General features: G+C 44.3%; 53 protein-coding genes (2 of these 53 running past the window's edge). 31 read left to right on the plus strand and 22 right to left on the minus strand.

From position 1 onward, the window contains the following. Window positions 1-603, plus strand: the 3' portion of a protein-coding gene (locus tag BCV39_RS17850; RefSeq protein ID WP_048660913.1) for a LysR family transcriptional regulator. 300 nt of this gene lie to the left of the window's left edge; only the last 603 of its 903 coding nucleotides appear in the window; its start codon lies beyond the left edge, outside the window; it ends in the stop codon at window positions 601-603. Here BCV39_RS17850 and BCV39_RS17855 read toward each other — a convergent pair. Beyond that, window positions 600-1,478 (minus strand): DMT family transporter, encoded by an 879-nt coding sequence (locus tag BCV39_RS17855; RefSeq protein ID WP_102432580.1) that lies wholly within the window; start codon window positions 1,476-1,478, stop codon window positions 600-602. The two genes, BCV39_RS17850 and BCV39_RS17855, sit on opposite strands and share 4 nt — an antisense overlap. Window positions 1,479-1,708: 230 nt before the next feature. On the opposite strand from BCV39_RS17855, the gene BCV39_RS17860 reads away from it, so the two are divergent. Next, a complete protein-coding gene (locus BCV39_RS17860) occupies window positions 1,709-2,098 on the plus strand; it encodes a VOC family protein (RefSeq protein WP_048660915.1) in 390 nt (129 codons plus the stop codon). Window positions 2,099-2,149: 51 nt separating this feature from the next. Next, window positions 2,150-2,674 carry a hypothetical protein gene (locus tag BCV39_RS17865; RefSeq protein ID WP_102432578.1) on the plus strand — a complete coding sequence of 175 codons (525 nt, stop codon included), beginning with the start codon at window positions 2,150-2,152 and terminating at the stop codon, window positions 2,672-2,674. Window positions 2,675-2,750: 76 nt separating this feature from the next. Here the strand turns inward: BCV39_RS17865 and BCV39_RS17870 are convergent, their stop codons facing one another. Then, window positions 2,751-3,665: a DMT family transporter gene (locus BCV39_RS17870; protein ID WP_102432579.1), complete on the minus strand. Its 915-nt coding sequence runs from the start codon at window positions 3,663-3,665 to the stop codon at window positions 2,751-2,753. 783 nt (window positions 3,666-4,448) lie between these two features. Here BCV39_RS17870 and BCV39_RS17875 point away from each other — a divergent pair. From BCV39_RS17875 to BCV39_RS17910, 8 genes are all read left to right on the plus strand, one after another. Beyond that, window positions 4,449-5,576: a hypothetical protein gene (locus tag BCV39_RS17875; protein ID WP_102431558.1), complete on the plus strand. Its 1,128-nt coding sequence runs from the start codon at window positions 4,449-4,451 to the stop codon at window positions 5,574-5,576. A 63-nt stretch (window positions 5,577-5,639) separates the two neighbouring features. Further along, window positions 5,640-9,332, plus strand: a complete 3,693-nt coding sequence (locus BCV39_RS17880) for an RHS repeat protein (protein ID WP_102431530.1) — start codon at window positions 5,640-5,642, stop codon at window positions 9,330-9,332. Further along, window positions 9,322-10,452 carry an RHS repeat-associated core domain-containing protein gene (locus BCV39_RS17885; RefSeq protein WP_102431531.1) on the plus strand — a complete coding sequence of 377 codons (1,131 nt, stop codon included), beginning with the start codon at window positions 9,322-9,324 and terminating at the stop codon, window positions 10,450-10,452. The genes BCV39_RS17880 and BCV39_RS17885 overlap by 11 nt, the downstream gene beginning before the upstream one ends. A gap of 277 nt (window positions 10,453-10,729) precedes the next feature. Beyond that, window positions 10,730-12,169, plus strand: a complete 1,440-nt coding sequence (locus BCV39_RS17890; RefSeq protein ID WP_102431532.1) for a 6-phospho-beta-glucosidase — start codon at window positions 10,730-10,732, stop codon at window positions 12,167-12,169. 92 nt (window positions 12,170-12,261) lie between these two features. Further along, on the plus strand, window positions 12,262-13,260 hold the full coding sequence (locus BCV39_RS17895; RefSeq protein ID WP_102431533.1) for a LacI family DNA-binding transcriptional regulator: 999 nt from the start codon (window positions 12,262-12,264) through the stop codon (window positions 13,258-13,260). A 202-nt stretch (window positions 13,261-13,462) separates the two neighbouring features. Further along, window positions 13,463-14,023, plus strand: coding sequence for a sugar O-acetyltransferase (locus BCV39_RS17900; protein ID WP_102431534.1), 561 nt, complete (start codon window positions 13,463-13,465; stop codon window positions 14,021-14,023). A gap of 214 nt (window positions 14,024-14,237) precedes the next feature. Then, entirely contained in the window at window positions 14,238-15,386 is a 1,149-nt protein-coding gene (locus tag BCV39_RS17905; RefSeq protein WP_102431535.1) for an S-(hydroxymethyl)glutathione dehydrogenase/class III alcohol dehydrogenase, read from the plus strand. Window positions 15,387-15,552: 166 nt separating this feature from the next. Beyond that, window positions 15,553-16,833 (plus strand): dicarboxylate/amino acid:cation symporter, encoded by a 1,281-nt coding sequence (locus tag BCV39_RS17910; RefSeq protein WP_102431536.1) that lies wholly within the window; start codon window positions 15,553-15,555, stop codon window positions 16,831-16,833. Between the two features lie 118 nt (window positions 16,834-16,951). Here the strand turns inward: BCV39_RS17910 and BCV39_RS17915 are convergent, their stop codons facing one another. Beyond that, window positions 16,952-17,518, minus strand: a complete 567-nt coding sequence (locus BCV39_RS17915) for a dihydrofolate reductase family protein (protein WP_102431537.1) — start codon at window positions 17,516-17,518, stop codon at window positions 16,952-16,954. A 61-nt stretch (window positions 17,519-17,579) separates the two neighbouring features. Here BCV39_RS17915 and BCV39_RS17920 point away from each other — a divergent pair, with 61 nt between their 5' ends. Together BCV39_RS17920 and BCV39_RS17925 are read left to right on the plus strand one after the other, a co-directional pair. Further along, window positions 17,580-18,149, plus strand: coding sequence for a TetR/AcrR family transcriptional regulator (locus BCV39_RS17920; protein ID WP_102431538.1), 570 nt, complete (start codon window positions 17,580-17,582; stop codon window positions 18,147-18,149). 205 nt (window positions 18,150-18,354) lie between these two features. Next, window positions 18,355-19,887: a phospholipase D family protein gene (locus BCV39_RS17925; protein WP_102431539.1), complete on the plus strand. Its 1,533-nt coding sequence runs from the start codon at window positions 18,355-18,357 to the stop codon at window positions 19,885-19,887. A gap of 88 nt (window positions 19,888-19,975) precedes the next feature. On the opposite strand, the gene nfsA is transcribed toward BCV39_RS17925, so the two are convergent. Continuing rightward, on the minus strand, window positions 19,976-20,698 hold the full coding sequence (gene nfsA, locus BCV39_RS17930; protein ID WP_102431540.1) for an oxygen-insensitive NADPH nitroreductase: 723 nt from the start codon (window positions 20,696-20,698) through the stop codon (window positions 19,976-19,978). A 279-nt stretch (window positions 20,699-20,977) separates the two neighbouring features. Here nfsA and BCV39_RS17935 point away from each other — a divergent pair, with 279 nt between their 5' ends. The 4 genes from BCV39_RS17935 (at window position 20,978) to BCV39_RS17950 (ending at window position 25,117) form a co-directional block, all read left to right on the plus strand. Further along, the gene (locus tag BCV39_RS17935) at window positions 20,978-22,222 is read left to right on the plus strand and encodes an NADH:flavin oxidoreductase/NADH oxidase family protein (protein ID WP_102431541.1); all 1,245 of its coding nucleotides are present in this window, start codon (window positions 20,978-20,980) and stop codon (window positions 22,220-22,222) included. 153 nt (window positions 22,223-22,375) lie between these two features. Then, on the plus strand, window positions 22,376-23,359 hold the full coding sequence (locus tag BCV39_RS17940; RefSeq protein ID WP_102431559.1) for an HAD family hydrolase: 984 nt from the start codon (window positions 22,376-22,378) through the stop codon (window positions 23,357-23,359). A 160-nt stretch (window positions 23,360-23,519) separates the two neighbouring features. Continuing rightward, window positions 23,520-24,215 carry an aspartate/glutamate racemase family protein gene (locus BCV39_RS17945; RefSeq protein ID WP_102431542.1) on the plus strand — a complete coding sequence of 232 codons (696 nt, stop codon included), beginning with the start codon at window positions 23,520-23,522 and terminating at the stop codon, window positions 24,213-24,215. 665 nt (window positions 24,216-24,880) lie between these two features. Continuing rightward, on the plus strand, window positions 24,881-25,117 hold the full coding sequence (locus BCV39_RS17950; protein ID WP_012600119.1) for a YdcH family protein: 237 nt from the start codon (window positions 24,881-24,883) through the stop codon (window positions 25,115-25,117). Between the two features lie 215 nt (window positions 25,118-25,332). Here the strand turns inward: BCV39_RS17950 and glpD are convergent, their stop codons facing one another. The 5 genes from glpD to BCV39_RS17975 all read right to left on the minus strand — a co-directional run bounded on the left by glpD (window position 25,333) and on the right by BCV39_RS17975 (window position 31,527). Continuing rightward, entirely contained in the window at window positions 25,333-26,892 is a 1,560-nt protein-coding gene (glpD, locus tag BCV39_RS17955; RefSeq protein ID WP_102431543.1) for a glycerol-3-phosphate dehydrogenase, read from the minus strand. Between the two features lie 271 nt (window positions 26,893-27,163). Then, window positions 27,164-27,949 carry a DeoR/GlpR family transcriptional regulator gene (locus BCV39_RS17960; protein ID WP_102431544.1) on the minus strand — a complete coding sequence of 262 codons (786 nt, stop codon included), beginning with the start codon at window positions 27,947-27,949 and terminating at the stop codon, window positions 27,164-27,166. Between the two features lie 260 nt (window positions 27,950-28,209). Continuing rightward, a complete protein-coding gene (gene glpK, locus BCV39_RS17965) occupies window positions 28,210-29,730 on the minus strand; it encodes a glycerol kinase GlpK (RefSeq protein WP_102431545.1) in 1,521 nt (506 codons plus the stop codon). Window positions 29,731-29,789: 59 nt separating this feature from the next. Then, complete coding sequence (locus BCV39_RS17970) at window positions 29,790-30,644, minus strand: MIP/aquaporin family protein (RefSeq protein ID WP_102431546.1); 855 nt, start codon at window positions 30,642-30,644, stop codon at window positions 29,790-29,792. A gap of 451 nt (window positions 30,645-31,095) precedes the next feature. Further along, window positions 31,096-31,527, minus strand: coding sequence for a PACE efflux transporter (locus BCV39_RS17975; RefSeq protein ID WP_102431547.1), 432 nt, complete (start codon window positions 31,525-31,527; stop codon window positions 31,096-31,098). Between the two features lie 128 nt (window positions 31,528-31,655). Between BCV39_RS17975 and BCV39_RS17980 the strand changes: the two genes are divergently transcribed. After that, entirely contained in the window at window positions 31,656-32,543 is an 888-nt protein-coding gene (locus tag BCV39_RS17980) for a LysR family transcriptional regulator (protein WP_102431548.1), read from the plus strand. Window positions 32,544-32,635: 92 nt separating this feature from the next. Here the strand turns inward: BCV39_RS17980 and arsB are convergent, their stop codons facing one another. Beyond that, window positions 32,636-33,691, minus strand: coding sequence for an ACR3 family arsenite efflux transporter (gene arsB, locus BCV39_RS17985; protein WP_102431549.1), 1,056 nt, complete (start codon window positions 33,689-33,691; stop codon window positions 32,636-32,638). 102 nt (window positions 33,692-33,793) lie between these two features. Continuing rightward, window positions 33,794-34,135 carry a winged helix-turn-helix domain-containing protein gene (locus tag BCV39_RS17990; RefSeq protein WP_102431550.1) on the minus strand — a complete coding sequence of 114 codons (342 nt, stop codon included), beginning with the start codon at window positions 34,133-34,135 and terminating at the stop codon, window positions 33,794-33,796. Window positions 34,136-34,454: 319 nt separating this feature from the next. On the opposite strand from BCV39_RS17990, the gene BCV39_RS17995 reads away from it, so the two are divergent. The 3 genes from BCV39_RS17995 (at window position 34,455) to BCV39_RS18005 (ending at window position 37,322) form a co-directional block, all read left to right on the plus strand. Then, window positions 34,455-35,252, plus strand: coding sequence for a Cof-type HAD-IIB family hydrolase (locus BCV39_RS17995; RefSeq protein ID WP_102431551.1), 798 nt, complete (start codon window positions 34,455-34,457; stop codon window positions 35,250-35,252). A gap of 179 nt (window positions 35,253-35,431) precedes the next feature. After that, window positions 35,432-36,079: a DsbA family oxidoreductase gene (locus BCV39_RS18000; RefSeq protein ID WP_102431552.1), complete on the plus strand. Its 648-nt coding sequence runs from the start codon at window positions 35,432-35,434 to the stop codon at window positions 36,077-36,079. Between the two features lie 34 nt (window positions 36,080-36,113). Further along, window positions 36,114-37,322 (plus strand): crosslink repair DNA glycosylase YcaQ family protein, encoded by a 1,209-nt coding sequence (locus BCV39_RS18005; protein WP_102431553.1) that lies wholly within the window; start codon window positions 36,114-36,116, stop codon window positions 37,320-37,322. A gap of 65 nt (window positions 37,323-37,387) precedes the next feature. Here BCV39_RS18005 and BCV39_RS18010 read toward each other — a convergent pair whose 3' ends face one another. After that, window positions 37,388-38,326 (minus strand): LysR substrate-binding domain-containing protein, encoded by a 939-nt coding sequence (locus tag BCV39_RS18010; protein WP_099167042.1) that lies wholly within the window; start codon window positions 38,324-38,326, stop codon window positions 37,388-37,390. Window positions 38,327-38,432: 106 nt separating this feature from the next. On the opposite strand from BCV39_RS18010, the gene BCV39_RS18015 reads away from it, so the two are divergent. Beyond that, a complete protein-coding gene (locus tag BCV39_RS18015) occupies window positions 38,433-38,735 on the plus strand; it encodes an antibiotic biosynthesis monooxygenase (RefSeq protein ID WP_102382778.1) in 303 nt (100 codons plus the stop codon). Between the two features lie 3 nt (window positions 38,736-38,738). Then, window positions 38,739-39,713 (plus strand): Gfo/Idh/MocA family oxidoreductase, encoded by a 975-nt coding sequence (locus BCV39_RS18020; protein WP_102431554.1) that lies wholly within the window; start codon window positions 38,739-38,741, stop codon window positions 39,711-39,713. A 112-nt stretch (window positions 39,714-39,825) separates the two neighbouring features. On the opposite strand, the gene BCV39_RS18025 is transcribed toward BCV39_RS18020, so the two are convergent. The 7 genes from BCV39_RS18025 to BCV39_RS18055 all read right to left on the minus strand — a co-directional run bounded on the left by BCV39_RS18025 (window position 39,826) and on the right by BCV39_RS18055 (window position 46,363). Beyond that, window positions 39,826-40,464: a 2-dehydro-3-deoxy-6-phosphogalactonate aldolase gene (locus tag BCV39_RS18025; protein ID WP_102431555.1), complete on the minus strand. Its 639-nt coding sequence runs from the start codon at window positions 40,462-40,464 to the stop codon at window positions 39,826-39,828. Further along, window positions 40,454-41,362, minus strand: coding sequence for a 2-dehydro-3-deoxygalactonokinase (locus BCV39_RS18030; RefSeq protein ID WP_102431556.1), 909 nt, complete (start codon window positions 41,360-41,362; stop codon window positions 40,454-40,456). The genes BCV39_RS18025 and BCV39_RS18030 overlap by 11 nt, the downstream gene beginning before the upstream one ends. A 114-nt stretch (window positions 41,363-41,476) precedes the next feature. Further along, window positions 41,477-42,622 carry a mandelate racemase/muconate lactonizing enzyme family protein gene (locus tag BCV39_RS18035; protein WP_057623539.1) on the minus strand — a complete coding sequence of 382 codons (1,146 nt, stop codon included), beginning with the start codon at window positions 42,620-42,622 and terminating at the stop codon, window positions 41,477-41,479. Between the two features lie 14 nt (window positions 42,623-42,636). Continuing rightward, window positions 42,637-43,905, minus strand: coding sequence for a TRAP transporter large permease (locus BCV39_RS18040; protein WP_102431557.1), 1,269 nt, complete (start codon window positions 43,903-43,905; stop codon window positions 42,637-42,639). A 9-nt stretch (window positions 43,906-43,914) separates the two neighbouring features. Continuing rightward, window positions 43,915-44,388 carry a TRAP transporter small permease gene (locus BCV39_RS18045; protein ID WP_057623543.1) on the minus strand — a complete coding sequence of 158 codons (474 nt, stop codon included), beginning with the start codon at window positions 44,386-44,388 and terminating at the stop codon, window positions 43,915-43,917. Window positions 44,389-44,523: 135 nt separating this feature from the next. Beyond that, on the minus strand, window positions 44,524-45,579 hold the full coding sequence (locus tag BCV39_RS18050) for a TRAP transporter substrate-binding protein (protein WP_057623545.1): 1,056 nt from the start codon (window positions 45,577-45,579) through the stop codon (window positions 44,524-44,526). Window positions 45,580-45,637: 58 nt separating this feature from the next. Beyond that, window positions 45,638-46,363, minus strand: a complete 726-nt coding sequence (locus BCV39_RS18055) for an IclR family transcriptional regulator (protein WP_057623547.1) — start codon at window positions 46,361-46,363, stop codon at window positions 45,638-45,640. Between the two features lie 223 nt (window positions 46,364-46,586). Between BCV39_RS18055 and BCV39_RS18060 the strand changes: the two genes are divergently transcribed. Continuing rightward, a complete protein-coding gene (locus BCV39_RS18060; RefSeq protein WP_102431784.1) occupies window positions 46,587-46,925 on the plus strand; it encodes a Fis family transcriptional regulator in 339 nt (112 codons plus the stop codon). Between the two features lie 76 nt (window positions 46,926-47,001). Here the strand turns inward: BCV39_RS18060 and BCV39_RS18065 are convergent, their stop codons facing one another. After that, window positions 47,002-47,901, minus strand: coding sequence for a GyrI-like domain-containing protein (locus tag BCV39_RS18065; protein WP_102431785.1), 900 nt, complete (start codon window positions 47,899-47,901; stop codon window positions 47,002-47,004). Window positions 47,902-48,356: 455 nt separating this feature from the next. On the opposite strand from BCV39_RS18065, the gene BCV39_RS18070 reads away from it, so the two are divergent. Further along, window positions 48,357-50,588, plus strand: coding sequence for a hypothetical protein (locus BCV39_RS18070; protein ID WP_102431786.1), 2,232 nt, complete (start codon window positions 48,357-48,359; stop codon window positions 50,586-50,588). A gap of 43 nt (window positions 50,589-50,631) precedes the next feature. Here the strand turns inward: BCV39_RS18070 and BCV39_RS18075 are convergent, their stop codons facing one another. Together BCV39_RS18075 and BCV39_RS18080 are read right to left on the minus strand one after the other, a co-directional pair. Then, window positions 50,632-51,093, minus strand: a complete 462-nt coding sequence (locus BCV39_RS18075) for a hypothetical protein (RefSeq protein WP_102431787.1) — start codon at window positions 51,091-51,093, stop codon at window positions 50,632-50,634. Between the two features lie 179 nt (window positions 51,094-51,272). Further along, window positions 51,273-52,031: a DeoR/GlpR family DNA-binding transcription regulator gene (locus tag BCV39_RS18080; RefSeq protein ID WP_102431788.1), complete on the minus strand. Its 759-nt coding sequence runs from the start codon at window positions 52,029-52,031 to the stop codon at window positions 51,273-51,275. Window positions 52,032-52,311: 280 nt separating this feature from the next. On the opposite strand from BCV39_RS18080, the gene ltnD reads away from it, so the two are divergent. The 6 genes from ltnD to BCV39_RS18110 all read left to right on the plus strand — a co-directional run. Continuing rightward, window positions 52,312-53,226, plus strand: a complete 915-nt coding sequence (gene ltnD / locus BCV39_RS18085) for an L-threonate dehydrogenase (protein ID WP_102431789.1) — start codon at window positions 52,312-52,314, stop codon at window positions 53,224-53,226. A gap of 2 nt (window positions 53,227-53,228) precedes the next feature. After that, window positions 53,229-54,485, plus strand: coding sequence for a 3-oxo-tetronate kinase (gene otnK / locus BCV39_RS18090; RefSeq protein ID WP_102431790.1), 1,257 nt, complete (start codon window positions 53,229-53,231; stop codon window positions 54,483-54,485). A gap of 11 nt (window positions 54,486-54,496) precedes the next feature. Then, window positions 54,497-55,144, plus strand: a complete 648-nt coding sequence (locus BCV39_RS18095) for an aldolase (RefSeq protein WP_181359905.1) — start codon at window positions 54,497-54,499, stop codon at window positions 55,142-55,144. After that, window positions 55,144-55,920: a 2-oxo-tetronate isomerase gene (otnI, locus tag BCV39_RS18100; RefSeq protein WP_102431791.1), complete on the plus strand. Its 777-nt coding sequence runs from the start codon at window positions 55,144-55,146 to the stop codon at window positions 55,918-55,920. Before BCV39_RS18095 ends, otnI begins: the two co-directional genes overlap by 1 nt. Before the next feature lie 159 nt (window positions 55,921-56,079). Then, entirely contained in the window at window positions 56,080-57,534 is a 1,455-nt protein-coding gene (locus tag BCV39_RS18105) for an SLC13 family permease (RefSeq protein ID WP_102431792.1), read from the plus strand. Window positions 57,535-57,647: 113 nt separating this feature from the next. Next, a protein-coding gene (locus BCV39_RS18110; protein WP_102431793.1) for a glycerate kinase crosses the window boundary here: on the plus strand, window positions 57,648-57,671 show its beginning. It continues 1,146 nt past the right edge of the window; the window shows 24 of its 1,170 coding nt (coding positions 1-24); its start codon is at window positions 57,648-57,650; its stop codon lies off the right edge, out of view.

A 57,671-nucleotide genomic window follows, 5' to 3' on the forward strand; every position in this document is an offset into this window, starting at 1 on the left:
CTTCTAGTGAATGAGATCGGTTTAACCAAGCTTCAGCCCCTTGTCGAGCAAGATGAAACGCTGGGAAATATCTCAATCGAATTCAATATGGTGCCAAGCAATGAGGAAGATCTTCTGCAGAGTTTGAGCATGCAACAAGCCGACTTGGCGATCGATATTCACTACCCACAAGTGAATGGTTATATGAACCAGCAAGTGATCGAAGATGAGCTCGTATTGATCGCCAAGAAAGGGCACCCAAGGATTGATGGTTCGGTAACGGAAGAGCAGTACTATCATGAGAAACACATCACCTTCAGAATGCGTCGCTCTCGCCTCTATACCGCAGATTACTTTACAAAAAGCCCGATACAGCAACGAAAAGTCAGTTCCGAATGTGATTCATTGATGACGATGTGTGTGTTGGTCTCTGGTTCAGACTGTGTTGGTAGCACGTCTCGTGATTTTGCTAATCAGTTTGCGGAGCGATTCCAACTGCAAGTGCTCGACCAGCCTTTCGAGGTCTTGCCCATGAAGCAGTATATGATTTGGCATAAGAGAACCGATTTGAATCCTGCTCATCAGTGGTTGAGAAACAGGATTCAACAATACATGGCCGACTAACGAGCCGCTCTTGCTGCTCGTTTCTGTTTGGCGCCCTCTATCATCTTAGACGGCGTCATTCCGGTTACTAACATAGTACCAGTGATAACAAGAATTGAACCAACCACTGTGTTGATACCAATCGCTTCATCTAAGAAAAGGTTGCCCCATAAGATGCCAAAAACAGGAATCAAGAAGGTGACAGATAGAGCCGAAGGCGCACCAAGTTCATTGATGAGGTTGAAATAAAGTAGGTACGCTAACCCGGTACATACTGCACCCAATAAGATGACCGACATGGTAATGGTGAGATTGGGTGCTTCTCTCATCGGAATGAAGAACACAAATGGTAATACGATTAATACAGCCGCCCACATGCTGCCATGAGCATTATTGAATGCCTCAACTTTAGGTGCTTGTTTGGTATAGTTTGACGCTATTCCGTAACTAAAGGCCGCCATCACCGCAGCAAAAATAGGAAGTATAGCTTCTTGGCCAATATTCATCGCATCCCAGCCGACTAACACGCCAACTCCTGTTACTCCAATCCCAAGCCCTAGTAGAACTCTCGCCTCGAGTGTTGTTTTTGTCCATATCGCACCAATGATTGCCGCCCATATTGGCGCGGTTGAGTTCAAGATAGCAAGTGTCGAGGCGTTCAGTGTCTGTGCGGCATAAGCGAAAAACAAAAAAGGAAGCGCTGTATTGAACAAGCCAAGAATGAAAAAGTGCTTCGCATGGGCATTAAAAGAAAGCTTCCTTTTCAGGTAAAAAGAAACCAAGAGTAGAGTGACGGCAGCGCACAGCACTCGAGCTTCAATCAACACCGCTGGGCCCAATGGATTCGCGGCAATTCTCATGAAAAGGAACGAGCCTCCCCATATTGCAGCTAGCATGATCAGTTTTAAAAAGCTCACAGTGTAAATCTCGGATTGTGTAAAAACCCGACTATGGATCAAAGCTATGTATTACACAAACTTAGATGTTAATACTGTGCAGCTAATTGTTGTTATTTTGATAATTCAGCCGATCCTTAAATAGGAACATCTTTGATGAATTCTGTTCTGTTTATCCTTCCTTATTTGGCGAGTAATCTAGTGTCATACGTAAACATTAAGTGATAAAAATGAAGATCGAACATATCGCGATTTGGACCAAACAACTCGAAGTGTTGAAACGATTTTATGAAGACTATTTCGGCGCAACATCAAACTCAAAATATCACAACCCAACCAAAGGTTTCTCTTCATACTTCCTGTCTTTCGAAACTGGAAGTCGTTTAGAGATCATGGAAATGGATTCTGTGCCTGAATCGAAAGATGACATTTATGACCAGTTCACAGGCTTCATTCATATGGCGATTTCATTAGGCTCGGAACAAGCGGTTGATGAACTGACTCAGCGTTTGGTTGAAAACGGTTATGAGCGCTTAGACGGCCCAAGAAGAACAGGTGATGGCTATTATGAGAGTTGTGTGCTCGATCCTGATGGTAATCGCTTAGAACTTACCGTTTAATATAGAGACTTAATTGGGTTACTTATCTATTAACGGAACTGAGGTATTACAATGATGAAGCGTACTGTGACTTTCCTTTTTAGTCTTGGGCTTATGGGATGTACTACCTCAGAACCGGTCTATGAGCCAGAGACTGACTTTCAGCCTGAACCATTACAGCCAATAGGCTATCTCGGCTTTAAAGCTCACCAAGAGTGGGCCATTAAGTTCAATGACTGCACCGTTTATGATTTAACCGGCGCGCAGCCTTACCAATGGTTTGATCGCACTTCAGCCTCTATCAGTTGTTATACGTTTAAGCCAACCGATGCTATCGAGCCTCTGCTGGTTTACTCTAATGCTGATTTCAACAGCAAGAAACTCACTCCAATTGACCGTTTTCAAGAGTTGCAGGTATCAGAATCAGGTTGGGGCAGCTTTCCTATTGTCTATGAGACAAGCGGCACTAATTGGCTGAAAGTCAAAGAGGGTTGGATTCACCTCACTTTAGCTGATCAAACGCTTGTACAGTTCTATCCTGGCACTCAAGACCAATCTGGAAAATCTCAACATGACCAATATTTTGAGCAGCATTGATTTGAGATAAAAGAGAAGCCCCAATTTAATACAATAGGGGCTTGATGGTATGGTTGTAGCAGTGATTAGCTTCGAGTTATTTGCTCTTTTTAGCCTTGATTACAAAAGGCATGATGGCACTCAATACGATAACAGCTGCGCCAACTAAGGCGACAGAGTTCGGCAGTTCAGCAAACAACAAGTAACCAAGAATCATTGAGTAGATCATTTGTGAGTACTCAACATTTGAAACCACGTTCGCTTCTCCCCATTTGTAGGCCGTCACACCAAACCATTGACCAATAGACGAGATCACACCAACCAATATCAACAGCAGGAATTCAGAACCTGTTGGCCATTTCCACTCAATAATTGCCGGAACTAGAGCGACTGCGCCAACGAATATCGCTTGATAAGCCAACACCACGACCTTGGATTCTATATTAGCCATTCTTCTCACACAGATAACCGCTATCGCCGCACCTAACGCAGCAACCAACCCCGTCCCGATATAGAACAAAGACTCACTTTCTAACGTCGGTTGCACGACCAACATCACCCCAGTAAACCCTACCAATATGGTTGCCATTCGTGCCCAGCCTACGTTTTCTTGCAGGAACAGGCGGGAAATGACTGCCACAAACAACACCTTCATAAACCCTAACGCGGTCGCGTCGGCAAAGGGAATGTTACTCACGGTTAAGAAGCTAAAGTAGAGGGCGATGAACGCCCCGGTGACGCGCCACACATGCATCGACACCATCTTAGGATTGAGCATCGCATCCATGTTACTGACCATAGAAGGCATTAACAGAGTCACAAAAACAAGCTGACGAAACAGTAGAATTTGGAAGATGTCGATGGTTTGGCTTAACTCTCGCACGATCACACCCACTAAAATAAACAGCGCGTTCGAGATAAGCGCGAGTGCAATTCCTTTGGCTGGGTCGGATAGCGAATTAAAAAATGACAGCAGTGGTTGAGGCACTGCAAAGGAACGATTTATAGACATGACATACCTCGATGTAAATTGAGTATGAAGTCTAAAGCCTACACTGGTAGACGGGTCAAACAAGCTTTTCAAAATATTGAGAGGAATCATTAATAGAACTCATTAACTTGTCATTATTTATATTAATAGAAATCAGATGAAAACATAAAAATCTCGGTTAATAAATGAACATGTTCGTAATTCCACGGCAACTTTCATATTTTGACGTAATTAACGAGCTGGGTAAATTCTGAGGGAATAAGCTGAATCATGAATATTACCACTTTATTGATAAGGGTAATTGTCTCGAATAGTTCTTGTTAATATAAAAACAATGTAAAATCAGTGATAGTATTGACAGTAAGGTAGTGTAACGATGCGAGTCACGACAAATAAATATGCTATTTTTACAAAAAAATAATTAAATTTATATTATTAGCGTGGTTGATAAATGAATAATCTTGATTTGATGTTGCATTTGTCAATTTAAGTGTTTGTTTATGTTTGGTATTGTTGTTCATTTTTTTCTGTTATGTGGTAGGTGTCATGAATGCTGGCTGATTTTACATTGATTAAGTTATTAATTAAGTTTGTGTTGGCTGTTTAATAATTAAATAGCGTGTAAGCAATAGTTATCAGAATGGATAATGCCACTTGTAATAGTTGATAATATAAATTCAAAAATAAGGTGAAGACCTTAGGATGAGTTTAATTATCAAAAAATCGTCATATACAGTGATAACGTTGTCTGTTCTTTAATTTTCTTAATAAATAATATGTAAGGTCAACACTATGAAGTTGTCGATAAATAAGTCATTGTTAATAGCAATGTCAGCGTGTGTTTTTTCTAATGTAAGTGTTGCTGCAATTAATGGCGACTATCATGTGGTAGATGATGACCTAACGGCTGATCATAACGAAAGCAACGGTGTGCCGATGCCTTTTTATGCTAACGGGAGAATGCAGTCCAAACTCAGTGTTTCTGTTTCTTTTGCGGATAGCTACGGCAGACCAGTGACCGTATCTAAGAGTGACTTAGAGGGAGCGATATCTTTTTACCTAAAGAATAGTGGGCAGGAGTTAGGTAAAGATAAAGACTGCAGTTACGGAAGCGGTTGTTGGGGATACACGTTGAATCCAAATGACTACTCTCACCAAATGGGCAGCAGTTACGGTTACTCGAAAACCCTTCCTACGTCTCGTGTTTCAGCAAGTGATACTAAATTAACCGCTTGGGTGTATAGCAACGAAGTCGCTCAATATCGTGAAGTGTGTATGAAGGTTAAGTTCGATGCCGGAAGCCAGTATGACAACAATTACTACGATAGCTGTGCCTTCCCGAATGAAAGCAGTGCGTTCTACCAAAGCGTGCAGCCTAAGTCTTACAGCGCTGCTGATTTTTCTGAGCTTGGAGAAGGTGAGTTGGTGTGGGAAGAAGCCAACGCCGACGGGTTCTATTTTGATAAAGCAGAGATGCGTAACTTTTATGTGACGCCGAAAGATACGTCCGTTCAACTGGTTCAGGTTGCTATGGATAACTTTGACGAGTCGGATAGCGATAAAGTGTTCCTAAACGATGAATGGTTGGGCTGCTACTCAGATTGCCCAGACGATAATCGCTCTGTGAAAGGCTATATATTTGTTCCAGGTTCAGAGCGCAATGTCTCTGACGAGTATGTTTGGAATAGTGCTGCTGGTGAAGGCCGAACTGCTGTGTGGCGTGTTAACCAACAGCTAAGATCAGTGACTCTTAGCAAGCTGTTATATTCGAACAACGGAACGTCAAACAACGATTCGCAAAAAGAGTACCGATTTACTGTATTCGACCAATACGGTAACAAGGGACCATTGAAGCTTATTTATCCTCAAAGTGAATTTACTGGTGGTGGTCAGAAGTGGGATTACACCCGTTGGACCCTAGTTAGCCAATAACACTCGAACAAAACAGAGTTAGCTCAAGCATTTGAGCTAACTCATCCACTTTAGGGGAAATTTATGTCTAATTGGACTTCAAATGCTTTTAACTTTGATAGTTTTTGTTCGGGCGGTGTAGACCAAAGGACCAGAAGCTACTCATACCAAATCTTACTTGGCTCTCTTATTGGTAACTGGCTCAAGGGACCAAACCTCGATATCTCCATTCAATTCTCACCATACTCAGCAGATAACCTTGGTTTTGGTAAAGGCTGGAAGTTAAATCTTCCGAGATACGATATTGAAAATAAACAACTCTATCTAGCCAACGGGCAATCTTATCGCGCTGAATTAAATGCCAATCTAGAAATGAGTATTCGTTACAAAAAGTTGCTCGATTTTTCGGTATCGTCTAGCGCGAATGGTTACGAAATTACTTATAAAAATGGCCGTACTGATATTTTAGATAAAGATGGTGACATCATTAAGGTACTCCAAAGCAATGGGCATGCCCTCTATTTCTCTTGGCTCAATGTTGGCGGCAAGAAACGCTTGGACAAAATTTGGGACGATAGAACAAACAAGCAAACAGCGCTGCTGTGGATTGAATATGTGAGCACAGGTCGCGTCAATATTTTTACCAATCTTGGCAGTACCCACGAGGCCTTTTTTGGTCTTACGCTAAATAACAGTAAGCTGGTTAAGTGTGACTTACCTGAGCGCGCTGGTAGCTATAGCTTTGGTTATCTAAACATTGGTACATACACGCTAATTGAGAAAGTGGTTCATCCTTGTGGTTTAACGGAAAGTCTGCGATACAAAGCTAATGGCATTCGAATTAATTCGATGACCTATTTGCCTGCGGTGACTTCTCATGATGTACTGACTCTCAACTCTCCTGTCATCACGACGACCTATGACAGTATTGGTACCGATAGTCGTAATTTTATGGGGTACGGATCGCCCGGTGGAGAATTGAGCGAAGGGCTTGATAATTTGCTGGAGCGCGGCAGAGAGTACAGCTATCGCGTACAAAAAATTGAAAATGGCTCTATTGTCACGGCTCAAACCTACAATCAATTCCACTTGCTTGTTGAAGAAGCTCGACACGTCGATGGCAACCTGGTTCATTTGAAAAGGTTGGATTACCCCGCCCTTGATAATCAAGAGTTCTCCGCTCAACCCGCTCAGTACTCATTGATCAGTAAAGAGGAGCAGGTTTGGCTTTCTGGAGCGGATAGCCAAGCTCAAAATAGATTCTGGGACTATGACGAATACGGCAACATGCTCAGGTTTGTCGACGAGAATAGTATTACAGAACACTATGAATACTACGCTAAAAATGGAGAAGCGGGCTGTCCTGCATCACCAACGGGCATGGTTAATTTCGTTAAATCCCGCACGTTAGACAATGGCTCTGAACAAAGAGTGATTGCTTACCAGTATGCTTCTCTAGAGGGGTTAAATGGTCAGCGAGACGTAGTGCTGAGCCTAGAAGAAGATACACAACGTTACCAAACTCATTACGCTTATCAAACTGATACTAGTGATACCTATTCATTTAGCCGACTGGCTTCGGTACAAAATGACATTCTTCACCCTAACGGTGTCTATTCTGCTACTTCACGTTATCAGTATGCATTGGATAATGATGTTCTTGAGGAACACGAAGAACTGACTTGTCATGATAATACGAAAACCAATCTTGTTGTTGGTCACTACCTTGATATTGGTGAGTTAGCACGACATGTTGACTCTGACGGTGTCAGCTGTTCATTTGCTTATGACACGCTTCGAAGAACCACCGAAGAGCGAATTGAAGGAAGTGCTTCCCGTTCGTACCAATACATTGTTGATACTGGCTTGAGCCGACAAACTCTGCTGTTAACTGACTGCAAAGGTAACTTGTGTGAGCAGAGCTGGGATGGTCAAGGGCGAGAATTAGAAGCCAAGGTTGGAAGTTCAGTCGTATGGACCAAAATGTACGATGCGTTTGGCAGGCTGCAAAGCAAGAGTACCTATGATGTGCTGCCCGATCGAAACTCCAGATCAGCGCCTGTAGTGTTAACTGAGAGCTATGAATACGATGATTGGGGGCAGGTTAAATCGACACTGCTTGCGAACGGAAAACGTCGCGTTGAATTTAACAACCTTGCATCGCGTAAGAAAACTCAGGGTATTGAAGGCTTAACCATGACGGTGAGCTCTCTAAACACTTGGGGCCTTGAAGATAAAAAAGAGCAAGGGATCCATAGCTGGAATTATGAGTATGACTCGTGGGGAAGGCTGATCAAAGAAACCAACCCGCTTGCTCAATCTAAGCACTACCATTACGACCGTTTTGATCGCGTGATTCGCATGACTCAAGCGAACGGTGTCGATCACGACATCAACTATGCTGAGCATACCGATCAGTCACAGGTTGTAGACCTGAAGATTGGTGGGACAACGGTGGGACAACGTGACATTGATGGCTTAGGGCGTCAGCGATCACTACGACGCGGTGCGAGTACTCAAGCGGCGCTGAGTTGGTCCTACTCAGACAGCAGTAATATTCCTGAAACTGAAACTAGCTTGTCAGCGCCAGTGCGTAAGTTTACTCGCGATAGTCAATTGGGTGTATTGAGTGCCAAGTCGTCTGATGGGCAGGTTGCTAACTATAGTCATGACCCAATATCCGGCTTGCAAACCGGGAGTCAAGATAGTGAAGGCAATCAAAGTACCATCACCTATTCGTCGAAGGGGTTGCCTGAAGTTGAGGTAAATGATGGACAGATTCGTTACTACAGCTATTCGGATGGCGGGATTATCGCTGCCGTTGATAGCGACACGGATACTCGACAGTATGGTTATGATGAACTAGGACGCTTGGTGAAGCTGAGCTCAAACTCGACAACGGTTTATTACGAGTATGACGAGTTTGATCGTGTGATTGTCGAAACCTTGGTGTCTGGTAATCAAACTCAAATCACCGAGCTTGATTGGGATGAGTACAGCCGTGAAGTGAATCGTGCTGTTGCCTTGAACAACCATTATATCTTTGAGCAATCACAAGAATATAACGCGCTAGGTATGCTCGAATCTCGTACCAAAGAGTGTGCGACATTAGGCAACCTGACAGAAAGCTATACCTATGACGAGCTTGCTCAGCTTACTAAGGTCGAATTCTTTGGGGCTGGACCTTTGAGTGATTGGGGACAGCCAATGACTTCAATTGAATGGAGCTATGACGAGCTGGGTAACATGTTGACTCAGCGTACATTGACGGCTGAATCTGAAAATTTCGCTCGTTATTTTTACGAGTCGGATGACCCTAGTCGGTTGACCAGTATTACTCACTCTCATCCAAAACTTGATAGCCAAATATCAATCGAGTACGACTTGAATGGCAACATGACTCAAGATGCGGACGGTCGAGTGCTTGAGTATGACAACTTTGACCGCCTGCAGCGTGTGTTTGCCGACAATACCGAATGGTTATACCACTATGACAGCAACGACCGACTCTCGGCTCAGCAGTCTTCTTCGGAATCTCGTCACTTTAGTTATCTGTGGGGTGATCTCTCAGCAATAGAAGAAAATGGCAAACTGACTCAGTATGTCTATCACGAAGGGGTCCCAATATGGTCAGAGTCAGGTTCGGATACAAACCTGTTAGCGACCGATCAAAATGGATCTGTCGTTGCCTCTAATACTTCAGGAAAAACGGGCTCAACGTACCGTTACTCTCCATATGGACAACGTGAGCAAGCGGGGAATGCAAATGAAGAATAAAGACTCGGTATTTATTACCCCACTTAATCGCCGTCAGTTTCTGATTAAAATTGGTCAAACAGCGGCAGTGGCTGGTGGCATATCCTTGCTACCGACTTCAGTTCGTTTGGCGATGGCGCAGTCGATGACAATCTCTCATTCAGACATTGGCTTCAATGGTGAGTGGCTAGACCCCGTGTTGCAAGGTTATCACTTAGGACAAGGCTATCGTGTTTACCAACCTAAGCTGATGCGTTTCAATGCCCCCGACAGTTTGGCGCCTTTTAATGAGGGTGTTCATAATGCTTATGTGTATTGTCACAATGATCCTATTAATTTCACTGACCCAAGTGGGCACCTGAACATCAGCAAGATTTTGTTTGGTGCTTTTGGTGTACTTGCTGGGATAGTTGGTATTGCATTGGCGGCACCTACTGGTGGATCAAGCTTGATGTTGGCGGCTGGTATCATCGGTGGTATTGCTGGGATGACCAGTGGCGCATTGCAAATCGCATCTGGCGTTATCGATGATGGGGACATTTCCCGTAAACTCGATATAGCGACGATTCCGTTCGATATTATTGGTGTGGTGAGTGGCGGATATTCGGCCTATAAGTCGGTTCAGAATCTGCGTTGGGTAAGAGCTGGTGGTGCTTTGGAAGATGTGACACAGCCAGGCCTTGGCTCTCGCTTAATGAATAAAATCAGGCCTTCGAGTGAGTACAATGTGGCATGGGCGAGTAAAACGAACCCGGCCATGCGCATAGGAAGCTCTGAGGGACGGGTGATAGCGACCAGAATGACTCAGGGCGGCAAGACGATGACGTACACGCCACCTCCGATTCATGGTGGTTACACAAAGATCCTCCTTGGGCAAGTCAAGGTTGGTGCACGTGGCTATACCATCTATCAAGGTATAATGACGGCGCGCTCGATTGGCAGTTTGGGCTGGTCTACGGTCAAAACGATACCTGGGCGCTTGGATCAGGAAAAGTCATCAGCGGATAATATGGTAACTGAAGGCAGAAGTGCTAATCCTGCTGCTAAGAAGACCCAAATGTACGCACTCGAAGAGACCAGACAGCGCATAAAATATGGTAATGAAGTACAGCAAATGATCCGTCAATTGCCATTGTCTTAGCCAGCTCTACTTTTTCTTGAACAATGTAAAGCCAGCCCAACCTTAGTTGAGCTGGTTTTTTTGTATTTAGTATTGGCGTTTTTGAACGTTAGCTGTAAATCATGAGCACTTCCCTTAGATTCACTTTGTGATCAAAAAAAGATCAAAAACAGTTGTTGAAACCGGTTTCAATGTGTATCTTTATTGCATCTTGAAATCGGTTTCAGAGTTGCAGCTTTTAAGTTTGTTACCTTAAACCTATCTATTTTCTAGCGAATAACTTGTAGCGAGTGATGGTATGAACAACGAATTTCCAAACGATTTTTTATGGGGTGGCGCGGTTGCGGCGCATCAGCTAGAAGGCGGCTGGGATGCGAATGGTAAAGGTGTGAGTGTGGTCGATGTGTTAACGGCAGGTGCTCATGGAGTACAACGTCGAATCACCGATGGTGTAATCGATGGTGAAAACTACCCAAACCAAGTGGCGGTTGATTTCTACCATCGCTACAAAGAAGACATTAAGTTATTTGCTGAGATGGGCTTTAAGTGTTTCCGTACTAGTATCGCGTGGACGCGTATTTTCCCGAATGGTGATGAAGCCGAGCCATGTGAAGCGGGCTTAAAATTTTATGATGCCCTGTTTGATGAGCTCCTGAAATACGATATTCAGCCAGTAGTTACGCTGAGCCACTTTGAAATGCCTTACCATCTAGCGAAAGAATACGGTGGCTGGATGAATCGTAAAGTGATCGATTTCTTCGTTAAGTACTCAACCACGGTGATGGAGCGTTACCAGCACAAAGTGAAATACTGGATGACGTTTAACGAGATCAACAACCAAATGAATACCTCGGCAGATATCTTCGGTTGGTTGTGCTCTGGCGTGAAGTTCCCACAGTGCGAAAAACCGCAAGAAGCGATGTACCAAGCGGTTCACCACCAGTTTGTTGCAAGCGCATTGGTAGTTAAGAAAGGTCATGAGATCAACCCAGATCTTCAGATCGGTGCAATGTGTGCGATGGTGCCTTTCTACCCTCGTTCTTCAAAGCCAGAAGACATCATGGTGGCGCAGCAAGCGATGCGTGATCGTTACTTCTTCTCTGATGTCATGGTTCGTGGTCACTACCCAAGTTACGCCAAGCGTGATTGGGCTATTAAAGGCTTCAATATTGAAATGCAGCCAGAAGATGAGCAGATCCTAAAAGAAGGTAAGGCCGATTACTTAGGCTTTAGCTACTACATGTCGAATACATTGGATTCGTCTTCTCACCAATCGACAGAAGAAGCGATGGACGGCGGTCATGAAAACTCGGTCGATAACCCGTTTATCAAGTCGAGCGATTGGGGCTGGCCAATTGATCCAACAGGTTTGCGTTTCTGTTTAGCGTCTCTGTATGAACGTTATGAAGTGCCATTGTTTATCGTTGAGAACGGTTTTGGCGCTGTTGATACCATTGAAGAAGATAGCAGCATTAATGACGATTACCGCATAGCTTACCTTGGCGACCACATCAAAGAGATGAAAAAAGCCGTTGTGATTGATGGTGTTGATTTGATGGGTTATACCCCTTGGGGCTGTATCGATTTAGTGTCGTTCACCACGGGCGAGATGAAAAAACGCTACGGATTCATTTACGTAGATAAGCACAACGATCAATCTGGCTCACTAGAACGCAAACGCAAGAAGTCGTTCGAGTGGTATAAAGGCGTGATTGCATCTAACGGTGCCACTATTTAGAATGCCTGCAATTGAGCGGCAGCGTGCGTTGTCGTTTCACGGATACAATTAGCTGGCTTAGGTCGGCTAATTTTTTATAGAAGGGTAAGTGAATGGTCACAATGCTTGATGTCGCGAACCGCGCTGGCGTATCTAAATCGACGGTTTCTCGTGTCTTAAACGGCAAGAATATCGTGCGCGCGGATGTGGTGAAAAAGGTATTTGATGCGATTCAAGAAACGGGCTATCGACCAAACTTGTTAGCTCAGCAATTGGCGACCAAGAAGACCAACTTCATCGGCTTTGTTATCACCAATGAGTTGTTCAACGGCCCTTACTTTTCTTCCTTGATATACCACGCGGCTTCATACAGTGAAAAGTCGAATCACCAATTGGTGATCACCGATGGTAAACACAGTGCTGAAGATGAGCGAAAAGCGATCAACTTCCTACTCGATATGAAATGCGCGGGCATCATCATCTATCCGCAATGTTTAACGGAAATCGAGATAGCGCAGATCATCGATAGCACCGATACTCCGATTCTGGTGCTTAACCGCGAAATGCCTTCGAAGCCTGAGCACGCGATCACCACCGATCATTATCAAAGTGCTTGTTTGATGGTTGAACACATTATTGAACAGGGCCATACAGATATTGCGGTCATTCGTGGTAAAGCTAGTTCATCGACCGATGAACAGCGTTTTAAAGCCTATCAAGATGTACTAACCAAGCACGGTGTTGCACTAGATGAAACCAAAGTCGTTCAGGGCGATTGGACGATGGAAAGTGGTTACCGTGCCGCGCAAGCTTTGGTGGAAAGCAAAGCAAGTTTTACTGCAATTCTTTCTGAAAACGATGACATGGCGATTGGTGCGATTAAGGCGTTAACTGAGCTGGGATATTCATTACCTCAAGATATTTCTATCGTCGGCTTTGATAATAGCAAAGTGGGCGAGTTCCTCACACCAAGCTTAACCTCTGTGAGCGTTCCATTAGAGCAAATGACGCAAAAAGCGATCCTGCAAATTGTCGGTGAAACAGAGCAAGCGACCACCATCAATACCACTGGCAGTTTGGTGTTACGTGATTCGATAGCGAAGCTAAATTAGCATCGTTCGAATTTCATATTTCACCTACAAAAAGTGACGAGCTGCGCATCTCTTCAACCAAGCTCAAACACTCCTTATTCACTGTTATTTAGATGTGCGATATTGCGTTTTTGGTCGATGAATTGACCACCATTAGTTAAGTAATGTGAAACTAGATAAGTAATATGAAAATAGCTAAGTGACGTGAGAACAGGTAAGTAACGTGAAAACAGAAAAACAAAAAATGCTAGCAGGCGAACCTTATCAAGCTTGGGATAAAGAGCTTTATTCAGCTCGTATCGAGTGTCGTAAGGTACTTCAAAAACTCAACAATAGTATTCCTGACACACCTGAGTGGGAAGCGGCAACGCAAGAGCTGATTCCGGGCTGTGAAAATGCACATTTAGAACCTCCATTTCGCTGTGATTACGGCTCGAATATTAAGTTAGGTAAGAACTTCTACGCTAACTTTAACTGCGTGATTTTGGATGTAGCTGAAGTGACTATTGGTGACAATGTGTTGCTTGGTCCGAACGTTCAAATTCTTACCGCAGGTCATCCACTCGATGTGAAAGGCCGTGTAGAAGAAGGCGTCGAATTTGGCACACCGATTAACGTTGGTGACAATGTTTGGTTAGGTGGTGGTGTGATCATCTGCCCTGGCGTGACCATTGGCGAAAACAGCGTGATTGGCGCGGGCAGTGTGGTAATTAAAGACATCCCAGCCAATGTGGTTGCAGTAGGCAACCCGTGTAAGGTTCTGAAAGCGATCGATAACGCTTAAGCCCACTGAAGACTATCATCACCTGTATTAGAGTTACGCTCCATGCGTAGGTGATGAATTTGACCTCTACCTCTTATTATTACTAGTGTGTAATAATCATTTCCAAAAATAGGGGATTATCAATAATGCTATCCCTACCTATACTAGCCCCAACAAAACGAGAGAGCGATAACAAACAAGCTCAACGTTGACTGACTAATATAGGAAATATCACATGACTATCGAAATTAAACCTGGTCAAACTCATATCCAATCTAAAGCTATGGTCGCTTGGAAAGCGGGTGAGCCTCTAAAACGTGAAACGGTTGATGTTGAACTGCCAAAGGCTGGCGAAGTGCTTGTTCGTATCGTAGCTACTGGTGTTTGTCACACTGATGCATTCACATTATCAGGTGACGATCCAGAAGGCATCTTCCCTTCTATCCTTGGTCACGAGGGTGGCGGTATCGTTGAAATGATCGGCGAAGGCGTAACAAGCGTTGAAGTTGGCGACCACGTTATCCCACTTTACACCGCTGAGTGTGGCGAGTGTAAATTCTGTAAGTCTGGTAAAACTAACCTTTGCCAAGCGGTTCGTGAAACTCAAGGTAAAGGCCTAATGCCTGATGGCACAAGCCGTTTCTCTATCAACGGTGAGCCAATCTTCCACTACATGGGGTGTTCTACTTTCTCTGAATACACAGTACTTCCAGAAATATCATTAGCGAAAGTAAACAAAGAAGCACCTCTTGAAGAAGTTTGTCTTCTAGGTTGTGGCGTTACAACGGGTATGGGCGCAGTACTTAACACAGCGAAAGTTGAAAAAGGCGACACAGTTGCTGTATTCGGCCTAGGCGGTATCGGTCTATCTGCAATCATCGGTGCTCGTATGGCTGGTGCAAGCAAAATCATCGGTGTTGATATCAACGAGAGCAAATTCGAGCTAGCGAAACAACTTGGCGCGACCGATTGCATCAACCCAATGAACTACGACAAGCCAATCCAAGACGTTATTGTTGAGATGACAGACGGTGGTGTTGATTACTCATTCGAGTGTATCGGTAACGTAAACGTGATGCGTCAAGCACTAGAGTGCTGCCACAAAGGTTGGGGTGAATCGGTTGTGATTGGTGTTGCTGGCGTAGGCCAAGAGATCTCAACTCGTCCGTTCCAACTAGTAACAGGTCGTGTATGGCGTGGTTCAGCTTTCGGTGGTGTTAAAGGCCGCTCTGAGCTTCCAGAAATCGTAAACCGTTACATGGCAGGTGAGTTCGGACTACAAGAGTTCATCACTCACACAATGGGTCTTGAAGACGTAAACGAAGCATTCGAATTAATGCACAAAGGCGAGTCTATCCGTACTGTTCTACACATGGATAAATAGCCTTAAATCTTAAACCTCATCTGGTTTTCATAAAGTCCGTTAGATTGAATCTCTAACGGACTTTATTTTTTCCTAGGCACACTTTACCAAGGAATATTTTTATTAAAGGTTGTTCCCTTTAATAAAGGTATCTGAATTGTCCTACAGGGTTACTGGAATTGTCCTTATGTTGACTAAACTTCGCCACTCTTTACCTCTTCAGTTAATGTTAGCTGCTTTGCTTGCATGGCTTTTTGCACAACTTATTGCTTCAACCTCTGGCATTACCCAAACGGGGTGGTATCAGTTCTTAATGCTTGGCAAAACTACTTATATCGGCTTGCTAAAAATGGTCGTTGGCTTGGTAGTTTTATTCTCGCTATTGCAAGGTATAACAAGCATTGGTTCGATAACTCGATTGAAGCAAATTGGCCGAAATACCGTACTTTTCTATAGCTTCACGACGCTGATAGCCATCTCTTTGGGCTTGGGGGCTTCACTATTGTTGCCTGCTTGGGAACCTTTAACCAGCGTTGCTGCGATTGGAGACGATGTTCAGCTTATCAGCGAAGATGCGGCAGGAGGAGCTGCTATTGCCAGCAAGCTGTTTAGCATGGCATTAGTGAACCCGGTAGCGGCATTAACCAATGGTAACTTGCTCGCGATTGTTGTGTTCTCATTCATGTTGGGTATTGCTCTGCTTTCTTCATTGCCAGAAAAACACCCGATTTTTGAGGTGCTTCATGGCTTGAACAAGAGCATCAATACCATTGTTGGTTGGATAATTCGTTTAGCTCCACTAGCGGTTTTCGCCATTGTCCTCGATTTTACCATTCGTGGTGGTGAGTCACTGTTTGAGCAATTGGCACTGTTTGCTTTGCTCGTGTTTGTGCTGACTCTGATCCACGGAGCGATTGTCTTGCCGACTATTGCGAAGGTGATGACTGGGATTCGTCTTAGCACACTATTCAAAGGTATCTCGGCACCGATGGCGATGGCGTTCGCAACGTCATCAAGCTCCGCTACATTGCCTTTGGCGATGAAGAGTGCAGAAGAAAAGCTCGGTGTATCGCAAAGTACGAGTAGCATGGTGTTGCCACTTGGTGCAGTGATGAACATGGATGGTACGGCACTCTTCGAAGGGGTTGCTGCGATCTTCTTGGCTCAACTGTTTGGTGTGGATCTCACTACTTCTGGCTTGGTGATGATCTTCATTATGGCGATGGTCTCTTCTGTGGGAGCTCCGGGCATGCCATCTGGGTCTATGTCTGGCATGCAGCTGGTGTTATTGGCTGCTGGTATACCACTGGAAGCGATCGCGATTCTGCTCATAATTGAACGCCCGTTAGATACATTCCGTACGGCGGTAAACGTAGAAGGTGACATGATTGCTGCACTGGTCGTGGATAAATGGCAGAAACAACAAACAACAGTATCTGAGCCTGCACTGAGCGAGTCAGTAGTTTAGAGAATATCAAGTTCAATGAAAAAGCCCGTTCAGGTGTTCTGAACGGGCTTTTGTTGTTTGTTAATGTGTGCAGTCATTCAGTGTTGATCGGTACATAACCTTTATGCGAACAACAGATTTAACACTTACGTAAGTAGTGAGTAGTGACGATCTCATCAAGGTAAGTCGTGACGTTTTTGAGCGTAAAGTCGAGAGGAGAGACTAAGTTACCAAATAGCGGAGATCCGCCACCAAGAACAACGGGAATCGTCGAGATGATCAGTTCATCAATCAGGTCTTCTTTCAGGAAGTTTTGAATGGTCACACCGCCATCAATATACAGGTTGTTAAAGCCTTTACCGTTCAGCTCTTCGATGATCTGAGTGAGCTCACCCTTTATCAAGAACACTTTTCCTTCAACCTCTTTAGGTACTTCCGTCAACGTGTTACTCAATACATAAACAGGTTTTGTGTAAGGCCAATCAATACCGAAGCTCAGCACCATATCCATTGTGTTTCGGCCCATTACCAAAGCATCAATACGATCGATATGGGCGTTGTACCCCATGTCATCACCCTCTGGATTTGGGATGGCTTGTAGCCAATCTAGACCACCATTTTTGTCTGCAATGTAACCATCAAGACTCGCACCGATAAAGACAATATTTGACATTGTTAACTCCGAAATTGAACAGAAACTTGGCATTTACGCTGTATTAAATTAAAATATTCTACAGTGTAGAAATATAAGTTTAAGAGGTGGTGTTATGACTGTCAAGGATCAAAAGCGAGGTCGACCAAAGAGTGGATCAAGCCAACTAAGTGCCGAAAAGATCTTAGATACGGCAAAGTGCATGATGCGGGAAGGTGGTAAAGTGCCGAGTATCAGAGGGTTAGCCACAGAGCTCGGCGTCGATGCGATGGCGATATACCATTACTTCAAAAACAAAAATGATCTATTGGAGTCGATCACTGTTTCATTAGTAGGTGAAGTGGCACAGCCTGAGAAAAACCAAGTGTGGCAAGAGAACCTTTATCAGCTTAGTGTGAGTTACTTGTCGGTATTGAATGACTACCGTGGGTTGCTAGAAACTCTACTAACGATGAAATCGCTTGGGCCTGTTGAGATGTTTGGTAAACGCTTTGAAGCGGTGTTGAGTCCGCTGAACCTTACATCAGAACAAACCGAAGACGCCCTTCACTTGCTAGTGGACTATTTGCACGGTTATGCGCTTGCATTGAACTGTAACCCGGATAGAACAGAGATTACGGTTGAGATGGTAAGAAAGCCTTTAGGCCTTTATTGTTTGGCTATCGAACAGTTGAGATCGCAGTAATTTCAGAGCAAAGGTGAGGGTTTCAGGGCGCGGTTTAGCTATGTGCTGCTCTCGATGGAGTACTGATGTTTCATTTATAGTGGATAATTACCTATAAATTTCAGGCTTTAGCAGTAATAATCAATGAATAGACCTGAACAGCTTGTGAGTCGCAAAGCTGTAGGGACAGTTTCTAAGATGTCACCGTGAAAAGGAAGTCAGACACATGCCTGTGCTCCAACGCATCAGTTTAACCTTAATTTTAGTCGCTATTCTTGGTGGTTGTTCTTCATTGCCAGAAGGCATCGACCATCCTGTAGAACCGTATACCTCTTATGTACCAAGCACTCTGTCGGTTTTAGCGGATGAATATCAACCAGAAGCATCAGAGCAGGCGACTACCGCCGTTCGTTTACAAGAGTCTGGTTGGGATGCATTGGCACAGCGTTTGGCGTTGGTTGAAAGTGCAGAACACACCATCGATATTCAATATTACATCTGGAACTCTGACGAATCGGGCAGTTACCTAGCCAGCCGTTTATTGGCAGCAGCCGAGCGTGGTGTGAAGGTTCGAGTGATGTTGGATGATATCAACCTCAACGAACGTGAAGGTTTGTTGTCAGCACTGGATGCGCACCCTAACGTCGAGATTCGTATCTTCAACCCAACGCCAACACGCCGTGGTTTCAGTAAGTGGCTAAGCTTCCTTGGCGACTTTTCTCGATTAAATCGTCGCATGCACAATAAATCGTTTACCGTGGATGGCACTTTGTCTGTGGTTGGCGGGCGCAATATTGGTGATGAATACTTTGACCTTTCCGATGAGATTAACTTCCGAGATCGTGATGTATTGGTCATGGGCTCAGTCGTCACCACTATCCAAACTAGCTTTATCGAATACTGGAACAGCCGCTGGTCTTATCCAGTCGATATGTTAGGTGACGAAGAACAACCCGATATCTCAATCATTGAGAATATTGCTGCTCCGCATTATCAGAATTACCCAGAGCTACCATTAGATCGTGAAGCGGCAGACAGCCTGCTAAAAAAGGCACTTGGTGAGATGACTTGGGTTAACGCGAGTTTCGCTTATGACCGACCTGTTCCAGTTGACTCAGGTAATACCGATCAGCCGAAAGCGACCGCAGTTCTGTTAGGTCAGCTAGCCAGTGAATCGAAGAAAGAGATCTTGCTAGAATCGGCTTACCTAGTATTTGATGACGGCCAATTAGAAGAGTGGCAAGTGTTGAACAAAAGCGGCGTCGAGATAAAGGCTTTAACTAACTCAATGGCGTCTAATGATTTGGTGACTAATCATTCAGCTTATGCGGGCAGACGTTACGACATGTTGGAGCATGGCATCGACCTGTTTGAGTTAAAACCAGATTCCAAGCTGTGTGAAGCATCGACTCAAGACGTGACTAAATGTGCACCTGAGACAGCTTATGGTCTGCATGCTAAATCAGTGGTATTTGACCGCAGTATCGCAAGCATTGGCTCATTTAACTTCAATTTACGTTCTACCTACCTCAATACGGAATCGGTTTTGATCATCAAGAACAAAGGTATTGCTGAAACATTAGCGGACACTATTGAGCAAGCGATGAGTGAAGATAATAGCTGGCGCTTGGAACTGGAAGACGGTGATGTGTATTGGTATTCCGGTGAGCAAAGCTGGGACAGCGAACCTGAAACTGGCAAGTGGGAGAGAATGCAGTCTGGCTTTCTACAATTACTTCCGATAGAGAAATATCTGTAAGCTAGCGGCCTCCGGATTAATAAAATGTCAGCGTATCGTACGCTGACATTTTTGTTTGTGTTGCTGTTTGCTGCTATTTTTTAACGGCTTAGCGCTTGGTCAGCTGCTTGCTGTTCAAGTAAGGCAGAATATGCGGGCGAGATTCACCAGACAGCTTTTGCGTGATCTGCTGTGACCAGCTGCTTTGCTTTTGATTGCTTGAGCGGTTTGCGTAGTAGCTCTGCATTGAATCGTCGTAGCGAGCAATCTCATCTAGGCTCAGAGACTGGTATTGGTTTTCGTGCATCACCACATGCGCAGGAAGGCGAGGTTTAACCTCTGGTTGCTGCGCAGGGTGACCTAAGCACATCCCGAACAACACGGCGGTGTGTTGTGGTAGTTCTAACAGTTCATCGACTTGTTGTGCGCTGTTACGTAGGCCGCCAATGTACACGCCACCTAAACCAAGAGACTCAGCAGCCAGCATGCAGTTTTGCGCCATGATGCCTGAATCGACTGCGCCAATCAGTGTCAGTTCAGTAAAGTCGGTTTTCACCTCAGGGTTGATTTGAGCGTGGCGTTGGTAGTCGATACAGAACACCAAAAACTCAGCCGCGTTTTCAACATAAGCTTGATTGCCTGCGTATTCGGCTAGCAGTTTTCGCTTATCTTTATCTGTCACTCTGATGATAGAAACAGCCTGCAGTAAGCTTGATGATGACGCAGCGAGACCTGCCTGGACAATTAAATCGAGGTGCTCCTTCTCTATTGGTTGATCGGTATATTGACGAATGGAGCGGTGCCCCAGAATAGTTTCAATCGTGCTGTTCATAACTCTCAGACAGTCCTTGTGATGATGGTGTAGAGAATCACAATAACGACAATTACTATGAGCGTAAAGGGCGTTAGAGCCTTTCTGATTAGCGTAATGTTGTAGTGCTAGCTCCGATTTTTGAGCTCCTGTTGATAATTGATTCATGTCGGTTGTTATGCTGCTGGTTTTGATTGTTGAGCAGAAATTGCTTCGAAATAGGCGTTAAATGCTCAGAACTGTCAGATAAAATAGGGCATACTGGACTGAATATATAAACCAAAGAAAGTAACCACGCGCATGAATCCAATCTGCCTCAACGACCCTTTTTCTCTTCCTAATGGTCAAGTAATCAAAAATCGCCTGTTCAAATCGGCAATGAGTGAACAGCTAGGTGATAAACACCATAACCCTAAGCAAGGTTTGGTCACGCTTTACCTGCGTTGGGCTCAAGGAGGAATTGGTCTATCCATGACGGGCAACGTGATGGTCGATAGAGGTGCGCTTGGTGAACCTAAAAACGTTGTGTTAGATGAGCACAGTGACTTAACCGTATTTCGTGAGTGGGCGAGTGCCGGAACACAGAATGGTTCGCAGATATGGATGCAACTGAATCACCCAGGTAAGCAAATCCCTAAATTCTTATGTGATAGCCCGGTTGCGCCTTCGGCTATCTCTTTAGAGCGTGGATTAGAGAAGGGCTTCAATACGCCACGAGCTCTGACTGAAAAAGAAATAATCGCAATCATTGATAAATTTGCGCTGAGTGCAAAGCTTGCAAAACAAGCAGGCTTTACTGGCGTGCAGATTCACGGTGCTCATGGTTATCTTGTAAGTCAGTTTTTGTCTTCGAGACACAATCAACGCCAAGACAAATGGGGTGGCTCACTCGAAAACCGACTTCGTTTCGTGCTTGAGGTTTATCGCGCGATTCGAAAAGAGGTCGGTGACGATTTCCCTGTCGGGATTAAGCTCAACAGCGCCGACTTCATGAAAGGTGGCTTCACTGAAGAAGAGTCAATGCAAGTTGTGCAAACATTGAGTGATAACGGTATTGACCTGATTGAGATCTCCGGCGGCACCTATGAAAGTCCATCAATGATGGGTTCAAAGAATAAGGCTGAACCAATCAAGGCCAGCATGGTAAAGCGTGAAGCGTATTTTATGGATTACATGGTGAAGGCGAGAAAACTCGTCAGCACACCGCTGGTGGTCACGGGTGGTTTCCGAACCGCGCAAGCAATGAATGAAGCATTAAACACCTCGGCGACTGATTTTATTGGTATTGCACGCACAATGGCGGTTGATCCTGATTTTCCTAACAAGTTAATCGAAAACCCTAGCCACGGCATGCCGCTAACCGTGCCAACGACCGGAAAACCCGCATTAGACAAGGTGGCGATGGTTGGGTTGGTTTGGTATGAACATCAGATGTGGCGTATTGCCTCTGGCAAGAATGCCGACCCTAAACTAAGCGCACTCGGTGTGGTGTTAAAAACAATTCTCAGCGCCGGCTGGCACGCGTTCAAAAAGCGCAGAGCGTAAGCCGTAACGAACTAAAAAGCAGAACTCGTTGTGGCACTAATCTAACGGCAACATAAACAGCGGTTATAGTGTTCATAAGTGGAAAATCAGAGTAGACCAATTAGGATGAATTGAATTAAACCCTACAATTAATTCAATAACATGGTGGTTGCTATGAAGAAAATAACCCTTTTGTCAGTTGCGATTTTATTTAGCCTCTCTTTCTCATCTTTTGCTAAAGACTGCGACCCCAATTTGCTGCCTTCATGGAAGGATAGTGAGAGTAAATCCGCTATCGTGGATTTTGTTGGTCAAGCTACGAAAGCGGAGTCTGATATGTTCGTTGCGGCCCAAGATCGCATCGCTGTATTCGATAACGACGGTACGCTTTGGTCAGAAAAGCCTTATTACTTCCAGCTGGCCTTTGCGCTAGATCGTGTAAAAGAGATGGCGCCTGAACACCCTGAATGGAAAACGGAAGCACCGTTTAAGTTCGTGCTTGAAGATGACGTTAAGAGTGTTCTAGGAAGCGGCGAAGAAGGTTTATTGAAAATTATCATGGCGACGCACTCTGGTATGACAGTCGAACAATACCAAAAAGATGTTGAGCAATGGTTAGCCGCAGCGAAAGACGCTCGTTTCAACAAAGCCTATACCGATTTGACTTACCAACCAATGAAAGAGATGCTGACTTACCTTCAAGAGCATGACTTCAAGACTTACATCGTGTCGGGTGGCGGTGTTGACTTCATGAGAGTGTGGGCTCCTGAGGCTTACAATATCCCGTCAGAGCAGATCATCGGTAGCGCACTTAAATACAACTACAGCTATAACAACGGCAATCCGACCGTTACCAAAGATTCGTCCATTTTGACCATTGATGACAAAGCCGGAAAGGTCACCAATATTCAGCATATTATCGGTAAGAAACCTATTCTAGCGGTCGGTAACTCAGACGGTGACCAAGCTATGATGCAATGGGCAACCAGCCAACCCAACTCAATGGCGATGATTGTTCACCATACTGATGCTGAGCGAGAGTGGAAATATGATCGTGAGTCCCATGTGGGCAAGCTAGATAAAGCACTCGATGAAGCGAACTCTAGAGATGATTGGACGTTAATCGACATGAAATCCGATTGGTGTGAGGTGTATTAACCCTCATAGACTTTCAGATAAAACAACAAAGGATCGGATGGTTCATTCGAGCTTTTTTGCTAAATAGCGAAGGCTTCGTCTCATTTTCAGCAAGAACGTACTATAAATTTTTAACGCATGACGCTTTAATCGGGATAGTCAGAAATTAAAGGAATAAAAAATGAAAACGATCGGTTTGCTTGGTGGCATGAGTTGGGAATCGACCATGAGCTATTACAAATCCATTAACGAAGGTGTTAAAGCGACGCTGGGCGGGCTTAACTCTGCAAAGGTTTGTATGTACAGCGTGAACTTCAACGAGATTGAAAAGTTACAACACCAAGGCCGTTGGGCTGAGACGGCCGATATTTTAGCTGACGCGGCATTATCTGTTGAGAAAGGCGGCGCGGACTTCATTCTGATCTGTACCAATACCATGCATAAGGTTGTGCCTGAGATCGAAGAGAAGATCACGATTCCTATATTACATATCGCTGATACCACCGCGCAGAAGCTGCTTGAACAGAGCGTAAAGAAAGTCGGATTGCTCGGTACTGCTTTTACGATGGAACAAGATTTCTATAAAGGACGCCTGACTAACAAGTTCGGTATTGATGTTGTGATTCCAGATGAGAGTGACCGACAGAAAGTGCACAACATCATTTATCAAGAGCTGTGCCGAGGTGAAGTAAAAGAAGAATCTCGAGCCGTCTATCGTCAAATCATTGAGAAGCTAGGCCAACAAGGTGCAGAGGCCGTTATTCTGGGCTGTACTGAAATCGCCTTACTGATTCAGCAACAACATACTGATGCTCCTTTGTTTGATACTACAGCCATTCATGCAGAGGCGGCGGTGCGCTTGGCGACGAGTGATTAGCTTATAGCTCTTATTCTTAGCTCGATAACTGTCCTCTTTTTCACTCTTGTGCAATTTTTATTCATAGGAGTGAAAGTTTTTTGTACAAAAGCAGGTCTTTAATTAATGAAGCGATGCTTTATTCATTAACCAAGGCTTTATCGACAGGTAAGGCTTTAGTTAATAGCTGAGGTATCCGCGCTTTTAAGCACTATGCTTTAGTCATGACTAAAAGAGGAATTATTATGAAATGGCTTATCTTATCTGTAACGCTATTATTCGTGGCAGGATGCCAATCTACGGGGTCTGAATCACAGGTTGGTGATGATATGAATCGAGTACATTCGGGTGGTTGTAGTAGCTAACCCCAATTTATGTAGCAAAATTTGTTAGCTATCGTTTATAACAACGACCAGTCTAAGGCCTCACGATCAAGTGAGGTTTTGTTTTATTCAAAGGCTATAAAAAACAACTTGGTGATATGGCATATCGTCAGTGGCAGATTTTGTTATTGAGAAAAACTTCAATCCAATACCATAGCTTTGTGGTGGAAGGTTGTAAATTTGTTAATTTGAATTGTTTAAATTCTAGGCTGTGTACTGGATCTCATTTGTCATTTGAGTCCCTTGCTAAGGTAAATAATGAATGTGTAATACCAATCACTTTACTCAACTTAAGAGGTTTCTATGCTAGGTGAAAATCACTCTCTTGTTCACGAATTTCCTGAAATGAAAGACAAAATTGCTGAGCTTGCTAAAACTGACGATGGCTTTGCAGCAGATATGAAGACATACGACAACCTTGATAAAGAGATTCGTAAACTAGAGCTGAAAGATTCACCCATTGATGACGGCTCGATGCACCAACTAAAACATGATCGTTCTGAGCTTAAAGATTCACTGCATGCTCGCTTAATTGCCTAGCTAGCGGGTTATTTTGCTGAATAGCTAAATTAAATAGTTAGTTAGCGAATTGCAGATTGAGACAATAAAAACTCCTTCGGGAGTTTTTTTTCTGCATTCCAGTCCCTACCTGAACACATAAGCTTGGGTTTCATTGGATATAAAAAAAGCTTAGCGCGGGGGACGCTAAGCTTCGTTGTTAAGTATGTTCTTGAACCATGTTTAGGCTGGTGGGATTAGCCTACTTGAGAAAAGCTCACTACCTTGCTTTGTAGCTTCTCTTTCAGGTAATCCGTTACTGCTTGCTGCTCTGATTCACTCATGTACAGGCCAAGCTTGGTTCTGCGCCACAAGATGTCTTCGTCAGTCATCGCCATCTCTTCATTGATCAAGTAATCGATTTCAACTTGATAAACGCCATGGGCTTCGCTTGAGAATTGGCTACCAAGGTCAGCTTCGCAATCTGCGCCTTCCAGTAGTTTCCACGTGTAAGTACCGAATTGAGTCACGTAGCGAAGTAATAGCGCTTCAGATGCCCAAGGGTATTTAGTGTGGATCATCTTCGCAAGCTGTTCTCTGCTGCAACTAAAGTTACCACCTGGAAGCGTGTTGTTGGCAGTCCAAGGCGCACCCATATTGGTTAGGTGTGGTTCTAACTTCTTAAGTGCTGCTTCGCCGAGCTTACGGTAAGTGGTTAATTTGCCACCGAAGATCGAAAGCAGTGGCGCTTGATCTAGCTCTGCGTCCAACTCCAATGTGTAGTCACGAGTGATCGCTTGTGGTGAATCAGATTCATCGTCACAAAGCGGTCTTACACCACTGTATGTCCAAACTACATCTTCACGGCCAAGCTGTTTAACAAAGTGTTGGTTAACAATATCAATCAAGTAATCCACTTCAACATCATCAATTGCGACGTTACGCGGGTCGCCTTTGTATTCAAGGTCGGTAGTGCCGATGATCGAGAACTTATCTAGGTAAGGGATCATGAACACAATGCGATTGTCTTTGTTTTGCAGAATGTACGCTTGTGGTTCGTCATGAATGCGTGGCACAACAATGTGTGAGCCTTTGATCAGACGAATATTACGAGGCGAAGCCTGCTCTAGTCCATCATCAAAGAACTGTTTAACCCAAGGACCAGCAGCGTTAACAAGCGCTTTTGCTTTGCGTTCAAAGCGTTGGTTTGTCATGACATCAAGGATCGTTACATGCCAAATACCACCTTCACGGTGCGCTTTTTCAACACGGCAGTAGTTACGTACTTCTGCGTTGTTCTCTTTTGCTGCCAACACGTTGAGCAATACCATACGCGCATCATCAACCCAGCAATCTGAGTATTCGAAACCGGTCTTCATTTCTGGCTTCAGTAAACCTGATTTAGCCAAGTTCACCGTTTTACTTCCAGGAAGCGTGGTGCGTTTACCCAAGTTATCGTAAAGGAATAGGCCGCAGCGGATCATCCAAGCTGGACGTAAAAATGGTCGATGAGGTAAACGGAAACGCATTGGTTGAGCAACATGAGGTGCTTTTCTTAACAATACTTCGCGTTCTGCAAGCGCTTCCGAAACCAAACGAAACTCGTAATGTTCAAGGTAACGTAAGCCACCGTGGATCAGTTTTGAACTTGCAGATGAAGTAGCAGAAGCAAAATCATTTGCTTCGTATAAGCCAACGTTGAGACCGCGACCTGCTGCATCTGCCGCGATACCTGCACCATTGATGCCGCCGCCAATCACGATCAAGTCTAAAGTGGAAGATGTACTGTTGTTTGAATTATTTTGTTGAGCACTCATGATTTTGACCTCTTTCTGAGCGAACGAGCATTTTAGAACATAAGTGAATCCTATCTTAACTTTCGTTTGCGGTCATTTATTATTTTCGTTTATGCTCGTTTTATGTGATTTGCGCATAAAAAAACCTCTGCTTATGAATGCAGAGGTTCAAATAAAACTTATTCGAGCATAGAAGTGACACTGGTAGTGAGCAAGTTTTACTTTTTTTAACTTTTCTATAAAGAATCGTGATTCATTTAAGAAAGTGGCGTCACTGAGCACTTATGTTGAGTTATTCGCTCACAGGACGAGCGGTATCGATGACTTCTAACGGAATGTCTGAATCTTTAAGGATGTTAAGAATCTCTTCCGGCGGCTGCTTATTAGTAAACACCATGTGTGCCTGAGAGATATTGCCGAGCTTAACCATCGCGTTACGGCCAAACTTAGTGTGGTCGACGGCTAAGAAGATACTGCGGCTGTTTTCGATGATGGCTTGTTTCACTCGAACTTCATGATAGTCAAAATCGAGCAGTGAGCCGTCAAAGTCGATACCACTGATCCCTAAAATGCCGAAATCAAGACGGAACTGTTTAACGAAATCTAGTGTTGCTTCACCCACGATGCCGCCATCACGGTTTCTCACTTCGCCACCCGCCAAGATAACCTTTATCTCTGGGTTTGGAAGAAGGATGCTGGCAACGTTAATGTTGTTGGTGACAACTCGTAATTGTTTGTGATTTTTATTGAGCGCGCGCGCCACCGATTCTGGCGTAGTGCCGATATCAACGAACAAGGTTGCACCATCTGGAATGTGTTTTACCAGCTCGTCGGCAATCACATCTTTTTCATTGAAGTTAAGCGCTTTACGCGTGTTGTAAGAGGTGTTTTCTGAGCTAAGAGGAATGGTTGCACCACCGTGATAACGACGGATTTTGTTGCTATCAGCCAGCTCATTGAGGTCTCGTCTGATGGTTTGTGGGCTGACATCGAATTTTTCAACGAGCTCTTCTGTGCTCACATATCCTTGTGTTTTTACCAGGTCTACAATCTGCTGGTGTCTTGGTATCTGCTTCACTTAACTTACCACTCCCTGCACGCTATGGGTTCTAGCGCGTCACAATCGAAAATATTAACTCGCGCTATTGTGCTCGAATTGATGAGGAGAGAGAAGTAATGATGGTAAGGAATTATGTCCAAACCGCAAAAACGTTGATCAAAACATGAAAAATTGGCTCCAAACGCAAAAAAGAGCACAAAATAGTGCTCTTTTTAGTTTCGTTTACTGAGGAACGAACAATTCAATCGATAAGAGAGTGATTATTCGAACGCTCGATTTTACTCTTCGTCGTCATCGTGCAGTTCAGACCAAACTTGTGCACACTTGATTGCACGCTTCCAGCCTTTGTAACGGCGGTTACGCTTCTCTTCGTCGTGGTGTGGCATGAAGGTGCGGTTCAGAACGGCTTTGTCTTGAAGCTCGTCAATGCTGTCCCAGAAACCAACCGCTAGGCCAGCAAGGTAAGCGGCACCCAGAGCAGTCACTTCCGTTACTTCAGGGCGGTGAACTTCTGTATCTAGCACGTCTGATTGGAATTGCATTAGGAAGTTGTTCGCTACTGCGCCGCCATCAACACGTAGATTGGCGAGCTTGATACCCGAGTCCGCTTGCATCGCGTCTAGTACGTCACGAGTTTGGTAAGCAATACCTTCCAGCGTTGCACGGATGATGTGGTTCGAGTTAACACCACGAGTTAGACCAACAATCGTACCACGAGCGTAAGCATCCCAGTATGGTGCACCTAGGCCAGTGAATGCAGGAACCACGTAAACGCCGTTTGAAGAGTCTACTTTGGTTGCGAAGTACTCAGAGTCTTCTGCGCCAGCCAGTAACTTCATCTCATCACGTAGCCATTGGATTGATGCACCGCCCATGAATACCGCACCTTCCAGTGCGTATGCAGGTTCACCTTTAGGGCCACATGCCAGTGTTGTTAGTAGGCCGTTTTTCGAGGTTACTTTCTCTTGGCCTGTGTTCATCAGAAGGAAACAACCTGTGCCGTACGTGTTCTTCGCTTGGCCAGCTTCTACACACATTTGACCGTAAAGTGCAGCTTGTTGGTCACCCGCAATACCCGCGATTGGGATACGAGTACCGCCTTTACCACCAAGGTTCGTTTGACCGTAAACCTCTGAAGAGCGTTTCACTTCAGGCATCATGACTGCTGGAATGCCCATTTCATCAAGTAGCTTTTGATCCCAGCATAGGTCGTTGATGTTAAATAACATAGTACGTGACGCGTTAGTGTAATCCGTAACGTGTACACGTCCTTGAGTCATCTTCCAAACCAACCAAGTATCAACCGTACCGAATAGCAATTTGCCTGCTTCAGCGTCTTCGCGAGCACCTTCAACGTTGTCTAGAATCCATTTTACTTTGGTACCTGAGAAATACGGGTCAAGGACTAAGCCAGTATTGTCACGTACGTAGTCTTCTAGGCCACGTGCTTTTAGGTCTTCACAGATGTCTGCTGTACGGCGACACTGCCATACGATTGCGTTATAAACAGGCTTGCCTGTCTCTTTGTTCCAAACAATGGTGGTTTCACGTTGGTTAGTGATACCAATGCCTGCTAGCTCATCGCTGCGGATGCCTGCTTTAGCAAGTGCTTCAACCAATGTAGAGCTTTGAGTCGCCCAGATTTCCATTGGATCGTGCTCAACCCAACCGGCTTTTGGATAAATCTGAGTAAATTCGCGTTGAGAAGAGCTTACGATGTTTGCATCGTGGTCGAGGATTACAGCGCGAGAGCTTGTGGTGCCTTGGTCTAGGGCAACAATGTATTTTTGCTCGGTCATGGTAAGAATCCTTTTTCTTTTGTTATTTATATTTTAGTAAATGTAAGGTCGCTTAGGGATTAAGCTTGAGCTTGTTCAGCTTCTTCTTCTGTTTCACATTGGTTTGGAATTGTGCAGCCTTGGCCTTCAATTGGTAGGTAAGCACCGATAACACGTGGGTACAACCAACCACCAAAACACGCACCAGCAATTGGAGCAAGAATTGGTACGATGAAGTAAGGAATATCACGAGCACCGCTTAGTGCGAAATCCCAACCAGCAAAGTAAGCGAACAGTTTTGGTCCGAAGTCACGAGCAGGGTTCATTGCAAAGCCCGTCAGTGGACCTAAAGAACCACCGATAACCGCGATAAGAATACCGATCAGTAGAGGGTTCATTGCACCGCGAGATGCGCCGTTGTTCTCATCACCTAACGCTAAAATGGCAAACATCAACACTGCAGTAATCACGAATTCCACAGCAAAAGCGCCGAAGAAAGAGAGTGAAGCATGTGGGTAAGTCGAGAAGATACCAGCAGTTGATAGTGCGTCTTGGCTGCTACGAACGAAGTTATGTGCGATTTCGTAGTCAGTAAATAGGTTGCTGTACAGGCTGTATACCAGCGCAGCAGAGCAGAATGCGCCAAGCAGTTGCGAAATGATGTAAGGCACCACTTTCGCTTTATCAAAGCCATGGAACATCGCCAGTGCAATGGTTACGGCTGGGTTGATGTGTGCGCCTGAAACGCCGGCAGTACAGTAAATTGCGATCGCAACACCGAAGCCCCAGATGATGCTGATTTCCCATTGTCCGAATGTCGCACCGGTTAATACCAGAGCGGCCACACAGCCAACGCCAAAGAATATGAGTAATCCTGTACCGATAAATTCAGCCAAGCATTGCCCAAATAAAGAAGGGTGTTTGTTTGTTGTCATGTTCGAGTCCTTTTTAGTTTTGCTTATCTAGCACGTGTATTGTGCATATATTTGCGAACTCGAAAATAAACGAACATCAAAAGTGAGCGTTTGAGCATAAAATTGTTAATTAAAGTCACTTGAAATGTTAATCCGAACACTTTTGCTCGGAAAAGATGCTCGCATGAACGTCATTGCTCGAATGGATGTGTTGCGAAGCCGCTCAAACTACCTATATGTAAATGAATGCGCAACTGGTACGAGGAGTTTATGTTTGGATTTGTGATGCTACTTCGTGAGTGGCGGATTATTAGACTTAATTAGGGAGGGCTGTGTGATGTTTTTGCTATGTAACAGGGGCGTTAACAAATGAGCTTATATGCATAAATGAATAAATAAACTGCCAACTACGGTGTCGTTTGGCAGTTTAATTTGGGTGTATGTTCTTGTTATACGAGACGAACTTACCGCTCTAAACCAAAGCGGCCACTTTCCCTTTCGCAACCAATTGATCTCGAACCGAGTCATACGCCCAGTTGAACGCAATCGCGTAAAGTACGAAGAAAATAACTAGGCCGATGTCCATGATCAGTACGGTTAGGAAGTCGAGTTGTAGAACCCACATCAAGACAGGCAAAGTCACTGTCATCAACCCAAGTTCAAAACCTAACCCATGCAGAATACGTATTTTCTTGGTTCGCTTACTGCGGTCGGCTCCGAAGATTTTGTCATAGCCGTAGTTATAGACATAGTTCCAACCCATTGCTATCAGCGACATAGCGAGTGCTAAACCCGCCATTTCACCTGCGCCATTTCCTGTAATATAGGTTGCAAGCCCTGCCATCAAAACCAAAGCTACCAATTCAAATAGTACCATGTGCAACATGCGTTCTTTATGTGACATCTATTTACTCTCTTTATGTTTTTCTAGCCTCAATGGGCTAATGACTTGGCTAGATAATATCTTCTTAGGTGATATTATAAAGATAGTTACTATCACATTTGGTGATGGTAAGTTTTGGAAGAAGCCGAATGTATAACATTGAACAGCTTAAAATGTTTGTGTATGCCGTTGAATTAGGGTCATTTTCTGCCAGTGCTCGTCATTTGGGTAAAGTGCAGTCGGCGGTAAGCCAAGGCATCAGCAATCTTGAAATAGATTTCAATGTAGAGTTATTTGATCGTTCGACTCGCAAACCTTCGCTGACGAAAGAAGGGGAGCAACTGTTTAAACAAGTGAAAGCAATCGTCCTTCAGGTTGAAGATCTCAATGCTTCCGTTAGTGCGATAGGAACTGGCGAAGAAGGGCTTATTAAAATCGCATTAGACGATTCCTTGTTGGTCCCTAATCTATCTAGAATCCTAAGTGAATTCAGCCAACATTTCCCTGCGACAGAGGTTGAGTTGATCGCTTGTACCACCACCGAAGTGAATCCCTTTGTAGTTGAAGAGAAGGCAGACCTTGGTTTGATGTTCACCAACTTGGCTTTTGATGTAGGTTCTGAACCTTGCTTTATTGGGCATTTGCCGTTTGTTGCTGTGTGTCACCCAAGCCACAAGCTAGCCAAAACAGGTGTCGCGAAATTGTCTGATTTGTTGCCACATCGTCAGCTCATGCTAAGGGGCGATAAAGGTAAGATGATGGATCAGTTTCCGCTGATCGCCGGTAAGGTATGGTGGTCAAACAGCTTTATCGTCATCAAAGAAATGATCCTTGGCAGTGATGTCGGCTGGGCGTACTTACCTAAACACCTTGTTGAAGAAGAGCTGAGTAAACAGCGTTTGATAGAGGTGAACGTTTCATTTGACCACAAAACGTGGTCACCTCCGGTTGATCTGGTTTTATCCAAAACACGCTCGAAAGGTCCTGCATTGCTATGGCTTGAACAAGCATTGAAAGGCCTATTAGACGAAACATAAGCTGGATGAGACTTAAATTGGATGAACTAGAATAAAGAAAAGGCTCACAAAGTAATTTGTGAGCCTTTCTGTTTAAAGCGATACACGATTTTCTAGCTCGTAGGTTTCACTGTTAGGCCGTTGTAGTACTTGTCTTTCATCTTAAGCGCAACGTTCACTAGGTAAATCAATACTGGCACTTCAATCAGTGGACCGATAACGCCTGCAAACGCTTGGTCTGAATTGATACCGAATACTGAGATAGCAACGGCAATCGCTAGCTCGAAGTTGTTGCCTGTCGCTGTGAATGCGATTGATGCGTTCTTGTCGTACTCAATGCCCATCTTCTTGCCAATGAAGAAGCTGATGAAGAACATCGCTGTGAAGTAGATAGTCAGTGGAACAGCAATCAACAATACGTCCATTGGCAGTTCAACAATCATCTCGCCTTTTAGGCTGAACATCAGCACGATAGTCGCCAGTAGAGCAATCAGTGTGATTGGTGAGATACGTGGAATGAACACATCGTTGTACCACTGCTCGCCTTTCATCGACACTAGGATCTTACGGCTTAAGAAGCCCGCTAGGAATGGTATACCTAGGTAGATAAGAACACTGTGTGCAATATCGATCATTGAGATATCAACCATCATGCCTTCGTAACCAAATACTGGTGGAAGAACGCTGATGAATAGCCACGCCATAAAGCTGTAGCTCACCACTTGGAATGCACTGTTTAGAGCAACTAATGCCGCACCGTATTCTTTGTTACCACCGCCGATGTCGTTCCAAACCAGAACCATTGCCACACAACGAGCAAGACCAATCAGAATCACACCGACCATGTAACCAGGGTGGTCACCTAAGAATGTTAGCGCCAACACAAACATCAGAATTGGGCCGACAAGCCAGTTCATGATCAAAGATAGTTTGATCGCTTTCTTATCTTTTACCACGGTGCCTAGCAGGTTGTAGTTAACCTTAGCCAGAGGTGGGTACATCATTAAGATAAGGCCAATTGCCAGTGGAATGTTGGTTGTGCCAACAGACATTGATTCGTTCCACTGTTCGATTTGTGGAAACAAGGTGCCAAGCAGTACACCAATGCCCATGGCGATGAAGATCCACAGCGTTAAGTAGCGATCGAGAAAACCTAATTTTGGTTTCATTATATTATCTCTTTGGTTGTTATCGTTAATCGTCGAAAAACGATATTTAAAGGCAAAAAATACGCTTAGTTTATTGTGTTCGACAAACTAAGCGTGGTTAATCTATTTTAAAATGGTGTCGATAAGCGATTCAAATTGCTGAATATTATCTCGGTTAATGCGATAGCACATCTTCGGTGGTATCGATTCAGCAGTGATGAAGCCTGAGGTTTTCAAGACTCTTAGGTGCTCTGATACTGTTGATTGAGCCAAACCTAATTCACTCACCAAGTCACTGTTCAAACAGCCGCCCGATTTTTCTAACGTTGAAAGGATACTCAATATACGAACTCTTGCCGGGTGAGCGAGCGCTTTCGCTAGAGTTGCCATTTGCTTTTCAGCTTCGGCATCACCATGTCCGATTGGCAGAGCACAGCCACCAGTTGTAGAGCAAGTTTCGTTCATATTGATGTTTCGCTTTCCATAATCGTTAAAAGACGATTAATGGTAAGCCTATTTCTTTTATTGGTCAACGCGAAATTTAAAAGTCGGCCTAAATTGGCATATTAAATCAGTCGTTTTAGTTAAGCTGATGCTCGCTTTCTTATCTGTTTTCGCCCCCTTATTACGCATAAACAAGATCTTAGATTTAAACGAAGAAATCGACCGAAAAGCATTGCATTCACTGGCTACTCTAGCGATATAATCGAGCGCAGTACCGTTACACAAGATAACGAAAAATCATAATTTACACTTTAATCTTTACTTATAGGTAAGCCCTGAAATGCCACAACAGAACATCAAATTTATCGCTGCTGATATGGACGGCACTCTGCTTAATGAGCACGGAAAGTTAGACCCTGAATTTTTCAATCTTTACGAACGACTAGAAGCTCAAGACATCATCTTTGCTGCGGCATCGGGTCGTCAGTATTACAGTCTGATGGAGACGTTTGCTCCGCTAAAAGATCGCATGATGTTCGTTGCTGAAAACGGCACGTTGGTCATGCACAAAGGCCAAGAACTCTACAGCTGCTTGCTTGATACCGATGCCATCAAAGATATCATCAAAGAAGCGCGTGCTATTGAAGGCGCACATGTGGTGTTATGTGGTAAGAAGTCAGCATACATCGAAACCAAAGATGAGCGTGCTTTAGCGGAAATCTCTAAGTACTACCATCGCCGTGAGCAAGTAGAAGACTTACTGGCGGTAGAAGACGATTTCATCAAGGTAGCTATCTGTCACTTTGACGGTTCACAAGAGAAAGTGAACCCAACTATTGATGCCAAATTCGGTGAGAACTACCAAGTGGTGGTAAGTGCAAAAATTTGGTTAGATGTGATGAACGCTGAAGCGTCAAAAGGTGCGGCGATTAAGCACCTACAAAACACATTAGGCTTCACTTACGAGCAGACCATGAGTTTTGGTGACTACCTCAATGACTTGGAAATGCTTAAAGAGAGCTACCACTCTTACGCAATGGAAAACGCACACCCTAAGTTAAAAGAGATCGCTCGTTTTGGTGCGCCAAGTAACGTCGATGCAGGTGTGTTTCAAGTGCTTGAGAAACTGCTAGCGTAACGCGGTTAAGCTCAATCCGATTTTTATCAAAGCCAACTCGTGAAGATGAGTTGGCTTTTTTGTTGGCTACTGGTGCATCGAGTTAAATTTGAACGAGTGTTCATCTTGTTGTAGTCTGATTAGAAAGACGGGTATTCAGTTGTATTGGATGCGCCTTATCAACGACATTTGGAATGACGATGAGCAAGAAACTTCAACTTGATATTATTTCTGACGTAATGTGCCCGTGGTGCGTGGTCGGTTACAAAAATCTAGAGCAAGCCGTTTCAGAACTCGGCTTAGAACAACAGATTGAACTTGAATGGCAGCCGTTTGAGTTGAATCCGGATATGTCGCAAGAAGGCGAAAACCTGCGTGACCACATCATGAGAAAATACGGTTCAAGTGCAGAAGAAAGCCAACGCTCACGTGAGCAACTGGTAGCTCGTGGCAAAGCTGTTGGATTCGATTTCAATTTCTATGACAGCATGAGAATGGTGAATTCACGTCACCTACATGTGCTGCTTGATTTTGCTCTAGCGCACGGTAAACAGACTGAGTTAAAGCTACGCTTTTTCACGGCGCACTTTTCAGAGCAGAAAGATCTGTCTGATCTTGAGGTTATCGCGCAAGAACTTGAAGTGGTTGGCTTAGACTCAACGAAGGCACTGAAGTGCCTAAAGAACATCGATAACTTGAAGCAAATTGAAGCGCAAGAGTTTGAATGGCAACGCATGGGAATCTCAGCGGTTCCTACCGTGGTATTCAACCGAAAGAGTGCAGTGACGGGTGCGCAGACGGTCGAAACGTACAAGCAAATTCTTCAAGAACTTATTGCTGAATCATAAGCCAATTATTGGTATCAATTAGAGTCTGAATTACATGGAATCATTGTCACTCGCTCAAGCGCAAAAAATTGTATTGCTTTCGCAAAAGCTGCCGCCTAAGAAGCTGTCCCCAAAGAAGCAACGCAATGGCGGCGCTTTGGCGAACACGCTGTCTGCGATTGAAAACCTTGGGTATGTGCAAATTGATACTATCTCTGTGATTCAGCGAGCTCACCATCATACGCTGTGGAATCGTAATCAAGACTACCAACTGAATCATCTTGATAAGTTGTTAGATCGTCGAGAAGTGTTTGAGTATTGGTCGCATGCCGCCGCGTATTTACCCATGCGTGACTACCGATTCAGCCTGCATCGCAAGAATGGCTTTGCGAGCGGTAAGCTTAAGCATTGGTATAAAAAAGACGACGCACTGATGGCGCATGTTCTCAAACGTATTGAGAGCGAAGGGCCATTAATGGCGAAAGACTTTGAAGGGGATAGACCAAACCCCGGCGGATGGGGCGGTAAACCTGCCAAACAGGCACTAGAGACTTTGTTTATGCAAGGTGACTTAATGGTGCCGAGCCGAGTGAACTTCCATAAGGTGTATGACCTAACCGAACGAGTTTTGCCGAGTGGTATTGATACCTCAGAACCAACGGAACAAGAGTACATCGAGCATCTAATTACGCGTTATTTAGAAGCTAATGGTGTGGGAATAGCGTCGGAAATGAGCTATCTACTCAAGAACACAAAACCTCTGATTCAGACAACACTCCAGCGGATGCTTGAAGATAAGCAGTTGATGAAAGTGGATATTCAAGGCTCGGATTATTATGTGTTGCCGGATGCTTTTGAGCTGTTGAATCAACCTCTTTCTAGAACCAAGTTAAAGATACTCTCGCCATTTGATAACTTGCTGATTCAACGTAAGCGAATGCAATCATTGTTCAACTTTGATTACCTTCTTGAGTGCTATGTTCCAGAAGCTAAGCGCCAGTTTGGTTATTTTAGCTTACCGATTCTCTGGCAAGGTGGGCTGGTGGCACGAATGGATTGTAAGGTCGATAGGAAGACCCGTTTACTCAATATTCGTAACTTGGTTGTTGAAGACAGAGTTAAAACTCATGAGTCATTGATTTACGCTTTATGCGAAGAACTAAAGCACTTCATGGTGTTTAACCAATGTGATGAAATGATCGTCCATAACACCACGCCCTCTGATCTTGGCAAGCGCTTAATGAGCCATTGGCAAACAGTCTAGCGGCTTTGTTGTTAAAAAAACTCTTCGTTACTTAGAAGCCTCTTTACTAATTCGTCAGCGCTTAGTTACTCAGAAAGAGTAGCTAACAAGAATTCGACAAAGGTTCGGTTCTTCAATGACAGTTGCTTAGTTTTGTACAACAAGTGGATCGGTTTAGGTAACGGTGCCATGCCGGGCAAGATCTCCAATAGCATTCCACGCTCAATTTCTTCTGTAACTAAGATAGTCGGCTGTAACAACACGCCTACGCCTTGCAGGGCTGCATATCGCAACACATCCCCATTGTTTGACATCAAACGTACTTGCCCTTTATTCCCCGCGTTAAGTGTTGCTTGGTGGTTCTGAGGGGCTAGGAGTTGCGACTCACTGTTTTGATTATTACGTAGTTGAGTATCACGACCATTCACATCACGACGACTGCTATAGCTGAAGCCAAGTGATGGGTGTTGTGCGAGATCTTCTAACACGCAGATCTCAGCATGTTGGTTAAGGTACTCAGGAGCCGCGCAGTAACACATCTCATAATCCCCTAAGTATCTGGCGACTAAACTGGAGTCAGACAGGTCACCGATTCGCACGATCAAATCAATATCGGATGAATAAGGATCGACAAGGTCGTTGTTCAGCACGAGTTCGACATTAATCGTTGGGTGATGCGCGAGGAACTTAGCCACAATCGGGGCAAGCACCTTGTTCCCATAGGTGACCGGGCAGTTTATCTTTACCGTCCCTTGTGGTTGGTTTTCCAAGGTTTGAATTAGGTTTTCAGCATTGCTGATGTCTTCGAGAATTCGTTTACATTCTCGATAATAAAGCTGACCTGAATCGGTTAAAGACTGCTTACGCGTGGTGCGATGAATCAGTTGAGAGTTGAGGCTCGATTCAAGATGATGGACATGTTTACTGATCATGGTTGCCGACAAGTTGAAGTGGTTGGCGGCACTGCGAAAGCTGCCTTGCTCTACCACGTAAATGAAGACTTTCATGCTGGTTAACTTATCCATTGAACACTCTCGGTTGATAAATAATAAACAAAAGGTGAGTTTATCAATTATTAGGGGTTAATTATATTAATGGCAAACCGATAATTAACTAAAATAAGAGCGTGAAATGCCTCAAACGAATGAAACCATCTTTGTCACTGCCGAACTTAAGATTAAAACCAATATTGATCGTGAGGCTGCGATTGAAGCCATCGAACAGTTTTGCCTAGATATGAAGAGTGAGCCGGGCTGCTTACAAGCGATTGCAACTTATGATCAAAACCAAAGCGATCGTGTGATTTTGCTTGAGCAATACGCAAACCGTGAAGCGATCAATCAGCATTTTGTGATGCCTCATACTCAAGCGTTTATTGAGCGTGATATAACGGAATTAGTACAAGCATTTGAAACTCATAAGAAGGAGATCTAAGCCATGAAATGGGGAATCCTAGGAACCAGCTTTATCTCAGGCGTAATGGCGGATGCGATCAAAGGCGATGCTCAAAGTGAACTGTATGCCGTCGCAGGGCGCACAGAAAAAACACTCAATGAGTTTGCTGAGCAGTATCAACCAACACGAACCTTCAACAGCTATGAAGCTCTGATTGAAGATGAGTCAGTCGACATTATCTACATCGCTCTACCAAATCACGTTCACCACGAATACGTGATTAAAGCGGCTCAAAAAGGCAAAGCGATCCTGTGTGAAAAATCGTTATCGGTTGATATGGAAAAAACCGAGCAAGCTCTGCGAGCGGTAAAAGCATCTGGCGTGTTCTTCGCAGAAGGTTTGATGTATCTAAATCACCCGCTTATCGCTAAGCTTCATCAAGAATTAGCGACAGGTGAGATTGGCGAAGTGCGCTCAATTCAGGGTTCATACGTTGCTGCGATTGACCAGTTCGTTAACCCTGCGAGCAAAGGCGCGTTGTACAACTTAGGTTGTTACCCAATGTCGCTGATTCATTCTGTTGCGCAGCAGCAATTTGGCGAGAGCGTGTTCAATGATGTGCAGATTTCAGCAATAGGTCGACGAGGCCAAGATGGCAATATTTGTGAATCATCGGCAATGATGCGTTTCAACGAGCGTTTTACCGCGCAAATCCACACCGCGGAAGACCACGGCTTAAAGCATGGCTTCACGATTCTAGGTAGCAAAGGTTGCATCACGCTCGACACCAATCCATGGCTGCCGACCGAAGACAACACATTCACGGTTGAGATCTACGAAACATCGAAACGTGAAGTGAAAGTCGAAGCGCAAGGCGATGGTTTCCATTATCAAGTGCGTAATGTTCGCCAAGCGGTTGAGCGAGGTGACACACAACTTGCTGCGCCAATGGCAACTCATCAAGACTCTCGCGTAATCATGAAGTTACTGACTGATTGGGAGCAAGCGGCGAGCTAGTGTCTTAGTAAAAGAAATACGACTCATATTGTTCTGTATGACTTGATACCAAAATCACATAGACAAATATGAGCCGTATTGTTGGTTCTGCTTACTTTTTGGGCGAGCTTACTTAAGCTACAGAAGCTTTGAAGGCAGTATTGAATGCCTTTGCATTGGCGCGAATCTCGTCGTCAGATAAGCCAGGCTTGTAAAGTGACGCCCCTAAACCAAAGCCTTTCGCACCGATGTCTAAGTATGGTTTCATGCTCTCGATGGCAGGGTTGATTCCTCCTACAGGTAAGCAGATTGCTTCGGGAGGCAGCACGGAATTCAACGCTTTAAAGCCATCAAGGCCAAGCACTGAAACTGGGAATAGTTTTAACCCCGTCGCACCAGCAGCAAGCGCAGCGAACGCCTCTGTTGGCGTAACAACACCAGGGAAGCTGACGCAACCTGCAGCCGCTGACATTTTCACGACCTGTTCGTTGAAGTTCGGTGTTACGACTAAGTTTGCACCCGTCTCAATCACAGCTTGTGCTTTTTCTGGTGTGGTAACGGTACCCGCGCCAATTAAGTATTGATCACCGAAATGTTCGACTAGCATTTTAATGCTGGTCAATGCATCTGGTGAGTTCAATGGCACTTCAATCATTGAGAAGCCTTCCTCAATCAAAGTTTGCGTCACACGAATACAATCTGCCGGTTCTACACCACGGATAATGGCAACGAGTGGTAAGTGATCACTTAGGTTAAAGTCTTTATTTGTCATTATTCATTGCCTCTTTAATTTTTAACATTCCAGCGATGAAAGTGTTATCGCCATTCACGTATTCGGTTGTTTTATTTAGCTGACGACAGGCTTGGTCATAGCGTTCTGATAAGGCTTTTCCGCCCACCAAGTAGATGCTCTCTTGATGCAGTTCTCGTACTTCGTTGCCGATTAACAGCCCTGATAAGTAATCAAACACCTCACTCTCTTCTAGATTGCCGAATAGACGATGCGTTCTGGCTTTGAAGAGTTGATTAGTGATTGACGGGTTCGAGCTTTCCTCTACCCCTTTAACAAAAGCAGCATTAGAGCTGACTTGTTTAGGTAAGCCACGCCCTAGGATTGTCTGTGTCGACAGTGCAGAAAAAAGTTCGCCAGTCATGTAGGTTGAAAACGAGACTAACTTACCCGCCTCAATATTTGCGTGTTTGCTGTGAGTGCCCGGAAAGGCTGCTTCAAGCGTCGGTTTACCTGCTAACTCAAGAAGTCCAAACAACTGAACCTCTTCACCACGCATGACGTCGTAGTGGCCATGCTCATCACAATGGCTGACACCCGGAATGATGGTGGCTGTTGCACCCCAAGGGAGGTCGAATTGATGGGTGTTTTGAGCCAAGGACTCCACATTAGTTGGCGTGGAAACATAAGGGACGTTGACCCAACCTTGTGCAGAACCAACCATACCTGCCATATAAATTGGAAAGTGTTGGTATTCGCCGAGCCACTCACTCAGTAATGATTCAAGCTCGGTTGCAAAGGCACCATCTTCAACCTGAAGTAGCCCCATTTTGCGTTCTGTTTTATCAACGACCTGTCCTTGTTCATCCATGGCAAAGGCACGAAAGTTTGTCGTTCCCCAATCCAGAATTAGCCAACTGATTTTGTTTTTTTGATTCATAATTACAGCTCACAGACGCGCCCTAAGGCGCGCAGTTTTAGGTTTAGTTGATGTACTTTTTATCGGTTTACTTTGTCGAACCGTTAACGTTTGGGTCTAGCTAACTCTGTTTATTTAGTTAACCTTGTATTGCTTGATGATGTCGGTATTCACATCGACACCGATGCCCGGTTTGGTAGAGATTTGTACCTTGCCGTTTTCCATCTTGATGCCATCGCAAATGAGATCTTTGCGGAATGGGTGTGAAGACTGGTCAAACTCAAGCATGGGCTCGATAGGGTTGAGTGATAGTGGTGAACTTGGAAGTGAAGCAATAAACTGCAAAGAGGCCGCAATACCAATACCAGAACCCCACACGTGTGGAATCATCATGGTGTGGTTTGCTTGTGCCATTGCTGCAATCTTCTTACATTCCGTGATACCTCCTGAAGAACATAGATCAGGTTGAATCACGTCTAACGCTCTCTGTTCAAGCCAAGGGCGGTAGCCCATTTTCCCGAACAGTTGCTCACCTGCGGCGATATAAGTTTTAGAAAGGTTCTTGATTTCTTGATAGCCAGCAATGTCTTCTGGAGCTAACAGCTCCTCCAAGAAGTACAGGTTGAACTCTTCTGTTTCTTTGATGATGCGACGTGCTGCTGCCGCGTTGTACGCCCCATTAGCATCAGCCATGATCTTCACATCATTACCAACGGCTTCACGAATTGAACGAATGAAGGCGATGTCTTCATCTACGCCAAATCCAATTTTGAGTTTGAACGCTTCAAAGCCACCTTCGACATAGCGATGTGCTTCCTCAATAGCTGCTTCTGGATATTTCGAGCCTGCGACACGATAGAAGCCAGTTGCGTACGGGGTGACTTCCTTGCGGAAAGCACCGCCGATCAGTGAGTGAATTGGTTTATTGAGAGCCTTACCAATGACATCCCACAGTGCAATATCAACACCGCTGATTGCGTTCACCGCAGAACCACCTTGACCATATGGGCGAGTCACGTTATACATCTCTTCCCAAAGCACTTCCACGTCGAACGGGCTGCGTCCGAGCAGTAGCGGCTTAAAGGTATGTTCAATAAATGCCGCCGCAATGTGTGGGCTCTGTAGGCCGTGACACAGAGCTTCACCAAAACCAACAATCCCTTCATCAGTAACGATTTCGATGATCATTGAGCTACGGTTATGAACCCAGCCTTGTGCGAAGTAAAATGGCGTCTCTAGTGGAACTGAGATTGCGTGTGGAATGACATCAATAATTTTCACAATAAATACCTTACTTAAATCAGAATCAGAGATATCTGAGGAATAAATACAATCAGCGTTAACGCGAACATCATGGCTAGGAAGAACGGGATAATGGCTTTAGAAAGTTTCTCAACAGAGACCCCTGAAACGCTCGAGCCAACAAATAAGTTTAGACCCAGAGGAGGAGTGATAAACCCGATAGCCAATGTCACCACCATGATGATGCCGGTGTGTACTGGGTTGAAACCGAATAGCATGGCCACTGGAACCAAGATTGGCGTCAGAATAATGATTGCCGCAACGGTTTCCATGAAACAGCCGACAACCAGCAGTAGTGCTACCATCAAGATAATGAAGATCACCTTGCTATCAGAGAACTCAAGCATCGCGTTAGCAATTTGTGTTGGAATTTGCTCAAGTGCTAAGTACTTACCAAAAGCAGTCGCAGTACCCACAATCAACAACACAATCACGGAAGTAATCACCGATTTAGTGAAGATTTTTGGTAAGTCTGTAAAGGTAATTTCTTTGTAGGCGAATAGGCTCACAATAAGGCCATAAACCACCGCTACTACACTTGCTTCTGTTGGGGTGAAAATACCGCCGTAGATACCACCAAGAATGATTACTGGGATAAGCAGTGCGAGTTGAGCGTGTTTAAATTGAGCCCACACCTCTTTCCAGCTAAACGGTTCGTCTGAACCTTTGTAGCCTTTTTTCTTAGAGTAGATGTATGCCCAAGCCATCAAACAAAGCGATACCAAGATGCCTGGGATGATGCCTGCAATGAATAAGTCGCCAATTGATACGCCTGCAGATACGCCATACATCACCATTGGGATGCTTGGTGGAATCATGACACCAATCGCACCTGCCGCTGTGACAACCGCGGTTGCAAAGCCCTTGTCGTAGCCGTACTTGATCATCGCTGGAATCATGATGCCGCCAACCGCTGCTACTGTAGCTGGGCCTGAGCCTGAGATAGCAGCGAAGAACATACATGTAATGATTGAAGCAATCGCGAAGCCACCCGTGATGTTTTTCACTAATGAGTTAGCAAAGTTCACCAAACGTTGCGAGATACCGCCGCTGCCCATGATGTCACCCGCTAGGATGAAAAATGGTACTGCCATAATTGGGAAAGAATCGACAGAGGTGATTAAGGTACTCACAAGAAAATCAACGCTTAAGGTGCCGGTTGAAATAATGGTGAGTAGCGTTGCCATACCCAATGAGATAGCAATGGGCACAGAGGCAATAACGAGTAGTGCGAAAGTCGCAAACAAAATAAATACTGACATGATTACCTCCTATTTCGCTGTTTTGATGTCATCAGTGGTGGATACCATCTGTTGAATCAACCTGATTGACGTAAGTGCAAAGCCTACTGGGCCTGCTAGATAAACGATCCACATCGGTAGTCCAAGTGCTGGTGATGTCTGACCTAAATGGTAGAGATTCGCTACCATCTGCGTAGATTTGAATAAAATAACTATAGAGAACACTAAAAATACGAAATCTGAAAATAGGCTTAGGTACTTCTTTTCCTTCTCATCAATTAGCATAGATATTGCTTCTATTTTAATATGGCTCTTTTTTGCGACTGCAAAACTGATACCGATATAAACAAGCCAAATGAAGCAATAACGAGCTAACTCTTCCGTCCAAGCAATTGAATAATCGAATGTTCGGGATACTACTTGTAAGAATATTGCTGCTGTCATAATAACGAGCAGTATTACGGCTATCGTATTTTCAAAATACTTATCTAACCAATTCAACATAATAAGATTCCTTGTTCACTTATTACTTAGACCTATTACTTGTCTATTATTTATTAATGATAGTTATTGAGGGTTATTCATTAAAATAGTCAGTATTAATAATGTAATGGTCTAAATGTTAAGTGATGGCTTAAGTTACTGAGCGGCTAATTCGTTTTCAGCTTTTTTAATTTGTTCTTGGAAAGCGGAGACAACATCTTTGCCAATGATTGGTGTGTATTTCTCAATAACGGGCTTAGTCGCTTCTTGGAAGCCAACCAGTGCTTCAGGTGTTAGCGTTACGACTTCCATGTTTTGTTTAATAACATCCAAGCTTTCAAGATTGACTCGACGGTTAACTTGACGTTCGTAGTCGCCAGCATCAATAGCGGCTTGGCGCAGAACTCTTTGATCGTGACGGCTTAGTTTGTTCCATGTCGCTTGGCTAACAATTAAAGCCAATGGTGTGTATACATGGCCTGTGTTTGATAAGGTTTCTTGTACTTCGAACAAGTTGTTCAGTGCAATATTCGGATATGGGTTTTCTTGCCCATCAACTGTGCCTTGCTGTAACGCTGTGAACAATTCGTTGAAAGCCATCGGCGTTGGGGTTGCGCCCATCGCTTTCCATGCGTCTAGGTGAAGTGGGCTCTCCATAGTACGGATCTTTAGGCCTTTCACATCTTCAATCGATTTCACAGCACGACGTGAATTGGTTACATGACGGAAGCCATTTTCCCAGAAATCCAGGCCGACTAAGCCTTTTGACTCTAATCTTTTCAGCATGTCGTCACCAAATTTGCTGCGTAGCACTTTATCTGCGACATCTTCACTGGTGATCATAAAGGGAAGGTCGAACACATTGTATTCAGGGTAGAAGTTAGCCAGTGGACCCGTCGATGGAATAGATACGTCAAGTGTTCCTAATTGCAGCATTTCAATCGCCGCACGGTCATCACCTAATTGCGCTGAAGGGTATATATCCACCTTCAGTTCAGTAAATTTCTCAACAATTTCTTTAAACTTAGCAGCACCATCATAGATAGGGTGTTTGTTATTAGAGCTCATGCTGAAACGTAATGTTTGAACTTGAGATTCACCTGCTGCAATACTCGATTGGTTATTTCCTTGAGAATTTGTAGCAATAGCTGCACCAATGATTGAGGCGACAAACACCCCACCAATGGCTAGAATTTTTCCGGTTCTAGACATAGTCGTACCTGATTAATTTATTATTTATATAAAGTGTACGTTACATACACCTGTAGGGTTAATTAAGTTGCTTGGATATTTTCTGACAATATTCAGTAATAACAGGAATTAATTCCGTCATTCTTTCGTCAGACATGTATTCTTTAATGCTGGTTACTGATATAGCTGCAATAATATTGTTATATTTATTTCTTATTGGTACAGCAACGCAACGTACAAGGTCTTCGTTATCTTCTAAGTCATAGCTATAGTCATGCTTAGAATATTCATTCATTCTTTTTAGCATCGACTCAACGTCGTGATTAGTTTGCGATGAAATAAGTCGAATCCATTCCATCTTTGGCATATCAATCATTAGCGCTTTTCCAATCCCCGTTGCGGACATTGGTAGTCGATCTCCCACTTGTGAACGTAACTGAATCGCACGCTCACCTGGGATCTTATCTAGGTAGAAGATTTGGTCTTCATCTTTGATGCCTAGATGGACAGTATCTTTAGTTCGTGCAGCAAGCTCGCGTATAAAAGGCTTCGCAATCTCTTTAAGAGGCATATCTTGTTGAGCTCGGATACCAAGCTGAATCATTTTGGTTCCTAATACCAGCCCAATTCCTTTTACTTCGCGGATGTAACGAGCCTCTATCAAGCCTTGGATGATTCGGTGCACGGTCGATTTTGGCAATTCTAAATGTTCGCACACATCTTTTAGTTGTCGATTACCTTCAGCGATCGAGTCGATGACCGCGATTGCTTTTACCAATGCTTGATTACCTTGTAACTTGCTCATAAAACCGCCTCTCGTTGTATGAGAGAAATATAGCGGTAGTTTGCTATTGATAATGTGATAACTATCAACATTCCACTTTGTGAAACAAGAGTCCCACATTGTGGAATTTATCAGGTAAGTATAAATACTTTGCATTTGAAACCGCCACAGTGTCCAATGTCGGTTAAGACAATATTGACTGAAAAACCTTATTTTTTAAGGTGTTAAATAGGATGCTTACTTCATGCGTAAATCAGATAAGAAGATCGAAAATCAGATCAGAGACGTGTTAACTGACGTGTGTGAAGATACGTTGAAAGGCTACGATGGTTTTCTTTGGGTGACTCATACGGTCAATTTCTCTTCTTTTCCGCAAAGCTTGAAAATTGTTTGTGTATTCGACACCAATCAAGATAGAGCGAATTTCTTAGCAGGAGAAGGTCAGAAGGAAGTCTCAACGAACATTCAAAAGGCGTTCAGTCAGGTCGGAATTACATTAAAGAATATCGATAAACACATCAGTTACGATACACAAGAAAATTGCGACCGCGACCATCAAGGGAAGTGGAACAAGAGGCTTTAAGGCGCTTTATTGGTCGTGCTATTTGGTAAGCGATCCAGAGAAATGAAAGCCTACGCGAGGTAGGCTTTCATTGTCGTTACTTGATTGCAGTACAGAAGCTAACGTCTGAATGTTGAGTTTGCGGGTCGTAGCTGTGGTAAAGCTCAAAACAAGGTCGATCGTCTGTTTCAATACCGGACTCAATGACGTTACTCATTAAATCATCCCACGCTTTGGCATATTGGCCGATTTCGGTAATCGTTTGTCTCATCACCGCATATTGCCCGCCGGGAAAGTCCTTCAGTTCGATACCGCTGGGTACTTCCACATCTTCAGGGACCATTAAACAAATGTCTGTTCGGCACTTATCTGTCGGTGTGATTTCTGGATTGTCATGATAAATGAACATGCAGGTATTGCCTGATAACCCTTTAATTTCTGCCCATTGATAAAGACGACCGCTTGGCTCTTCATACCCTTGTCCATAGGGACCTGTTACGCGTACATACGCCAGTTTTGATGGTTCGAATTGTTGTGTTTTCATTGTCATGCTCCATGTTGAAAGTTCGGAGTCAGTATATGAATTGCCGACGACTGCATCGGTTCCATTCTTGCGCAACGTGTGTCCAATCTTGCTATTTCGAGTTAACTCACCGAAAGCTTGGTAGTCTTCACAATCACGAAAGGCACTAGGCGTCATACCAAAGTGTTGCTTGAAGGCTTTGGCAAAGCTTTGAGACGATGAGAATCCATAATCCAATGCAATATTAATAATAGGTTGTTTGGATTTGAAGAGATCGTTGGCTGCCGCTTCAAGTCTCAGCCGTCTGGTGAAATCAGCAAGCGTCTCGCCTTGAACGGCCTTAAAAGTACGATGAAAATGGTAGGGTGAAAAGTTGGCTAATGCCGCGACTTCGATCAGGTTAAGCGGATCGTTAAAGTGCTTCTCTAAATAGCGTATAACGGGAACAAGCCGCTTATGATAGTCAACGTACATCTCTTTATTTACCACTCTCTGTTGTCATCGTTCTTGTTTAGATGACCGAGACTAGCCTATCCAAATTGAGTTTCAACAGTGTGGCGTTGAAACTGAGATTCGATGCAGCAAATCTCAGCCCGTTCTGAGCTTTAAGTTCTGATAATCTTCTGTCTTCCAAACTGCTTTATTCTCATTTTGAGAAAATCTGAGCTGATTTTTCGTTAGCCGGAGATACTTGGTTTCCAAATAAAATTAAAATCACAAAAATTTATCTTTTCCTTAATATCTTGATTTTTAATCGACATTTTCTCGTTTTCCTTACCACCGATGAAACAAGACAGACGAGCACTTGAACAATTCAGCAATGTAGTCGATACTTTTTTCGTATTTTGATTCCTAAATTGACACGTAAGTTGGCTGACTTTTCGTCTTGTGATTTAAGGCATGACAGTATCGATTAGGAAATATGATTCATGAAAACCTACACTTCTGGGCTGCTCGCATTCATACCGTCATGTTTAATCGCTGGCTACGCTTTTGCTGTTGGTATAGCAGTTGTGCTGCCAGGGCAACATGAAGCTGGTGTTGATCTTTCGGGCTCCTCACTATCTGCGAATGCTGTCATTGATTGGGAAATTACCAACAGTGATATTGTCTTCGGTGCCTATGCCGACAAAGCCGACAATGAGCGGGCTACGACAATTGGTTATATGTACAACCAAGTCATGGCGATGAACTCGGGTTGGTTGGAGAACGATCTCCGTAACCAAGCTGAGGTAGAAGGCCTCAATTTCGAAGATTATTTCCTACACTTTTCTGAAGATACTGTCATTGCCGAAGTTGATAATACTCACGGTGAAAACACTCTACTAAATCGCAAGCCCATGATCGTCGGTTATACCTCAGGTGAAGATCATGCTGGATTTTGGCTCTATCAAGAGCCTCCATGGGATGCCGATGTGTTTGAGAATTTTGAACAGGGCGGGGCTTTGTACGTCTATCATGCCGAGCAGTTCGAACGACTGACCTTCAATTTCTCACAGTTTGCTGGCAGCGGAGAACTCTGGATTGAATACCCAACGGTTATTGATTCTCGCGGAATGGTGTCTCGGTGGGAAAGGCTTGATATTAAGAAAGACAGAACCCTCAATATGACCAAAAACCAGTCTGTGATTTGGAACCTACCTAATGATTGGGTGAGAGCGACAACTCATGATGGGAGCGGTGCGAGTTATGGTGGCGGCCAGTATTTTGGTTCAACCTTTTTGAGAGATGGTGGGCGCTTATACGTTGTGAGAGTTCGTTGGCAAAGTGAAAACGCTGACGACAGGCCGCGTTTAAAAGAAGTAGAACTCAAAAACAGTTTTCCAACCGTCAAATTAACCGATGCCCCGAGCACAACACCGGATGGCGATGCTATCAGCCAATGGCGCAAAATCCGCGGTTTTGATGTGTCTGCAGACCTAGATGGCGATAACTACTTGTCGCCGAGCGAGTATCGAAATCGAACCAATAAGAACGCGACAGCGCGTTTTCGTTGGGAATCAAGAGTGGTGCCATTTGGTCGAATGTGGAGCGCTAATTCATCTTGGTCGTTAACGAACGTCGCAAACACGGATTATCTATCTGCCATTCATCGCTACTACAAGCAAAGCTGGACAAGCCAAGGTTTGAATGGTGCGTACAACGACGACACAAATAAACTCATTGGTTCAAACCAATTCTATGTTCATTCTGGCGGGCATGTTCAAGAGTTAGGATCCGTTGCGGGTTCGAATCAAGCGGATGATCTCTACAAAAAGCAGTTTTCAGCGTTTCTGAAAAATCTATCTGCTTTAGAAAGTGATGCGTCGATTGGGTTGAACATCGGAACCGCGAACTTGCTGGGTCGAAATGGACAGTCTCATCTTAGCGAGGCGGGATCTCTGTATTTACGAGAGCACTACATTTTTCCATCTACTGGGTTTAGTGGTTATTCGGGAATCTCTAAATTCTGGGATAATTCTGCGCTCGCCTACAATGGACAAAGTGTTATTTTTCAGGCGACAACGCGTTATGGGCGAGTTCAGTATCTTGGAAATAGTGAAGAGAACTGGAAGCAAGACCAATACTCGACCCTAGCGATCTACCACCTCAATCGACATGCTCAACATAGCTATTTCAATCAGTGGAACAATGGTTACGTCTATGGAAGTGGTAACACGACTGCAGATACTTTCTGGCAAAGTGGTGTCCCTAAAAACATCGCCTATCAACCAAGTTCGTTATTGGCCGTTGATTTGGGAGAGCCGAGTCACCAAATTCCACAAGGCTTTGAGCCGATCCCTTTGATGCTATCGACAACGACACCTCAGCCCGCTGACTACACCATCGTTGGCGACTCCTCGATGAACGAAATGGTGCATGCTGATCTACCCAATGGCATGACTCACGTTCTACCGACGTTCACGTACTTTATATATCAATCTGATAATCAGGTGGTTGCTGGTGGCCCTGAGGACATGGTGTTAGCGAGAGAGTTTAGTAATGGTCGTGTGTTGTATCGCACGGATTTCCACGGTAAGAATCCGAGTTTTTATGACGCGGAAAAACTCACCATCGCGCTGGATGTTCCAATGAAACCTGTTGATGCTAACGGTAACGTTGGTGAGTATGTGAGTGAAATAGAAATTGGCGGTTATGAAGGACTGTTCTTACTTTATTAAAACCAATGCGAATGAGCACTCTCGAACCAGAGCAGACTAGAGCTTAGGTTCGGGATATCAGCTTATTCTTTTTACACTGCTTAAACTCTTTGGCGATCCACAATTGCTCGTTTAATCCATTGTCGATTAAAGCAAAAAGGTAACCATCGACTTTGCTTGAAGCCGCAAGGTACTCCTGAAAAGCGTGCTTAGGGTAGCCGGGGTAATCCGTTTCGTATTGAGCGTCTAACTGCTTATCGAGTTGACGCCATTTTACAAATAACTCTGAAGAGGACGTTTCAACCTTATATTGGCCTAAAATACGTTGGTGATGGGTTAGCGCCACTTTAGCGCAGTGGTTGATCTGTACGACTTTTTGTATCAATTCAACTTGTTCTTCACTCATGGTTTTCGCCAGTACATTCTCTTGTTCGATACGCGTCATTCGCTCACCAAACGTTTCAGCATGGGTGGGAAACACAAAAGTAAGCGGTAAAGCTAATACCAAAAGGCGCTTATAGAACATAACCAAACTCGTTAAAAGGATTCGTGGCTGTTATGCCGCCCGCCACCAATATTATTAATGAATATAAACGCTTAATTGTAAGAATTATTTTTATTGAGTAGATAAATAGATGGTTTTGGAGTTTTGGCATTCAGGCTCTGAATGTTTGATTGGTGAGCCTGAAGCTGATGGGGGAACAGTTACGAGTTAATGACCTTAATACCTTTATCTTGAAGCTCATCAATCACACTACTCGAAAGATCAATATCGGTGATCACGCCATCAAGCGCACTTAAATCTAAGGCGTGGAAAGTAGCGATGCGCCCGTATTTGGTTGAGTCTGAAATCAGATAGTTTGAATGAGCTGCTTGAACAATGGCTTGTTTGACTAATACCTTATTTTCACAAGGTGTCGAGAGCCCTTTTAGATTCCAAGATGAAGAAGAGATAAACGCAATATCAATATTCATCCCTGCTAAGAACTCCGCTACTTTGCCCCCAATACTCGATTGATTTTCACGGTCAATCTTACCACCAGTATGGTAAATCTCAGATTGTGTACTGTTCATTAGGTACGCGGCAATCGCGAAGTCATTGGTGATGATAAGCAGATCATCTCGCCCTGCAAGTTGGTGGGCGATCTCCAAAGAGGTGGTTCCGGCGTCTAAGTAGATAGTCGAATACTCAGGAACTAATTGAGCAGCTAGTTGACCTATTTGAGCTTTTTCGTTTGCTTGCTGTTCTACCTTGATGTCGTGTGACAATTCGCTGTGAAGTGCTTTAGTCAGCTGAACGCCACCCGAAACTGAAATCACTTTCCCTGATGTCTCTAGCTTTACGATATCTCGACGAACGGTCATATGAGACACCTCTAGGTGCTCAACAAGCTCAGAAATACTGATCACTTCTTGATGTGATAATAGTGACAAAATGGTTCTCTGACGTTCTGCTGGAATCATGATTCTTCTTCTATGTTCTTATTTTTCATTATCCTATCAACCTTTTGTTGTTTTGTGAATATCTGTGAATATCTGTTGTGATATAGCAATAAGAACTGTGATTGTTGCGGAAATTACCATTATCTAATGCCTCGAAAGGGGTAAATCACCCACGAATGTTAACTTTTGTTAAAAGTGTGACTTATCACTAAGTCGCACTCGGTTGCTTCACATATAATCACAAACATAAACAATAGTTAACAAATTTAAAATTCAATAATTACGTGAAAGGCATCTTGTTATGAGTGAAGTTCAATCTGTTGGTGTTATCGGTTTAGGTTCAATGGGCATGGGCGCAGCTAAGTCATGTGTGCGTGCAGGGCTTGATGTATATGGTTTCGATTTGAATCCGCAAGCGCTTGAAACCTTGGGTGAATATGGTGCAAAAGCGGTATCGACGAATGCGGTTGAGTTTGCAGACAAACTTGATTCTGTTTTGGTACTGGTTGTGAATGCTGCTCAAGTTAACACGGTACTGTTTAAGACTGGTCTTGCGGCGGCACTAAGACCTAACACGCCAGTTATGGTCTCGGCAACGATCTCAGCAGAAGACGCGAAACAAATCGAAGCTCAGCTTGCTGAACATGATCTTGTGATGCTTGACGCACCTGTTTCAGGTGGTGCAGTAAAAGCAGAAGCAGGTGAAATGACTATCATGGCTTCAGGTGCGATTACTACATTCGAGGCATTGGCTCCTGTACTCGATGCGACGGCGGCAAAAGTTTACAACATCGGTGAAGCTATTGGCCTTGGTGCGACTGTAAAGATCATCCACCAATTACTTGCAGGTGTTCACATTGCTGCAGGCGCTGAAGCAATGGCATTAGCAGCTCGCGCGAATATCCCTCTAGATCTGATGTACGACGTTGTGACTAACGCAGCGGGTAACTCGTGGATGTTCGAGAATCGTATGAAGCACGTTGTTGATGGTGATTACTCTCCAAAATCTATGGTCGATATCTTCGTAAAAGACTTGAACTTGGTATCGGATACCGCTCAAGACCTAAAATTCCCGCTTCCACTATCAAGTGCAGCACTGAATATGTTTTTAAGTGCGAGTAATGCTGGCTTTGGTCAAGAAGACGATAGCGCAGTAATCAAAGTGTTCCAAGGCATTGACCTACCGGGTGTTTATACACCAAAAGTGGAGAAGTAATCATGTTATTAGGTGTTATTGCAGACGATTTTACAGGTGCAACAGACATTGCTGGTTTCTTAGTTGAAAACGGGATGCGCACTATTCAATTGAACGGCATTCCGACGGGTGACTTTGATGCTTCAGCGGATGCGGTCGTGATCAGCCTTAAATCTCGCTCTTGCCCGGTAGATGAAGCGGTAACCGATTCGGTGACTGCGCTTAAGTGGCTTCAATCTCAAGGCTGCCAACAGTTTTACTTCAAATACTGCTCGACGTTCGACAGCACAGCTGAGGGCAATATCGGTCCCGTAACCGATGCACTTTTGGCTGAGCTTGGCGAATCTTTCACTATGGTTTGTCCTGCATTGCCAGTTAATGGTCGCACGGTTTACAACGGCCACTTGTTTGTTTTTGGTGAGCTATTAAGTGATTCAGGCATGCGTAATCACCCGGTGACACCGATGACAGATTCCAGTGTCGTTCGAATGATGGATGCACAATCAGAGGGTGTTTCTGGCTTGGTTAACTTCCAAATTATTGAACAAGGCTCTGATGCAGTCACCGCTCATTTTGATGAACTAAAAGCTCAAGGCAACCGTTATGCGGTCGTTGATGCTTTTAACGCAGAACACTTGGTGACGTTAGGCCAAGCAGCTAAATCTCTGAAGTTAATCACAGGTGGTTCAGGCTTAGCAGCGGGCATCGCAAAAAACTGGACTGAACATCTTGCTGACCAAAGCGATGCAAAAAACGCAGGTAGTCCAATAAAAGCGCCAACGGTTGTGTTCTCTGGTTCTTGTTCGGTAATGACTAACCAACAAGTTACAGCTTACAAGCAACTCGCTCCTCACTTCGCTATCGATGTGAAGGCATGCTTAACCAACGATCAATACGCCAATGAAGTATTCGATTGGGTGATGACTAACAACCAAGGTGAGCTTGCTCCTTTAGTGTATGCAACCGCTGATGCGGCTGCACTTAAAGCCATTCAAGAAGAGTACGGTGCACAAGCTTCAAGCCATGCCGTAGAGCAATTCTTTAGCCTGTTAGCTATCAAGCTACAACAACATGGTGTGAAGAATTTCATCGTTGCTGGTGGTGAAACCTCAGGTGTTGTGACGCAAAGTTTAGCGGTTAAAGGTTTCCATATCGGTCCTCAAATCGCACCGGGTGTGCCTTGGGTTAAGTCGGTTGAAGGTGATCTTTCACTAGCACTTAAATCGGGCAACTTTGGTGACGAGAATTTCTTCGCTAGAGCGCAATCATTCTTTTCATAAGCGAGATTCAGATGAGTAAAGTTTTGATGAACGAACAGCAGTTAAGAGAGCAAATGGTAACTCTCGCTCGTTCGATGTTCGAACGAGGTTACGCGACAGGTGGTGCCGGTAATCTCTCTATCAAATTGCCAAATGGGCATTTTCTAGCAACACCAACCGGTTCTTCATTTGGTCGTCTTGTGGCTGAGGAATTATCGGTTGTCGATATCGATGGCAACCATATATCAGGCAAGAAACCGTCAAAAGAAGCGGCATTCCACCTAGCGATTTATAGAAACAATGCAGAGTGCAATGCGATTGTGCACTTACACTCAACATACCTGACTGCACTTTCATGCCTTGTAGGGTTAGATCGTAATAACGCGATTAAGGCATTTACGCCGTACTTTGTGATGCGAATTGGTGAATTACCTGTGATTCCTTACTTGCGCCCAGGAGACCCTCAGATCGCTGAAGAGCTTGCAAAGCGAGCTGGCGACTACCGAGCCTTTTTGTTGGCGAATCATGGTCCAGTAGTAACAGGCACTGATTTTGTCGATGCCGTGGACAATGCAGAAGAGTTAGAAGAGACCGCCAAATTAGCATTCTTATTGAAAGGGAATGATATCCGTTACTTAACGGACGAAGAAGTGATGGATTTAAAAGGGAGAGGCAAATAATGGCTAAGTTCGCAGCAAACTTAACGATGTTATTCACAGAAGTGCCATTTTTGGAGCGTTTTGAAAAAGCACACCAAGCCGGTTTCAAAGCAGTGGAATACTTATTCCCTTACGCGTTTGAAGCGGACGAGCTCGCAGAAAAAATGCAGAAATTTGGTTTTGAACAGGCCCTGTTCAATATGCCTCCAGGTGATTGGGATGCAGGTGAACGTGGCTTCGCAGCGATTCCTGGCCGTGAAGAAGAGTTTAAAGCCAGCGTTGATACAGCTCTTATGTACGCTAAAGCGCTGAATTGCAAGAAAGTTCACGCGATGTCGGGTCTACATGATGCGAATTTCACGAGGCAGCAACACGTTGAAACCTTTATCTCAAACATTCGTTTTGCCGCAGATAAGTTTGCTGAGCAAGACATTGAATTGATGATTGAACCGCTGAATAGCCGTGATGTTCCTAATTACTTCGTTGCTCACCAACGTGATGCTGTCGAACTGATTAAGTTGGTCGATAGGTCAAATGTGAAGCTGCAACTTGACCTGTACCACGCACAAATCATGGATGGCGATTTAAGTACTTTGATTCGTGAGGTTGCCGCTTATACCGGTCATATCCAAATTGCTTCTGTACCAGAAAGACATGAACCATCGGAAGGCGAACTGAACTACCCACACTTATTTAGTGTTTTGGATGATTCGGGTTATCAAGGTTGGATTGGCTGTGAATACACCCCAAAAAATACAACTGAAGCTGGTTTGGAATGGGTTAAACCCTATTTATAGAAGCAGCCAGCTTGAGCCTTTAAGGCAGATTTGAACTCGTAAAAATAAGATAAAGCGGCCCAAAATAAAAGTCGCTGCACAATAAAGTGCTGCGGGCGGTACTCCTATGCCTCTCGCATGCAAACCCTACACAACAAATAGTACAAAAAGGAAAATACAATGGATGGAGCACTGATAGGCATCGTAATTGGCATTTTAGCCATGATGGGTATGATCATTAAAACGAGAATCCCGGTGGCACTTGCTATGATTATTGCCAGTATCATCATGGGTCTGTTTGCTGGAATGGCACCAACAGAGCTGATCAACGCAATTAAAGCTGGCTTTGGTGGCGTACTTGGCGGGATTGGTTTGATTATCGCGTTTGGCGTGATCATGGGCGCGTGTTTTGAGCGTTCTGGAGCCGCTGTTCGAATGGCAAAAACGTTTGTAAAGCTGTGTGGTAAAGGTCGCGAAGACTTAGCACTAGGTTTTACAGGTGTACTTGTCGCTATTCCGGTTTTCTGTGATTCTGCGTATATCATTTTGCATTCTCTTGTTCGCGCAATTTCACGTGACACTGGTAAGTCAGCGGTTGGCCTAGGTGTGACTCTAGCGCTTGGCCTACTGATCACTCACGCACTTGTACCACCAACACCGGGTCCAGTTGCAGTAGCCGGTATTCTTGGCGTTGACCTCGGTGAGTACATGCTTTGGGGTTTGATGGTTTCTATCCCTATGATGCTGCTTTCTATGATTTACATTCGCCGAGTAGGTAACGAGTACTACCGCGTACCAAACGGTGAAACATGGATTACTAACCAAGCTGATTGGGCAAACCTAGAGAAAGTAAAAGAGACAGATGACAAAGAGCTACCAAGTAACTTCTTATCATTTGGTCCAATCCTTCTACCAATCGCATTCATCTTAATCAACACGCTTGTTGGCCAAGGTGACACTGCAATGCATACCGTTATTTCACTAATTGGTAACCCAGTGGTTGCTGTTGGTATCGGTGTTCTTATGGCGCTATACGGTCTTACTCGTCACATTGAACGTAAAGACATGGTTAGCTCAATGGATGACGCGTTATCTACAACAGGTCTAATTCTTGTGGTAACTGGCTGTGGTGGCGCAATGGGTGCAGTACTTAAAGCATCTGGTGCTGGTCCTCAAGTTGCAGAAGCTATCGCGAGCAGCGGTATTCCACCTCTACTTGTACCACTAGCCATTGCTTCAATGCTTCGTCTAATCCAAGGTTCAGCAACGGCATCTATGATGGTTGCAGCAACGATGACGCTGCCATTGGTTGAAACGTTAGGTCTAGACCCAGTATTCGTAGCACTTGCATGTGCGGTAGGCCCGGTTGGCTTCTCTCATTTGAACGATTCGTACTTCCACATCATCAACCGTACGCTAGGGATTACTGAACTAGCAGACCAAATCAAGATCTGGTCTGTGTCTTCAACTATCGCATGGGCGATTGGTGCAAGCATCATCATGGTTCTAAACTTGGTGTTTGGTAAAGGCGGTACACTGATTGATCCATTGATTCCAATTGCAGTTTTAGCAGCAGTATTTATCTGGCTAAAAAGCAAAGAGAAATCACAAGTAAAGGCAGCTGTTACTAACTAATACCGCTTACCTTTATATACTGCCCCTATTGCTTGATTGGCTTGCTAATCTGACATAGGGGCATTTTTGGATCGACAGCCTATCAAAATTATTATTTCCTTGGATTTATCAGTATGAAAATTGTTATTGCACCAGAC

The organism is Vibrio sp. 10N.286.55.E10, from assembly GCF_002872555.1.
GTDB lineage: Bacteria > Pseudomonadota > Gammaproteobacteria > Enterobacterales > Vibrionaceae > Vibrio > Vibrio crassostreae.

Bases quoted from the DNA above. Each gene is read 5' to 3' on its own strand.
- BCV39_RS17925 (WP_102431539.1), top strand. From the start codon at position 18,355: ATGCCTGTGCTCCAACGCATCAGTTTAACCTTAATTTTAGTCGCTATT.
- BCV39_RS18030 (WP_102431556.1), bottom strand. From the start codon at position 41,362: ATGAATCAAAAAAACAAAATCAGTTGGCTAATTCTGGATTGGGGAACG.
- BCV39_RS17890 (WP_102431532.1), top strand. From the start codon at position 10,730: ATGAACAACGAATTTCCAAACGATTTTTTATGGGGTGGCGCGGTTGCG.
- BCV39_RS18000 (WP_102431552.1), top strand. From the start codon at position 35,432: ATGAGCAAGAAACTTCAACTTGATATTATTTCTGACGTAATGTGCCCG.
- BCV39_RS18080 (WP_102431788.1), bottom strand. From the start codon at position 52,031: ATGATTCCAGCAGAACGTCAGAGAACCATTTTGTCACTATTATCACAT.
- BCV39_RS17905 (WP_102431535.1), top strand. From the start codon at position 14,238: ATGACTATCGAAATTAAACCTGGTCAAACTCATATCCAATCTAAAGCT.
- BCV39_RS18005 (WP_102431553.1), top strand. From the start codon at position 36,114: ATGGAATCATTGTCACTCGCTCAAGCGCAAAAAATTGTATTGCTTTCG.
- nfsA (WP_102431540.1), bottom strand. From the start codon at position 20,698: ATGAACAGCACGATTGAAACTATTCTGGGGCACCGCTCCATTCGTCAA.
- BCV39_RS17975 (WP_102431547.1), bottom strand. From the start codon at position 31,527: ATGTCACATAAAGAACGCATGTTGCACATGGTACTATTTGAATTGGTA.
- BCV39_RS17945 (WP_102431542.1), top strand. From the start codon at position 23,520: ATGAAAACGATCGGTTTGCTTGGTGGCATGAGTTGGGAATCGACCATG.
- BCV39_RS18065 (WP_102431785.1), bottom strand. From the start codon at position 47,901: ATGTACGTTGACTATCATAAGCGGCTTGTTCCCGTTATACGCTATTTA.
- BCV39_RS18055 (WP_057623547.1), bottom strand. From the start codon at position 46,363: ATGAGCAAGTTACAAGGTAATCAAGCATTGGTAAAAGCAATCGCGGTC.
- glpK (WP_102431545.1), bottom strand. From the start codon at position 29,730: ATGACCGAGCAAAAATACATTGTTGCCCTAGACCAAGGCACCACAAGC.
- BCV39_RS18070 (WP_102431786.1), top strand. From the start codon at position 48,357: ATGAAAACCTACACTTCTGGGCTGCTCGCATTCATACCGTCATGTTTA.
- BCV39_RS18040 (WP_102431557.1), bottom strand. From the start codon at position 43,905: ATGTCAGTATTTATTTTGTTTGCGACTTTCGCACTACTCGTTATTGCC.
- BCV39_RS17855 (WP_102432580.1), bottom strand. From the start codon at position 1,478: ATGCTAGCTGCAATATGGGGAGGCTCGTTCCTTTTCATGAGAATTGCC.
- BCV39_RS17915 (WP_102431537.1), bottom strand. From the start codon at position 17,518: ATGCCAAGTTTCTGTTCAATTTCGGAGTTAACAATGTCAAATATTGTC.
- BCV39_RS18020 (WP_102431554.1), top strand. From the start codon at position 38,739: ATGAAATGGGGAATCCTAGGAACCAGCTTTATCTCAGGCGTAATGGCG.
- BCV39_RS17895 (WP_102431533.1), top strand. From the start codon at position 12,262: ATGGTCACAATGCTTGATGTCGCGAACCGCGCTGGCGTATCTAAATCG.
- BCV39_RS18025 (WP_102431555.1), bottom strand. From the start codon at position 40,464: ATGACAAATAAAGACTTTAACCTAAGTGATCACTTACCACTCGTTGCC.
- BCV39_RS18045 (WP_057623543.1), bottom strand. From the start codon at position 44,388: ATGTTGAATTGGTTAGATAAGTATTTTGAAAATACGATAGCCGTAATA.
- BCV39_RS17970 (WP_102431546.1), bottom strand. From the start codon at position 30,644: ATGACAACAAACAAACACCCTTCTTTATTTGGGCAATGCTTGGCTGAA.
- BCV39_RS17940 (WP_102431559.1), top strand. From the start codon at position 22,376: ATGAAGAAAATAACCCTTTTGTCAGTTGCGATTTTATTTAGCCTCTCT.
- arsB (WP_102431549.1), bottom strand. From the start codon at position 33,691: ATGAAACCAAAATTAGGTTTTCTCGATCGCTACTTAACGCTGTGGATC.
- BCV39_RS17880 (WP_102431530.1), top strand. From the start codon at position 5,640: ATGTCTAATTGGACTTCAAATGCTTTTAACTTTGATAGTTTTTGTTCG.
- BCV39_RS17995 (WP_102431551.1), top strand. From the start codon at position 34,455: ATGCCACAACAGAACATCAAATTTATCGCTGCTGATATGGACGGCACT.
- BCV39_RS18075 (WP_102431787.1), bottom strand. From the start codon at position 51,093: ATGTTCTATAAGCGCCTTTTGGTATTAGCTTTACCGCTTACTTTTGTG.
- BCV39_RS18010 (WP_099167042.1), bottom strand. From the start codon at position 38,326: ATGGATAAGTTAACCAGCATGAAAGTCTTCATTTACGTGGTAGAGCAA.
- BCV39_RS18050 (WP_057623545.1), bottom strand. From the start codon at position 45,579: ATGTCTAGAACCGGAAAAATTCTAGCCATTGGTGGGGTGTTTGTCGCC.
- BCV39_RS18015 (WP_102382778.1), top strand. From the start codon at position 38,433: ATGCCTCAAACGAATGAAACCATCTTTGTCACTGCCGAACTTAAGATT.
- BCV39_RS17885 (WP_102431531.1), top strand. From the start codon at position 9,322: ATGAAGAATAAAGACTCGGTATTTATTACCCCACTTAATCGCCGTCAG.
- glpD (WP_102431543.1), bottom strand. From the start codon at position 26,892: ATGAGTGCTCAACAAAATAATTCAAACAACAGTACATCTTCCACTTTA.
- BCV39_RS17990 (WP_102431550.1), bottom strand. From the start codon at position 34,135: ATGAACGAAACTTGCTCTACAACTGGTGGCTGTGCTCTGCCAATCGGA.
- BCV39_RS18060 (WP_102431784.1), top strand. From the start codon at position 46,587: ATGCGTAAATCAGATAAGAAGATCGAAAATCAGATCAGAGACGTGTTA.
- BCV39_RS18105 (WP_102431792.1), top strand. From the start codon at position 56,080: ATGGATGGAGCACTGATAGGCATCGTAATTGGCATTTTAGCCATGATG.
- otnI (WP_102431791.1), top strand. From the start codon at position 55,144: ATGGCTAAGTTCGCAGCAAACTTAACGATGTTATTCACAGAAGTGCCA.
- BCV39_RS17920 (WP_102431538.1), top strand. From the start codon at position 17,580: ATGACTGTCAAGGATCAAAAGCGAGGTCGACCAAAGAGTGGATCAAGC.
- BCV39_RS17910 (WP_102431536.1), top strand. From the start codon at position 15,553: ATGTTGACTAAACTTCGCCACTCTTTACCTCTTCAGTTAATGTTAGCT.
- otnK (WP_102431790.1), top strand. From the start codon at position 53,229: ATGTTATTAGGTGTTATTGCAGACGATTTTACAGGTGCAACAGACATT.
- BCV39_RS17980 (WP_102431548.1), top strand. From the start codon at position 31,656: ATGTATAACATTGAACAGCTTAAAATGTTTGTGTATGCCGTTGAATTA.
- BCV39_RS17865 (WP_102432578.1), top strand. From the start codon at position 2,150: ATGATGAAGCGTACTGTGACTTTCCTTTTTAGTCTTGGGCTTATGGGA.
- BCV39_RS17935 (WP_102431541.1), top strand. From the start codon at position 20,978: ATGAATCCAATCTGCCTCAACGACCCTTTTTCTCTTCCTAATGGTCAA.
- BCV39_RS18095 (WP_181359905.1), top strand. From the start codon at position 54,497: ATGAGTAAAGTTTTGATGAACGAACAGCAGTTAAGAGAGCAAATGGTA.
- BCV39_RS17950 (WP_012600119.1), top strand. From the start codon at position 24,881: ATGCTAGGTGAAAATCACTCTCTTGTTCACGAATTTCCTGAAATGAAA.
- BCV39_RS17870 (WP_102432579.1), bottom strand. From the start codon at position 3,665: ATGTCTATAAATCGTTCCTTTGCAGTGCCTCAACCACTGCTGTCATTT.
- ltnD (WP_102431789.1), top strand. From the start codon at position 52,312: ATGAGTGAAGTTCAATCTGTTGGTGTTATCGGTTTAGGTTCAATGGGC.
- BCV39_RS17860 (WP_048660915.1), top strand. From the start codon at position 1,709: ATGAAGATCGAACATATCGCGATTTGGACCAAACAACTCGAAGTGTTG.